54 protein-coding genes (1 of these 54 only partly in view) are annotated in these 56,558 nt (G+C 61.5%); 20 read left to right on the plus strand and 34 right to left on the minus strand.

Annotation, left to right across the window (positions count from 1 at the left end; all coding sequences use genetic code 11):
* Positions 1-86: 86 nt before the first annotated feature.
* The 5 genes from KZX66_RS20215 to KZX66_RS20235 all read right to left on the minus strand — a co-directional run bounded on the left by KZX66_RS20215 (position 87) and on the right by KZX66_RS20235 (position 5,473).
* Positions 87-416, minus strand: a complete 330-nt coding sequence (locus tag KZX66_RS20215) for a hypothetical protein (protein ID WP_248082632.1) — start codon at positions 414-416, stop codon at positions 87-89.
* Positions 417-509: 93 nt separating this feature from the next.
* Positions 510-3,011 (minus strand): TonB-dependent siderophore receptor, encoded by a 2,502-nt coding sequence (locus tag KZX66_RS20220; RefSeq protein WP_248082634.1) that lies wholly within the window; start codon positions 3,009-3,011, stop codon positions 510-512.
* Between the two features lie 266 nt (positions 3,012-3,277).
* On the minus strand, positions 3,278-3,715 hold the full coding sequence (locus KZX66_RS20225; RefSeq protein ID WP_248082636.1) for a DUF3995 domain-containing protein: 438 nt from the start codon (positions 3,713-3,715) through the stop codon (positions 3,278-3,280).
* A gap of 161 nt (positions 3,716-3,876) precedes the next feature.
* On the minus strand, positions 3,877-4,896 hold the full coding sequence (locus KZX66_RS20230; protein WP_248082637.1) for an ABC transporter substrate-binding protein: 1,020 nt from the start codon (positions 4,894-4,896) through the stop codon (positions 3,877-3,879).
* Positions 4,897-5,023: 127 nt separating this feature from the next.
* Complete coding sequence (locus KZX66_RS20235) at positions 5,024-5,473, minus strand: hypothetical protein (protein ID WP_053256453.1); 450 nt, start codon at positions 5,471-5,473, stop codon at positions 5,024-5,026.
* A gap of 420 nt (positions 5,474-5,893) precedes the next feature.
* On the opposite strand from KZX66_RS20235, the gene KZX66_RS20240 reads away from it, so the two are divergent.
* From KZX66_RS20240 to KZX66_RS20250, 3 genes are all read left to right on the plus strand, one after another.
* Complete coding sequence (locus KZX66_RS20240; protein WP_248082639.1) at positions 5,894-6,160, plus strand: hypothetical protein; 267 nt, start codon at positions 5,894-5,896, stop codon at positions 6,158-6,160.
* Between the two features lie 114 nt (positions 6,161-6,274).
* Complete coding sequence (locus tag KZX66_RS20245; RefSeq protein ID WP_248082640.1) at positions 6,275-6,505, plus strand: hypothetical protein; 231 nt, start codon at positions 6,275-6,277, stop codon at positions 6,503-6,505.
* Positions 6,506-6,576: 71 nt separating this feature from the next.
* Positions 6,577-6,813: a DUF2789 domain-containing protein gene (locus KZX66_RS20250; RefSeq protein ID WP_248082642.1), complete on the plus strand. Its 237-nt coding sequence runs from the start codon at positions 6,577-6,579 to the stop codon at positions 6,811-6,813.
* Between the two features lie 5 nt (positions 6,814-6,818).
* Here KZX66_RS20250 and KZX66_RS20255 read toward each other — a convergent pair whose 3' ends face one another.
* From KZX66_RS20255 to iolC, 15 genes are all read right to left on the minus strand, one after another.
* The gene (locus tag KZX66_RS20255; RefSeq protein WP_248082644.1) at positions 6,819-7,022 is read right to left on the minus strand and encodes a hypothetical protein; all 204 of its coding nucleotides are present in this window, start codon (positions 7,020-7,022) and stop codon (positions 6,819-6,821) included.
* A 116-nt stretch (positions 7,023-7,138) separates the two neighbouring features.
* Complete coding sequence (locus KZX66_RS20260; RefSeq protein ID WP_248082646.1) at positions 7,139-8,731, minus strand: methyl-accepting chemotaxis protein; 1,593 nt, start codon at positions 8,729-8,731, stop codon at positions 7,139-7,141.
* Between the two features lie 185 nt (positions 8,732-8,916).
* Entirely contained in the window at positions 8,917-9,321 is a 405-nt protein-coding gene (locus tag KZX66_RS20265) for a TraR/DksA C4-type zinc finger protein (protein WP_003191666.1), read from the minus strand.
* A 343-nt stretch (positions 9,322-9,664) separates the two neighbouring features.
* Positions 9,665-10,687 carry an ABC transporter permease gene (locus tag KZX66_RS20270; RefSeq protein ID WP_248082647.1) on the minus strand — a complete coding sequence of 341 codons (1,023 nt, stop codon included), beginning with the start codon at positions 10,685-10,687 and terminating at the stop codon, positions 9,665-9,667.
* A 58-nt stretch (positions 10,688-10,745) separates the two neighbouring features.
* Complete coding sequence (locus KZX66_RS20275) at positions 10,746-12,299, minus strand: sugar ABC transporter ATP-binding protein (RefSeq protein WP_248082649.1); 1,554 nt, start codon at positions 12,297-12,299, stop codon at positions 10,746-10,748.
* Between the two features lie 65 nt (positions 12,300-12,364).
* The gene (locus tag KZX66_RS20280) at positions 12,365-13,300 is read right to left on the minus strand and encodes a sugar ABC transporter substrate-binding protein (protein WP_248082651.1); all 936 of its coding nucleotides are present in this window, start codon (positions 13,298-13,300) and stop codon (positions 12,365-12,367) included.
* 48 nt (positions 13,301-13,348) lie between these two features.
* Entirely contained in the window at positions 13,349-13,525 is a 177-nt protein-coding gene (locus KZX66_RS20285; protein ID WP_248082653.1) for a hypothetical protein, read from the minus strand.
* 127 nt (positions 13,526-13,652) lie between these two features.
* The gene (locus tag KZX66_RS20290; protein ID WP_248082655.1) at positions 13,653-14,681 is read right to left on the minus strand and encodes a Gfo/Idh/MocA family oxidoreductase; all 1,029 of its coding nucleotides are present in this window, start codon (positions 14,679-14,681) and stop codon (positions 13,653-13,655) included.
* A 13-nt stretch (positions 14,682-14,694) separates the two neighbouring features.
* Complete coding sequence (locus tag KZX66_RS20295; protein WP_248082657.1) at positions 14,695-15,555, minus strand: sugar phosphate isomerase/epimerase; 861 nt, start codon at positions 15,553-15,555, stop codon at positions 14,695-14,697.
* A gap of 98 nt (positions 15,556-15,653) precedes the next feature.
* Positions 15,654-16,679 (minus strand): Gfo/Idh/MocA family oxidoreductase, encoded by a 1,026-nt coding sequence (locus tag KZX66_RS20300; RefSeq protein ID WP_248082659.1) that lies wholly within the window; start codon positions 16,677-16,679, stop codon positions 15,654-15,656.
* Between the two features lie 18 nt (positions 16,680-16,697).
* Positions 16,698-18,629, minus strand: a complete 1,932-nt coding sequence (iolD, locus tag KZX66_RS20305) for a 3D-(3,5/4)-trihydroxycyclohexane-1,2-dione acylhydrolase (decyclizing) (RefSeq protein WP_248082660.1) — start codon at positions 18,627-18,629, stop codon at positions 16,698-16,700.
* An 88-nt stretch (positions 18,630-18,717) separates the two neighbouring features.
* Positions 18,718-19,539, minus strand: a complete 822-nt coding sequence (locus tag KZX66_RS20310) for a TIM barrel protein (RefSeq protein ID WP_248082662.1) — start codon at positions 19,537-19,539, stop codon at positions 18,718-18,720.
* Between the two features lie 22 nt (positions 19,540-19,561).
* Positions 19,562-20,350 carry a 5-deoxy-glucuronate isomerase gene (gene iolB / locus KZX66_RS20315; protein ID WP_248082664.1) on the minus strand — a complete coding sequence of 263 codons (789 nt, stop codon included), beginning with the start codon at positions 20,348-20,350 and terminating at the stop codon, positions 19,562-19,564.
* Positions 20,347-21,240, minus strand: a complete 894-nt coding sequence (gene iolE / locus KZX66_RS20320; protein ID WP_248082666.1) for a myo-inosose-2 dehydratase — start codon at positions 21,238-21,240, stop codon at positions 20,347-20,349. The genes iolB and iolE overlap by 4 nt, the downstream gene beginning before the upstream one ends.
* Positions 21,241-21,329: 89 nt before the next feature.
* Positions 21,330-23,267, minus strand: a complete 1,938-nt coding sequence (gene iolC, locus KZX66_RS20325) for a 5-dehydro-2-deoxygluconokinase (protein ID WP_248082668.1) — start codon at positions 23,265-23,267, stop codon at positions 21,330-21,332.
* Here iolC and KZX66_RS20330 point away from each other — a divergent pair.
* A complete protein-coding gene (locus KZX66_RS20330; protein WP_248082670.1) occupies positions 23,266-23,469 on the plus strand; it encodes a hypothetical protein in 204 nt (67 codons plus the stop codon). The genes iolC and KZX66_RS20330 overlap by 2 nt on opposite strands.
* Before the next feature lie 82 nt (positions 23,470-23,551).
* Entirely contained in the window at positions 23,552-24,460 is a 909-nt protein-coding gene (locus KZX66_RS20335; RefSeq protein WP_248082671.1) for a MurR/RpiR family transcriptional regulator, read from the plus strand.
* A gap of 163 nt (positions 24,461-24,623) precedes the next feature.
* On the opposite strand, the gene KZX66_RS20340 is transcribed toward KZX66_RS20335, so the two are convergent.
* Complete coding sequence (locus KZX66_RS20340; RefSeq protein ID WP_248082672.1) at positions 24,624-25,529, minus strand: hypothetical protein; 906 nt, start codon at positions 25,527-25,529, stop codon at positions 24,624-24,626.
* Positions 25,530-25,817: 288 nt separating this feature from the next.
* Here KZX66_RS20340 and KZX66_RS20345 point away from each other — a divergent pair, with 288 nt between their 5' ends.
* Together KZX66_RS20345 and KZX66_RS20350 are read left to right on the plus strand one after the other, a co-directional pair.
* Positions 25,818-26,501 (plus strand): response regulator transcription factor, encoded by a 684-nt coding sequence (locus tag KZX66_RS20345; protein ID WP_005787712.1) that lies wholly within the window; start codon positions 25,818-25,820, stop codon positions 26,499-26,501.
* Positions 26,479-27,873 (plus strand): HAMP domain-containing sensor histidine kinase, encoded by a 1,395-nt coding sequence (locus tag KZX66_RS20350; protein WP_248082673.1) that lies wholly within the window; start codon positions 26,479-26,481, stop codon positions 27,871-27,873. The genes KZX66_RS20345 and KZX66_RS20350 overlap by 23 nt, the downstream gene beginning before the upstream one ends.
* 82 nt (positions 27,874-27,955) lie before the next feature.
* Here KZX66_RS20350 and KZX66_RS20355 read toward each other — a convergent pair whose 3' ends face one another.
* The 4 genes from KZX66_RS20355 to KZX66_RS20370 are packed head-to-tail and all read right to left on the minus strand — an operon-like array spanning position 27,956 to position 32,190.
* Positions 27,956-28,372, minus strand: a complete 417-nt coding sequence (locus tag KZX66_RS20355; protein ID WP_248082674.1) for an SRPBCC family protein — start codon at positions 28,370-28,372, stop codon at positions 27,956-27,958.
* Between the two features lie 55 nt (positions 28,373-28,427).
* Positions 28,428-29,723 (minus strand): FAD-binding oxidoreductase, encoded by a 1,296-nt coding sequence (locus KZX66_RS20360; protein WP_248082675.1) that lies wholly within the window; start codon positions 29,721-29,723, stop codon positions 28,428-28,430.
* Positions 29,720-30,808: a polyamine ABC transporter substrate-binding protein gene (locus tag KZX66_RS20365; protein ID WP_248082676.1), complete on the minus strand. Its 1,089-nt coding sequence runs from the start codon at positions 30,806-30,808 to the stop codon at positions 29,720-29,722. Before KZX66_RS20365 ends, KZX66_RS20360 begins: the two co-directional genes overlap by 4 nt.
* 23 nt (positions 30,809-30,831) lie before the next feature.
* Complete coding sequence (locus KZX66_RS20370; protein ID WP_248082677.1) at positions 30,832-32,190, minus strand: glutamine synthetase family protein; 1,359 nt, start codon at positions 32,188-32,190, stop codon at positions 30,832-30,834.
* 138 nt (positions 32,191-32,328) lie between these two features.
* On the opposite strand from KZX66_RS20370, the gene KZX66_RS20375 reads away from it, so the two are divergent.
* The gene (locus KZX66_RS20375; protein ID WP_248082679.1) at positions 32,329-33,225 is read left to right on the plus strand and encodes a helix-turn-helix domain-containing protein; all 897 of its coding nucleotides are present in this window, start codon (positions 32,329-32,331) and stop codon (positions 33,223-33,225) included.
* Positions 33,226-33,274: 49 nt separating this feature from the next.
* On the opposite strand, the gene KZX66_RS20380 is transcribed toward KZX66_RS20375, so the two are convergent.
* From KZX66_RS20380 to KZX66_RS20390, 3 genes are read right to left on the minus strand one after another with little or no spacing between them, the layout of a single operon-like run.
* On the minus strand, positions 33,275-34,378 hold the full coding sequence (locus KZX66_RS20380; protein ID WP_248082681.1) for an acetoin dehydrogenase dihydrolipoyllysine-residue acetyltransferase subunit: 1,104 nt from the start codon (positions 34,376-34,378) through the stop codon (positions 33,275-33,277).
* On the minus strand, positions 34,375-35,394 hold the full coding sequence (locus KZX66_RS20385) for an alpha-ketoacid dehydrogenase subunit beta (RefSeq protein WP_248082683.1): 1,020 nt from the start codon (positions 35,392-35,394) through the stop codon (positions 34,375-34,377). The genes KZX66_RS20380 and KZX66_RS20385 overlap by 4 nt, the downstream gene beginning before the upstream one ends.
* A 23-nt stretch (positions 35,395-35,417) precedes the next feature.
* On the minus strand, positions 35,418-36,398 hold the full coding sequence (locus tag KZX66_RS20390; protein WP_248082690.1) for a thiamine pyrophosphate-dependent dehydrogenase E1 component subunit alpha: 981 nt from the start codon (positions 36,396-36,398) through the stop codon (positions 35,418-35,420).
* 309 nt (positions 36,399-36,707) lie between these two features.
* Between KZX66_RS20390 and KZX66_RS20395 the strand changes: the two genes are divergently transcribed.
* Positions 36,708-38,570, plus strand: coding sequence for a sigma-54-dependent Fis family transcriptional regulator (locus KZX66_RS20395; RefSeq protein ID WP_248082692.1), 1,863 nt, complete (start codon positions 36,708-36,710; stop codon positions 38,568-38,570).
* Positions 38,571-38,614: 44 nt separating this feature from the next.
* Here KZX66_RS20395 and KZX66_RS20400 read toward each other — a convergent pair whose 3' ends face one another.
* Positions 38,615-39,394: an acetoin reductase gene (locus KZX66_RS20400; protein ID WP_248082700.1), complete on the minus strand. Its 780-nt coding sequence runs from the start codon at positions 39,392-39,394 to the stop codon at positions 38,615-38,617.
* 190 nt (positions 39,395-39,584) lie between these two features.
* Between KZX66_RS20400 and KZX66_RS20405 the strand changes: the two genes are divergently transcribed.
* Complete coding sequence (locus tag KZX66_RS20405) at positions 39,585-41,732, plus strand: TonB-dependent siderophore receptor (protein ID WP_248082703.1); 2,148 nt, start codon at positions 39,585-39,587, stop codon at positions 41,730-41,732.
* Here KZX66_RS20405 and KZX66_RS20410 read toward each other — a convergent pair.
* Positions 41,722-42,852: an MFS transporter gene (locus tag KZX66_RS20410; protein WP_248082705.1), complete on the minus strand. Its 1,131-nt coding sequence runs from the start codon at positions 42,850-42,852 to the stop codon at positions 41,722-41,724. The two genes, KZX66_RS20405 and KZX66_RS20410, sit on opposite strands and share 11 nt — an antisense overlap.
* 98 nt (positions 42,853-42,950) lie before the next feature.
* On the opposite strand from KZX66_RS20410, the gene KZX66_RS20415 reads away from it, so the two are divergent.
* Positions 42,951-43,721 carry a helix-turn-helix transcriptional regulator gene (locus KZX66_RS20415; RefSeq protein ID WP_248082707.1) on the plus strand — a complete coding sequence of 257 codons (771 nt, stop codon included), beginning with the start codon at positions 42,951-42,953 and terminating at the stop codon, positions 43,719-43,721.
* A 4-nt stretch (positions 43,722-43,725) separates the two neighbouring features.
* Here the strand turns inward: KZX66_RS20415 and KZX66_RS20420 are convergent, their stop codons facing one another.
* Together KZX66_RS20420 and KZX66_RS20425 are read right to left on the minus strand one after the other, a co-directional pair.
* Positions 43,726-44,163 (minus strand): carboxymuconolactone decarboxylase family protein, encoded by a 438-nt coding sequence (locus KZX66_RS20420; RefSeq protein WP_248082709.1) that lies wholly within the window; start codon positions 44,161-44,163, stop codon positions 43,726-43,728.
* A 126-nt stretch (positions 44,164-44,289) separates the two neighbouring features.
* Positions 44,290-45,198, minus strand: coding sequence for a LysR family transcriptional regulator (locus KZX66_RS20425; RefSeq protein ID WP_248082711.1), 909 nt, complete (start codon positions 45,196-45,198; stop codon positions 44,290-44,292).
* Between the two features lie 214 nt (positions 45,199-45,412).
* Between KZX66_RS20425 and KZX66_RS20430 the strand changes: the two genes are divergently transcribed.
* Positions 45,413-45,811 (plus strand): AraC family transcriptional regulator, encoded by a 399-nt coding sequence (locus KZX66_RS20430; RefSeq protein WP_248082713.1) that lies wholly within the window; start codon positions 45,413-45,415, stop codon positions 45,809-45,811.
* Positions 45,812-45,869: 58 nt separating this feature from the next.
* Positions 45,870-48,632, plus strand: a complete 2,763-nt coding sequence (locus KZX66_RS20435) for a winged helix-turn-helix domain-containing protein (RefSeq protein WP_248082715.1) — start codon at positions 45,870-45,872, stop codon at positions 48,630-48,632.
* Here KZX66_RS20435 and KZX66_RS20440 read toward each other — a convergent pair.
* Together KZX66_RS20440 and KZX66_RS20445 are read right to left on the minus strand one after the other, a co-directional pair.
* Positions 48,579-50,102: a winged helix-turn-helix domain-containing protein gene (locus tag KZX66_RS20440; RefSeq protein WP_248082717.1), complete on the minus strand. Its 1,524-nt coding sequence runs from the start codon at positions 50,100-50,102 to the stop codon at positions 48,579-48,581. The genes KZX66_RS20435 and KZX66_RS20440 overlap by 54 nt on opposite strands.
* Positions 50,103-50,197: 95 nt before the next feature.
* The gene (locus tag KZX66_RS20445) at positions 50,198-51,148 is read right to left on the minus strand and encodes a GlxA family transcriptional regulator (RefSeq protein ID WP_248082719.1); all 951 of its coding nucleotides are present in this window, start codon (positions 51,146-51,148) and stop codon (positions 50,198-50,200) included.
* A gap of 180 nt (positions 51,149-51,328) precedes the next feature.
* On the opposite strand from KZX66_RS20445, the gene KZX66_RS20450 reads away from it, so the two are divergent.
* From KZX66_RS20450 to KZX66_RS20480, 7 genes are all read left to right on the plus strand, one after another.
* Positions 51,329-52,051: a pirin family protein gene (locus KZX66_RS20450; protein WP_248082727.1), complete on the plus strand. Its 723-nt coding sequence runs from the start codon at positions 51,329-51,331 to the stop codon at positions 52,049-52,051.
* A 145-nt stretch (positions 52,052-52,196) separates the two neighbouring features.
* The gene (locus tag KZX66_RS20455) at positions 52,197-52,505 is read left to right on the plus strand and encodes a hypothetical protein (protein WP_248082729.1); all 309 of its coding nucleotides are present in this window, start codon (positions 52,197-52,199) and stop codon (positions 52,503-52,505) included.
* A gap of 174 nt (positions 52,506-52,679) precedes the next feature.
* Positions 52,680-53,222, plus strand: a complete 543-nt coding sequence (locus KZX66_RS20460; RefSeq protein WP_248082731.1) for a thioesterase family protein — start codon at positions 52,680-52,682, stop codon at positions 53,220-53,222.
* A 306-nt stretch (positions 53,223-53,528) separates the two neighbouring features.
* A complete protein-coding gene (locus tag KZX66_RS20465; protein WP_248082733.1) occupies positions 53,529-54,257 on the plus strand; it encodes a winged helix-turn-helix domain-containing protein in 729 nt (242 codons plus the stop codon).
* Entirely contained in the window at positions 54,250-54,942 is a 693-nt protein-coding gene (locus KZX66_RS20470) for a hypothetical protein (RefSeq protein ID WP_248082736.1), read from the plus strand. The genes KZX66_RS20465 and KZX66_RS20470 overlap by 8 nt, the downstream gene beginning before the upstream one ends.
* Positions 54,943-54,974: 32 nt before the next feature.
* Positions 54,975-55,529, plus strand: coding sequence for a winged helix-turn-helix domain-containing protein (locus KZX66_RS20475; RefSeq protein WP_248082744.1), 555 nt, complete (start codon positions 54,975-54,977; stop codon positions 55,527-55,529).
* Between the two features lie 245 nt (positions 55,530-55,774).
* Positions 55,775-56,558 carry the 5' portion of an undecaprenyl-phosphate glucose phosphotransferase gene (locus KZX66_RS20480; RefSeq protein WP_248082746.1) on the plus strand. 608 nt of this gene lie beyond the right edge of the window, so only the first 784 of its 1,392 coding nucleotides appear in the window; the start codon lies at positions 55,775-55,777; its stop codon lies off the right edge, out of view.

The following is a 56,558-nucleotide window of genomic DNA, read 5'->3' on the forward strand; positions in this document are numbered from 1 at the left end:
TCGAGACGGTTATAAGTGCCACTTTTTGGTGCGACTCGCTGTTATATGCCCACTTATAAATAAGGGATATTGAATACCACCACGCGCTATTTACGCGCCACTTTATAGCGCACGCAGTCCTGATAGAAACTCTGGCGGATCGCCTCGGGTTTGAGTCGTGAACGGCTGTCGTAGGTCTGCTCGGTGATGCCCATGGCCATCATGCGCATCCACGATTTGTTGAACTTGATGGTCTGGATCTTCTGCCGCGCGGCGTACAACGACACGCCCGACAGCTTGAGTTCCTGGGCCCTGGCGGCAGTACCGGCACCCCAACTGCACATGTACTTGTCACCGTCGCGCAACTCCCGTGCCTGCACGGCAGCCGCGCCGCCGGCCAGGGAGCAGGCGATCAGCATGATTCCAACAGTGCGCATTTGCATCCTCACCTAACCACCTGAAAATAAACGCGATTCTGGCGAGGATTTTGTTACAAAGGGGCCATTAAATTGCCTTATCACTCCCTACGGTTACCACTGGTACGTCGCACTCGCCTGCACCGTGCGTTGCGAGCCATACCAGCACCAGGAGTACGAGTAGCACGAGGCCACGTATTCTTTGTTCGCCAGGTTAGTGGCGTTCAGCGCCAGGCGCAGGTTGTCCTGGGGGTTTAGCAGATGCTTGATGTCGTAGTGCACCGCCGCATCGAACAGGGTGTAACCCGGCACCTTCAGCGTGTTGGCCGTATCGCCCCAGGAAGAACCGACATAACGTGCACCGGCGCCGGCACCAAAGCCTTTGAGCGTGCCGTCGTGGAAGGTGTAGTCGGCCCACGCAGACGCCGTGTGGCGCGGTACCGCGTAGGTCGTGGTGCCCTCGGCGTTGATGGCCGGACCTACACCGATATCGCTGATGGGGGCATAGCGCACCGTGTTGTTGGACTTGCTGATGCGGTTGTCCAGGTAAGCGTAGGCCGCCGTGATATCCAGGTTGTCGTTGAGGCTGGCTTTGCCTTCCAGCTCAAAACCACGGGACTGTACTTCGCCGTCCTGGCTCTGGCAGCGGCCGGTACCGCACAGGTGGGTAGGATCGGGATCAGTGGTCAACACATTGGTCTGGCGCAGGTCGAAGATCGCCGCCGTGATAAAGCTATTGCTGCCAGGGGGCTGATACTTGATGCCGACTTCGTACTGCTTGCCTTCGGTCGGCTTGAACACCGCGCCGCCATAGCCGGTGCCCGATTGCGGGTTGAAGGACTCCGAATAGCTGGCATACGGCGCCAAGCCGTTATCAAACAGGTAGACCAGGCCAATACGGCCGGTGAAGGCTTTGCTGTCCAGGGAGGATTGGCTCTTGCTCCCGGTGCTCAGGGTCTTGGTGGTGCTGTCAGTGCTGGCCCAGTCATAACGACCGCCCAACAGCAGCACCCACTTATCCCACTTCATCTGCTCTTGCAGGTAGACGCCGGTCTGCTCGCTGCGCGAGGTGCCATCGGTGGTGTACGCCGGTACCGGCACGGCGGCACCGTAGACGGGATTGAAAATGTCCAGGGTCGGCCCCGCCGTATAGGTGCCTGACCCCGACAGCGTATCGGTGCTGGTGTTCTGATAATCGAGGCCCATTAACACGGTGTGCTGCAACGGGCCGGTGTCGAATTTGGCCTGCGCCTGGTTGTCGAGGGTGTAGGCGTCCATGTCCACATCGGTGGCGATGGTCGAACGGCGAATGGTCCGGTAATCGGCCATCAAATAGTTGCTGTAGAGGCTGCGGTACTGCCCCTCACTGCGCAGATAGCGCGCGTTCTGGCGCACGGTCCACACCTCATCGAAATGGTGCTCGAAGGCATAGCCGAGGGAGTAGTGCTCGCGATCACTCTTCTCGAAATTCTTTTCGCCGTCGTAGAAATCCACGTCGATGCTGCGCCCGGTGGGGCTGTGCAACACCGAGCCCCAGGCCGGCATCGAACCGTAGGACGCGCCCTTGGGATCTTTCTGAAAGTGCCCGAGCAACGTCAGCGACGTGGCGTCGTTCGGACGCCAGGTGAACGCGGAGGACAGCGACTGACGACGGGTCTCGGTGTGTTCTACCTGGCCGTCGGCGTCATCGAACAGGCCCGCGACCCGATAGGCATACACGCCCTGATCGTCAAGCGGCCCGCTCAAGTCGAAGGTAGTGCGCTTTTTGTTGAAGGTGCCGTATTCGACGCCCACTTCATGAAACGGCGTGTCCAATGGACGCTTGGTGACCATGTTGATCACTCCGCTCGGCGTGCCCTGCCCATACAGCACCGACGCCGGGCCGCGCAGCACCTCCACGCGCTCCAGGTCGAAGGCGTCTTTTTGCGGCAAGGCGTCACGGCTTGACGGCATACGCAGGCCGTCCAGATAGGTGGCCGGCGAGAAGCCACGGATGGTCAACTGGTCCAGACGCGAAGCTGTGGCGCCACGGGTTTCCGGGACCACGGCGGCGCTGTAGCGCAGGATCTGATTGAGGCTTTGGGCGTTCTGCGCGCGCATCTGGTCTTTGGTCACAATGGAGATCGACTGCGGCGTTTCGATCAACGCGGTGTCGGTCTTGGTGCCCGACAAACTGCGCGTCGCCACATAACCGGACACCGGCCCGACAGGGCTCTCGGCCTGGTACGCGCCGCTGATGGTGGTGACCTGCAACTCCATGGCGCCACCGTTATCCGGGAGGGCCTCGAGGCGGTAGCGGTCGGCGGAGATCTTCAAGGCTTGCAGGCCGCTGCCGGCCAGCAGTTGGTTCAGGGCCGCGTCAATGTTGTATTGCCCGCTCAAGCCACTGCTGCGCTTGCCCCGAGTCAAGCTTGCATCAAATGCCAACACCAGCCCCGCCTGTTCGGCCAGGCTATTGAGCGCCTGGCTCAAGTCACCGGCCGGGATCTGGAAGCTGCGCAAGGCGCTGCTGCTTTGTGCGGCAAAGGAAGTCTGGACATTCAGCAACGGCAAGGCGGCAAACGCCATCGCCACCGACAGGGCCAGTGGATGCAAGGGACGAGCAAGGCGCGACATGGGAAATCCTGCGTAAGGGAGGTTCTATTAACCATGACGGCCAAGTCGGAAAATCGGGCAAGAATGAGATCGATTTTTATTTGAGCGCGTTGCTTGGCACGTGCTGCAATCAGTCGTATCGTGTTTTCGTGTAGCCCATTGAGCTGGGCTAGCGCGGTTCTGTCCCTTTGTTGGTCAGCCCTCTGTGATGTTGCCAACCGTTCATCCTGACGCTTTTGGCTGCGGCAGCGCGTCGACGCCTTGCCCTTTACCGAGCGATCAGCCCCTCAACTCCATGCCACCACCAACAACCCCGCCCCCAAGACCAAACACAACGGCGAATAAAACCAGGTATCCAGCCGCGCAAACCGCGATCCGCCTACCTTCTTGAAAAACCCCACCAATTCCGAATCCCCAATCGCCCTGGCGAACATCACCAACGCAATCGCACTGATGCCCCATTGCAAAGCCCCATGGGACACCGGCGAGAAATACAGGCCAGCCCGCAGACACACGAGCACGGCAATCGCCACCAACCCCATGGCCACTAAAAAGGTGCCCAGCGCCGAGGGTTTGAACGCCGGGCGAGGCCCGCTGGCGAATTCGCCGGGAAGTTGGGGGATGGCGGCGAGGCTGCCGAGTTTGCCGCCAGCCGCCCAGTACAGGTGCACCATGCTGATGCAGGTGAAAACGCCGACGATCCATCGTGCGATGACAAAGCTCATGGCGGGTCTCCTTCAAAAGGTGCGACTCAGCATAGTCGCCAGGAGATTTATTGCAGGCATTTCGTCGGCGGCTGACAGCAAAGTGTTCCTCATGCAAATCGCCCGTTTCAATGCTCAAATGCACCGCGTACGTGGGCCAGCCCACACACGCGGTGCACGCTTTACTGACTTAACCCAGCTTCAACCTTCTGCGCCACATCCTCGGTCAACCACGCCTTCCACACCTCTGGATGCGCTTTCATAAACATCCGGGCCGCCTCCCGTGGCGCTGTGTGGTTCTCACTCATGCTTGCCAGGGCCTTATTCAGCGGATCAATCGGAAACTCGACCTTCTCAAAAAACGCCACGATCTGCGGATGCGCCTGTTGGAACGGCGTCGACACGCCGATGCTCAACTTGGATGCCAGCGACCGCGTCGGCTTCGGATCGGGGTTATCCGCGTCCGTCAGCGTCTTCCAGGCCTCGGCATCGAACGGCGGCTCTTCCAACTGGATCAGTTTGTAGCGCCCCATCAAAGGCGTGGGGGACCAGTAGTAGAACAACACCGGTTTGCCACGGCGTATCGACGAGGCGATTTCGGCATCCAGCGCCGCGCCCGAACCGCTGCGAAAGTTCACGTAGCTGTCGTCCAGGCCGTAGGCTTTGAGCTTCTGCTTGTTCACCACCTCCGAGGTCCAGCCGATGGGGCTGTTGAGAAAGCGGCCCTTGCCAGGGGATTCCGGGTCCTTGAACACGTCCTTGTAGCGGGCCAGGTCCTTCACGCTTTTAAGCTCCGGCGCCAAGGGCTTGATGCCTTTGACGGGATCGCCCTTGACCACGTACTCCGGCACCCACCAGCCTTCGGTCGCGCCTTTGACGGTATCGCCCAGACCCACCACTTTGCCTTCGGCCTCGGCCTTGACCCACACGGGGCTGCGACCTGCCCATTCTTCGCCGATCACCTGGATATCATTTTTGGCCAGGGCGGTTTCCAGGGTGATGGTAGTACCGGGCAAGGTGTCGGTCGGCAGTTCATAGCCCTTCTCGACAATCACCCGCAGTATTTCGGTGATCAGGCTGCCGCTTTCCCAGTTCAGGTCGGCAAAGTGCACCGGCGCCGGTGCGGCCGCAGCCGGCAGCGAAGCGACTGACAGACTCAGCGTCGTCAGAGAAGCAGCCAACAGCGTTCTCAATCCTTTCATGCCCTTGCACCTCGCGATGTTGCAGCCGATAGCGGACGGCTTTGCTGCATGCGCGCGAAGCCTCTGAATAGTTAAGTCAACTCAACTGTAGAAGAGGTTCCGGGAGATAGAAGATGTTCGCTGTCGGTTATTCGCTGGCCTTGAATGTCACCAGTTCACCCTTGCGCCACTTGGCGGCCTTGCCGGTCACGGCCTTGAGGGTTTTGGTCAGGCCTTCCTGCAGTTGTTCATTGGCGGCGAATACCAGCATGACGCTGTGGCCTTCCTTGAAGACGATGCCCTGGCCTTCGGTTGAAGAAACAAAGGCGTAGTCGCCCAGGCCATATACCGTCAACTTGATGTCGCGAAATTTGAGTTCGAACTTGCCGCCTTCGCGACTGGGCAATACAGCTGCGCGAAAGTGGTCACCGACTTTGAGTTCCAAACGAGGTTTGTCATCCACGACCAACGCTGTTTCGGTATCGATTTCGGCGATGTAGATGCCTTCCGGCGTCTGCTCAGTGATGTAAACGAAACGAGATTGAAACTGCTTGACCAACTTTGCGCGCAAATCACCCAGCACGAACAACGCGTGCATATCCAGATTACTGACTGCCAAGGAAACGCCCCCACATCGAAAAGAGCGCTGTCCGCCAAGCGCGGGCAGCACAAAAAAACGGCCTTACAGGCACGACCACACAGCACATGCTCTTTGAAAAAAACTGAAGAAGACCCCGCTGCTGCGCCCCGCGACGGGTACAGCCGTACACGACAGACCTTGTGCAAGGTCATCCGGCATCACAGGAAATCACAGGTTCACTAACCAGAGAATACCGGTCGAACCGCTTCAGAGAATAACCCAATTAAAAACGCTGTTTCCGACAACGTGTACAAACGAAAACACCTCGGTTTGGAACCAGGTGCCACGCGCAGACGACAATACTAAAACAGCAACAGGGGTCAAAACCACCTGAAACACTGCTGGTGTGACAACAAGATCAATCGACAGGAGCTGACCATGCAACGACGTCAACACGACGCTACGTCTTCCCGCGCTCGTTCATCCTGTCAGGACGAACGCCAATACTACTGCTTGCACAGCCCCAGCGGGTACTCCAATTCCGTTCTTTACCAAGTTGTACCTGCCGGGCGCAATTTCTTTCATATCCTTGAAGTGAACAGCGGCAGGATCAAAGGTTTTCGCAGCGACCACATCCAAGCCTGCGAGCTGGCCAGACAGTTGGAAGCCAACCTGTCTGGAGGGATCGTTTCGTCAGCCGGGTGAGTTTACTGCGCCGCCACCCCTCAACAACTGCCATACTGGCCCGTCCATTGAAGTTTGCCCCGTGCGGGTCAGGTTTCATCAGTGCAGTTAGTTACCTCGAAGGGAAGGCGATACGTGACGGAATTTGATATTGGCGAATTTTTCATTCATGGCGACGCAAGGGAAGTAGACGGTGAATTTCAAGCCGTGATCGTGATGCGCGCCAAGCCGCCGCTGACCACCGTCACAACGCACCAAGTGGAAAAGGACCGTTGGTTCAAGACCCTGGAGACCGCTGCCAGCGCCGGGAAAGAATCCGCCCTGGCCCTCAAGACTGCCGTGGATTCAGGGGCCCTGACTTCCTGAAACACCGATCGAACTCTGTCACGCTCCAGGCCTCCCATGCATACCACCTTCAAAACCGCAGGGAGAACTACATGGACGCGCCGATACCTACGCTCGAAACCTTATTTGATCAACTGGGCCTGGAGTCGACGCCCGAAGCTATCGACGCCTTTATTGCCGCGCACCCACTGAGTGACGACGTCAAGCTCATCGACGCACCGTTCTGGACCTCGCAGCAGGCGCAGTTTCTCAAGGAGGAGTTACGCGAAGACGCCGACTGGGCCATCGCGGTGGATGAGCTGAACCAGCGCCTGCATCAAGGCCAGTAACGCACTCAGTGCAGGCTGCCTGACCGTTCCAGGCGCAACTGCGCCTCCCAGGCAGCCCTGCAAGCATGCGCTTGATCGCGGCTGGCGAACGCGGCGCCGCGCTGCTCACCGTCGAGCAGCACCACCCAACAGGCGTTCTGGCCCAGCGCGCGCAGGGTTTCGGGGACGCCACTGCCGATAATCACCGCGACATCGACTTTGTTTTGCATAACACTTCTCCGCAATTCGTTAGCTGGCTAACAATGCGCGACATGCTACGACGTTCCATTAATGCGAAAAAGCGATCCCGCGGCATAGCTTCGTTGCATAAACAGCAACAATCCCCTCAAACGCCCTTGGCGACCTCAGGTTTATACCCCAGGCGCAACCCGCCCCAATGATGTCCCCTGACCATGATCGGTACCGACAGATCGTGCATCAGCTCGCCGGTATCGCGGGTGTAGGTCTGCAACAACACCGCTTGCTGATGGCTGCCGCAGCGGATCCCGGTACGGTCGTCGAACTTGCGCTTGGTGCGGTTTTGCACCGCATCGACCTGGGCATCACCGGTCAAGGGCTGGGAAAAGGCCTTGTTATGGGTAGGCACATAACCCTGTTGCGTGCAGGCGATGGCGAACACCAGCCCCTCATGGCGCGGCAACAGCGCTTCCTGAATCGCCGGCAGCACCTGATCGGTATAGCCGTCGAAGCGAGTGTGGTATTTGCTCGGATGGGTATTGGCAATCGGCGTGTAACTGCGGTCGAACAGGTCGTCCAGGCTGATGCGATTTTGCAGCACGTCGGCCTCGAATTGCGCCGCAATGCGACTGGCCCCTTCGCGCGCCAGGTCGTACACCCGCTGGTGATAGTCATCCAGCCCGACCGCCGCCAGGCGTTCACTGATGGTTTCGGCCTGCCCTTCCATTTGCACGGCGGCGTCGGCCAGTTGGCGGGTCTGCTGGTCACTCACATCGAGGTCGCTGCGCATCTGCTCCACGGCGTGGAACAGGCTGTCGAGCTGGAGGCGATTGGTGTCGGCGCCCTGGGCGATTTCATTGACCTGCACTTCCACATTTGCCGCCAGGCTGGCGATGCTGTGCAACTGTTCGCCGGCGTGTTCCACCTGCTCGACACCGGTGTTCAAGTCCGCCGACAACTGGCGAATCTGCTCCACCACCTGAGCCGTGCGCTGCTGGATATCCGCCACCATCACGCCGACCTCATCGGTGGCCGTGGCCGTGCGGCCGGCCAAGCCACGCACTTCATCGGCCACCACGGCGAAGCCGCGCCCATGTTCGCCGGCGCGCGCAGCCTCAATCGCCGCGTTAAGCGCCAGCAGGTTGGTCTGGCTGGCGATGGATTGGATCACCAGGGTGACGCGCTGGATTTCTTCGCTGCGCTGGCTCAACGCCTCGATCAACTGGCGACTGGCGTTGGCACGCTGGCTGAGCTGGTGCATGCGGGTGATCGACTGGGCCAGCACGTCACGGCCTTCGGTACTGCGCTGATGGGCCTGGCTGGCAGCTTCCAGGGCGTCGCGGCTCAATTTCGAGGTGACTTGTTCGGTACCGATCATCACTTCGGCGCTGCTGACAATCTGTTTGGCCGCGCTCAGTTGCGATTGCACGCGGGCCGCCAGTTGCTTGACCGAATAGGCCACGCCAGCGGCGGACAGCGCGTTATGGCTGGTGGTATAGGACAGGTCGCGGGTCAGGTCGCCGATGGCATCGGTGGCCGCTGTGTGCATTGTTGCCGGTTTGGGCGTTCTCAGGCGGGGCAGCCAGATCACCAGCAAGGCCAATGGCAGGCAGAGGTAGATCGGCAGGCTGGCGAGGGCCAGGCCCAACAGTATCAGCACCAGGGCGGTGCTCTGCATAAGCGGCGTGAGCCAGCCGGGCAACCCGCGCACCACCGGTTGCGGTGGCACAGCTGCGCCCATCAGAGTTCCGTCTCCAGCCATCGTCGTTACCCCCACTGCTTGTCATTGTTGTTCCTGCATTTAACGCCACTATCGGGCCATTATCCATGGGCCTTTAGTGGGGTACGTGCAATAGATCAATAGACGGGGCGTAACGTGTCTTTCTTTGGGGGACCGCTTCAACAATCCCCCCAAACTTCACCGCATCAGGCTTGGCGCTGGTGCTTGTCGATCTGCTCGTGGCGCTCTTGGGCTTCGATGCAGTACTTGGTGGTAGGGCTGATCAGCAGGCGCTTGAGGCCAATAGGCTCGCCGCTGTCATCGCACCAGCCGAAGGAATCTTCCTTGATGCGTTCCAGTGCACGCTCAAGCTGCGGCAGCATGCGCTGGTCGCGGTCGATCGCATTGACCAGCCAGGTGCGCTCTTCTTCCACGGAAGCGGCGTCGGCCGGGTCAGCCGGGGTGTCCAGGCTTTCAATGGCGATACGGTTCTGTTCAATGCGCTCGTGGTGTTCCACTTTCATGTCTTGCAGCAACTTCTCAAAAAAAGCGTGCTGTTCGGCATTCATGTAGTCATCCGCCGGCATGGCCAGCAACTTTTCCTTTGTCATTGATTTCTCTATAAAAAATACGTGCATTAAGGCGAATAAGGGAGCGTTCCGGCCGACCTGTGCAGGCCTCGGAACGGCGCCATCCATTCCAAGCGCCACCCGGCACTCAATTTACGAGGGGCGGCAGTCTAAGGCCGACTTGAGGGCGCAGCAACTGAAAAGACAGGCATTTTTTCCGATACAACCCCAAAAGGCACCAGGACGGGCTTGGCGAACGGTCATCGGAGTGCGTTTATAGCAGGAAAGTTCGTAGAGCAGCTATATGGGATGAGCTGCAAGCTACAAGTGGCAAGTGGAGAGCTTTAAAGCGTGCCACTTGCCGCTTGTCACTTGCCGCTGCCACTCATCGCTTGAGCTTGCGCTTGTTGCGGTATTGGTCGATCACCACTGCCACTACGATGATCAAGCCCTTGATGATGTCCTGAATATAAGCATCCACGCCGACGAAGGTGAAGCCGCTGGCCATCACCCCGAGGATCAGCGCGCCGATCACCGTGCCGGTGATGCGCCCTACCCCGCCCGCCAGGCTGGTGCCGCCGATGACCGCCGCCGCGATCGCATCCAGCTCGTAGGACATGCCCATACCCGCCTGGCCGGTGGCGGCGCGTGCCGAGGCCACGACGCCGGCGAGGCCCGCCAGGAGGCCGGCGATGCTATAGACGATGATCAGGTGGCGCTTGACGTTGATCCCCGAGGTCCGCGCCGCCTGCATGTTGCCGCCGATGGCGTAGGTGTATTTGCCGTACTTGGTGTAGCGCAGGGCGATATGGAAGATCACCGCGACGACCAGAAAGATGATCACCGGCATCGCGCCATGGCCGATCGCCGTGTAGGAATCGGAGAGCATGCTCACCGGCTGGCCTTCGGTGTAATAACGCGCCAGACCACGGGCCGAGACCATCATGCCCAGGGTCGCAATAAACGGCGGGATCCCCGTGACTGCAATGATGCTGCCGTTGATCGCCCCCGCCAGCAACCCCACACCCAGCCCCATCGCCACCGGGATCCATACCGGCAGGTCGGTGAGGCTCGGGAACACGGCGCGGGAAAAGTCGGAGGTCTGCGCCAAACTGGCGGCAATCATCGCCGACAGTGCCAGCACCGAGCCGGATGACAAGTCGATCCCGGTGGTGATGATCACTTGGGTCACACCGATGGCCAGCAGGCCGATGATCGAGACTTGCAGGATCATCAGCACCAGGCGCTGAGCGTTCATCAAAAAGCTCTGGTCGCGCACGATCCAGCCGAACAGCTCAAACACCAGGCCAATACCGATCAACACCAGGAAGATGCTCAGCTCGGTGGGCAGGCGCCGCCGCTGCTTGACCGGGGCCGTGGCAGGCTTGTTGTCTGTTATTGCGTTCATAGCCAATCACCTTTTTATTCTATGGCGCGGACCAACCGCAGGCCCGCACGGCTGTTCGTCAGTGGACCGCGGTCATCCCGGAGGCCAAGTGCATGATTTTTTCCTGGGTCGCGTCGGCGCGGTCCAGGGTGCCCATCAGTTCGCCTTCATGCATCACCATTACCCGGTCGCTCATGCCCAACACTTCGGGCAGCTCTGAGGAAATCATGATCACCGCCATGCCCTCGCTGGCGAGGAAGGAGATCAAGCGGTAGATCTCGGCCTTGGCCCCGACGTCAATGCCACGGGTCGGCTCGTCCAGGATCAGCAGGCGCGGGTTGGTCATCAGCCAGCGCGCGAGCAAGGCTTTCTGCTGGTTGCCGCCCGACAGCGTGTCGATGCACTGCTCCAGGGACGGGGTTTTGACCCGCAGCTTTTTGCACATGTCTTCGCACAGCGCGCGCAGGGCTTTCTGCTGGATAAAGCCGTTGTCCGAATAGTGCGGCAGCACGGCCATTTCCATGTTTTCCAGCACCGACAGGCAGGGGAACAGGCCACTGAGCTTGCGGTCCTCGGTCAACAGCGCAAAGCCTTTTTCGATGGCCATGTGCGGGTCGCTGATGCGGACCGGCTGACCGTCCAGCACGATCTGCCCGCCGTCGCTTGGGGTGATGCCAAAAATGGTTTCCGCCACATTGGTACGGCCCGAGCCCATCAGCCCGGCGATACCGAGAATCTCGCCGGCATGCAGGTCGAACGACACGTCCTTGAACACGCCGTCCAGGCGCAGGTCGCGCACCGACAGCAGCAGCTCGCCGATGGGCGTCTCGCGCACCGGGAACAACTGGCTCAGCTCACGCCCCACCATCATCGAGATCAGGCTGTCGCTGTTCATGCTGTCGGCACGTTGCAGGCCGATATAGTGACCGTCGCGGAACACGGCCACTTCATCGGCGATGGCAAACACTTCGTTCATTTTATGCGTGATGTAGACGATGCCTTTGCCCTGGGATTTGAGGTCGGCAATGATCGAAAACAGGTGCGCCACTTCCTTTTCGGTAATGGCCGAGGTGGGCTCGTCCATGATCAGGATGTCGGAGTCGTAGGACACCGCCTTGGCAATCTCGACCATCTGCCGCTCGGCGATGCTCAGGTTGCCGACCTGCTCTTCCGGGTCCAGATTAATCCGCAGGCGCGCCAGCAACTCGGCGGTGCAGCGGTGCATTTCGCGGTGGTTGACCATGTGCAGGCTGTTGAGCTGCTCGCGGCCGATCCAAATGTTCTCGGCGATGCTCATGTGCGGCATCAGGTTGAGTTCCTGATGAATCATGGCGATCCCGGCCTTTTGTGCCGCCAGCGGCGTCTCAAAGACGATGGGCTCTCCGCGCAGGCGAATTTCGCCGGCGTCGGGCTGGTAGATGCCGGCGATGATTTTCATCAAGGTCGATTTGCCCGCACCGTTCTCCCCCATCAGCGCCAGCACCGTGCCGGGGCGCACGCGCAGTTGCACGTCGGCCAGGGCCACGACGCCGGGAAAGCCTTTGCTGATATTGACGATTTCCAGCAGGTAGGGTTCGTCCAGCGGCAGGGGCTGGATACCGGGGGGCTGCGAGACAGCGGCTTGAGCGAGCATAGGGCGGTACTCCATCGGCAGGGCGGGCACGACCGCCCTGCCGGCTTATTGTTGTTATGTCAGGGCTACTTGAAGTCTTTGACGTTGTCGAGGGTGATCAGTCGGTACGGGATCACCACGTTCTGCTCGACGGGCTCTTTTTTCGCCATCTTGCGCGCCGCGTCAACTGAGCCTGACGCCTGGCCGTTGGCATCCTGGAATACCGACACCGCCAGTTCGCCTTTGGTGATCGCGTTCAAACCATCCGGGGTGCCGTCGACGCCGCCAATCAGCACGGTGCCAGGCTTGGTACCCGCCGATTTGAGCGCCATCGCCGCGCCAATGGCCATTTCGTCGTTGTTGGATACCACTGCATTGAACTCACGACCTTGAGTCAGCCAGTCGTTGACCAGGGTCATGCCTTTGTCGCGTGACCAGATACCCGACTGCTCCTGCTCGATCTTGATATTAGGGTACTTGGCCAGGGTATCTTTGACGCCTTTGGTACGATTGATCGTGGCGTTGTTGGCCAAATCACCCAGCAAAATCACGATTTTGCCCTTGCCGTCCATCTTGTCGGCGAGGTACTGCATCTGCATCCTGCCCGCTTCCAGATCATTGGACGTGACCGTTACCACACCTTTGGGCAGGTCGGTCTGATCAGGCCGGCGATTGACGTAGACCAGCGGAATGCCCGCAGCGGTGGCAGCCTTGGTGATATTGGCGGTCGACGCCGTATCCACTGGATTGACGATAATCGCGTCGACTTTCTGGCTGATGAAATTCTCGACCTGGCTCAGTTGTTTCACCACGTCGGCACGGGCGTCTTCGAACTGCAGCTGCACGCCGTCACCCTTGGGATAGGACTTGGCTTGTTTGTCCATGTCCTCACGCAGGTAGGTGAGAAAGGTGTCATCGAAGGCGGACATACTCACGCCTATCTTCAGATCGGCAGCCGAGGCCACACCACTGGCGAGCAGCATGGACAAGGCCAGCGCGGTAAAACGAATCGGGGTCTTCATGAACGGTCTGTCTCCACTTTCTTGTTGGTTTTCTGGACGTTGCGTTTATCAGAGCTCGGCGGGCAGTCGGACGACCGGTGCGCCTGGAATGCACCAGACCAGCGCGCCGTGGTTTTCGACGCACAGCACGTTAAGGAAGGAAAAGTAGAACGGCCGGGCGCGGGGCAGATCGCGTGGCGTGTGGGCAGGGCGTAAAACTCGCAGTACAGCGTTGAAGATTTTCATCTGACGGTACCTGGTTGTTTTGATCTTGTTTTTGTTGAGTCGCCGGGATCGAGTCCGCGACGTACTTTATGCAACCTGGAAAAGACTTTATTGGAAAATAATTTCCATATCAACCTGTTTTAGAATTTTATTCTATTTTTGTTGAAACCACCTGCTGGCGCTCGGCACTCAGCCGTGCGGCGTCCAATATACGGGTGGTTTCCAGCGCTTCATACGCGTCGACCGGCAAGGCCCCCTGCCCTTGCACAGCGGATTGCAACTGCCGATAAAACTGCGTCCAGCAGCCTTTCTCCGAAGGCACCCGCTCGCGGTCCGCGCCATGCTCAAACCAGCCCCAGCGCCGGTGCTCTTCGGCGCCCCAGTGCTCGCCCTCGGTTTTCGGCGACTTGCCGGCCATCAGCGCCTCTTCCTGGCCATCGAGCCCCTCGACGGTGTAACACCCCAGGCTGCCGCTTACCCGAAACCGCGGGGCCTGGCTGTTTTGCAGGGCATTGCCCCACAGGTGGGAAATCACCCCGTTGGCATGGGTCAGCGAGACGAAAAACCCATGGTCGACGCTGGGATGTTCGGCGGTGTAATGCAGTTGCGCGAACACCCGGTCCACCGGGCCGAACAATTGCAGCGCCTGGTCCACCAGGTGGCTGCCCAGATCGCGCAACCAACCGCCGCCGCTGGCATTGCCGACCGCTTGCGGGCTGAAGCGCTCCACGCGGGATTCAAAACGAGTGATGGTGCCCAGGGCCCCGGCGTCAATCAGTTTGCGCAGGGTCAGGTAATCCGAGTCCCAGCGCCGGTTCTGGTACACCGTCAGCAGTACGGCATGACGCTCAGCCGCCGTGATCAGCGCCTGAGCCTGTTCGGCGTTGGCCGCGAAGGGTTTGTCGCTGACCACGTCAACGCAGTGTTCAATGGCTTCCAGCACAAGGGCCGGGCGACCCTTGAGCGTGGTGGAAACCACCAGGACATCCACGCCGGCTTTGACGATTTGGCCAATGCTGTCATAAGCCCTCAGGTCTGGGTGATCGGTGGCCAACTGTTGCCGCCGCTCGGACGAGCGGGTAACAACACCGACAAAGGTTGCGCCGGGCAGCGTTGCAATCAGCGGTGCGTGAAAAAAGCGGCCGCCGTGACCATAGCCGACGAGTCCAATGCGCATGGGGCCAGCTCCTTTATCGGCACAGTTCACGGGTGACACGCTCCAGCATCATCCGGTTGGATTCATCCGGGCGGTCTTCCCAGGCGAACACCGAGACGGTGGCGATGCCATCGAACTTGATCTCGCGCAGCGTGCCAAAAAACGCGTCCCAGTTCACTTCGCCCTGGCCGATATCCAGGTGTTGATGCACGGTCGCGGTCACACCTGGCGGATTGACGATGTAACGCAAGTTTGAAGAGGCGCGGTGGTTGTAGGTATCGGCAATGATCAAGTGGCTCAGCTTGGAGCCGGCATAGTTAAGCATCGAGGCGATATCGCCTTTTCCGTCGTCGTAAAAGAAGGTGTGCGGTGCGGCGTATAGATAGTTGATCCAATCGCGATCAAGACCACGAATGATGTCCACCGACTCATTGTTGCGTTCGCAAAAATCGTACGGGTGCGCCTGGATATCCAACTTGATGCCTTCGCGCTCGAACTCCGGTATCAGCTCGTCCATAGAACGCATGAACTGGTTTTCGCAGACCAGGGGGTTGTCCGACTGCCCGGTGAATTCGGTGTTGACCAGCTCACAATCCATTTCCACGGCGATCTGGATCGCACGTTTCCAGTTGCGCACGGCAGCCACGCGCAAGCCTTCGTCGGCGGCGGCCCAATGGTACATGGGCAACAGCGAGGACAGTTGCACGCCTGCATCACTCAAGGCTTTGCGAAACTCCTTGATGCGCGCACGATCGACGCGAGCGGCTTTGTAGAACGGCAGAAAGTCTTCACGCGGCGACAGCTCGATATACTGGTAGCCAAGCTCGGCAGTTTTGTCGACCATCTGGCCAAGGGGCAGATGGCGGTACATGTAAGGGTCTAGTGCGATGCGCATGTTCAGGTACTCCCGTCTCTGAAACCGGAACCCGATCCGAAGTGGGAGCTGGTTTGCCTGCTCCCACATTGACCGAATGCCGTAAGTGGAATATGTACTCAGCCGTAGAAGTTCGGGCGTGGAGGCAGGTCGACTTTGACGATCTGCTCGCGGTTCTGCGCTTCGATGCACGCATCCGCAGCCACCGCTGCCGCGAAGCCATCCCACGCCGACGGCCCACCGACCTGTCCGGAGCGCACGCTGTCGATAAACGCTTGCAACTCCACGTCATAGGCTCCGATAAAGCGATCTTTCCAGTCCATGAGAATCGCATTGGACAGCTTCGCCTCGCTGCGCAATTGCACTTGCGAAGGCTCCGGCAATTTGGCGATACCGGTCTCCCCCACCACTTCACACTGGATGTCGTAGCCGTACTGGCAGTTCACAAAAACTTCCACATCAATGCGCGTGCCCTTGGCGGTCTCCAGCAGCACGATCTGCGGGTCACGCAAATGAGCCGACGCCTTGCTGGTCTTGCGCGGGAACACCACCTGCACCGACACGTAGTCATCGTTAAGCAGCCAGCGCAACACGTCCAGCTCGTGGATCAGGGTGTCGGTGATTGCCATGTCGGTCTTGTAATTCTCGCCCACCGTCGGATTGCGGTGCGCGCAATGCAGCATCAGGGGCTCGCCAATCTGGCCACTGTCGATCACCGCCTTGAGGGCGCGATAGCCTTCGTCATACGGGCGCATGAAACCAACCTGCACCAGGCGCTTGCCATAGGCCACTTCGGCGTCGACGATCTTACGGCAACCTGCGGCGGTGACGGCCAACGGTTTTTCGCAGAATACGGGTTTACCGGCTGCGATGGCGGCAAGCACAAATTCTTCATGGCTCGGCCCCCAGGAGGTCACAAGGATCGCCTCCACCTGTGGCGAATTGATCAGCGCGTGGCCGTCCGGATAAACCTCGGCGGTGAGTTTCAAGTCGGCGACCACTTTGGCGGCCTGTTCAAGGTTGATGTCAGTCACGGCCACTACCTGGCTATTGAGCAAGGTCTGGCTGCAACGACGAATATGGTCGCGGCCGATGGCGCCAGTGCCGATTACACCTAACCGCAGTGAATTAGAAAGCAAAGACATGAATCACTCCTTTTGTTATCAGTACTGCCGGGCTTTGGCCAGGCGCTCATTGAGTTGTTTTGCCACCGCGTCGATGCGTGCACTGTTGGAGACTTGCGCCACACCCACCCGCCACCACGACAGGTATTTGTGAATCATGGTTTTGGGTAGAACTTTGATATCAATCAGCGTCGACACCGTTTGCCTGCGAGCATCGGCCAATGCCATCCGCAGTTGCTCGACGCTGCTGACCTTGTAGGTCTTGCAACCATAGGCCGCCGCGCTCATGGCGAAATCCACCGGCACAAACCCGCCGTCGAGCTTGCCGGTCTCGGGGCTGCGGAAGCGGAACTCGGTGCCGAAGCTATCCATGCCGTGTTCCATCTGCAGATTGTTGATGCAGCCAAAGGTCATGTTGTCGAACAACACCACGTTGATCTTGCGCCGCTCCTGGATCGAGGTGGCCAGCTCCGAGTGCAGCATCATGTAGGAACCATCACCCACCAAGGCGTAGACCTCGCGCTCAGATTCGGCCAGCTTCACGCCGAGGGCGGCGTTGACCTCATAACCCATGCACGAATAACCATATTCGACGTGATAGGTGTTGACGCCCTTGCTGCGCCAACTGCGCTGTAAATCACCGGGCAGACTGCCGGCGGCCGCGACGATGATGGCATCGTCGGCCAGGGTTTCGTTGAGTACGCCGAGCACGCGGCTTTGCGTCAGGCAGGAACCGGTCAGCTCGATGAATTCGCGCAGTACCGCTGGGTCCATGTGATCGTTGATTTCCGGGACGAAGTTTTCGCTCTGGTAATCGGCCTGGTAGATGCGATCAACTTCAGTATCCAGTTGCACCTTGGTCTCGCGCACCTGCTCGCCCCAGTTGGAACGGTAATCGCCGAGGGCATCGGCCAGCGCTTCAAGTACGACTTTGGCATCACCCAGTACTTGTACGCCATCGAGTTTCAACGCATCGCAGGGGCTGATATTCAGGTTCAGGAACTTCACCTCGGCATGCTTGAACAGCGACTTGGACGAGGTAGTGAAGTCGGTGTAGCGCGTGCCGATGCCAATGATCAGGTCCGCCTCCGGCGCCAGCAGGTTCGCCGCCAGACAGCCCGTCTCGCCAATGCCACCGACGTTCAACGGATGGCTGGACACCACCGCGCTCTTGCCCGCCTGAGTCTCAGCGAAGGGAATATCGAAGCGCTCGGCGAAGGCCTGCAGCGCAGCATTGGCGCCGGCGTACTTGACCCCGCCACCGCAAATGATCAGCGGCTTGCGCTTGCCCTTGAAGGCAGCCACGGCGTCGCCCAGCATCGCGCTGGTCGCCGGGCGACGGTCGATACGGTGCACACGCTTTTGCAGGAAATAGTCGGGGTAATCCCAGGCTTCGCCTTGCACATCCTGCGGCAGGGCCAGGGTCACCGCGCCGGTTTCAGCAGGGTCTGTGAGCACGCGCATCGCATGGATCGCCGCCGTCATCAATTGTTCGGGACGGTTGATACGGTCCCAGTATTTGCTGACAGAACGGAACGCATCGTTGGTGCTGATGCTCAAGTCATGGAACTGCTCGATCTGTTGCAGCACCGGGTCGGGCTGGCGGCTGGCGTAGATATCGCCGGGCAACAGCAGCAATGGGATGCGGTTGGCCGTAGCAGTGGCGGCAGCGGTCAGCATATTCGCAGCGCCAGGGCCGACGGACGACGTACACGCATAAATCTTACGGCGCAGGTGCTGCTTGGCGAAACCGATGGCGGCGTGCGCCATGCCTTGCTCGTTACGCCCCTGATGCACCACCAGGTCGCCGCTGTCCTGTTCCAAGGCCTGGCCCAACCCCAGCACATTGCCGTGGCCGAAAATCGTGAACACCCCGGCAACGAATTTGCTCTGCACACCGTCGATTTCGATGTACTGGTTATCCAGGAACTTCAGCAGGGCCTGGGCCATGGTCAATCGTGTTGTGGTCATGTCTTACACCCTGTGTAAATGCAGGTCCATTGATCAACAGAGATCCAATGCGGGAGCTGGCTTGTCAGCTCCCGCAGGTTGATCGGTGTCAGGCTCGGGAATTTCGCAGGTGGGCGATGCTAGCCCCCAAGGCCTGCTGAATATCCGTCAGCCCATGCACGCTTTCGGCGAACGGTTCAAATGACAGATAGCCGCCGTAACCGGTGCTAAGCAGGGTGTCGATTTGCGCGGCATTGCCGAGAATATCGCCCTCGCCCACCAACACGCGGTGGCCGTCGCGAATCGAATTCAAGGGTGCATCGGCATCTTCCACGCCGGAGATATGCACCAGGCCTGTCAGTTCCGGGAAGAACTCATGCTCGCTGGCCAAGTGATGGTGGAAGGTATCGTGTACCAGGCGGAACACATCCAGGCCGCCAATCGCCTTGATTGCGTCCACCGCAACGCGTTTGCGGCGCAGCGCGCATTCTTCGAAACCCAGTGGCTCGATGAACCCGAGAATCCCGTATTCGCGCAGGATCGGCGCCAGTTCGCTCAGCGCGGTGCGCAGACCGGCGGCACGCTGGGCTTCGTCGCGGGTGTCGCCGCGATCATTCAGCGGGCACATCACCAGCCCCTGAGCGCCGCATTCACGTGCATAAGTGGCGAGTTTGATCGCCTGGGACCGACGTTCGTCGTTCCATACGTCAAAGGGGTACAGCGCGTTGATCGACAGCACCGTAATGCCCTGTACCGCGCACAACTCGCTCACGCGGCTGGCCGGCGTGCCGTATTCGATTTCACTGCCCCTGAGGTCGTTGCGGATCTCGATGGCGTCACACTGCAGCTTTGCTGCCAACTGGATAAAATCCGGCAGGGAAAGGTTAGGCGCGACCATGCGGTTCAGGGCAAAACGTAGAGGCGATTTCATTATTGTTCTCCGTCAAAACTGCTTAAAGGTCCAGCAGCCAGCTGTGCTGCGGGTCATTGTGGAAATGCCAGGCGCGCTTGGGCCCGGCCATCACGTTCAGGTAGTAAGACTCGTAGCCGTACGGCACGCTGACCGGGTGGTAGCCCTTGGGCACCACCACCAGGTCACTGTTTTCCACGGCCATGGCCTCGTCGAGGCTGCGGTCGTCGGTGTACACCCGCTGGAACACGAAGCCCTGGGGTGGGTTGATCTGGTGATAGTAGGTCTCTTCCAGAAAGCTCTGGTGCGGCAGGTCATCGGTGTCGTGCTTGTGCGGCGGGTAGCTCGACGAGTGCCCGGACGGTGTGCGCACTTCCACCACCAGCAGCGAATGGGCCGGTGAGGTATCGGGCAGGATGTCGCACACATAGCGGGTGTTGGCGCCTTTGCCGCGTACGCTGCGCTTGCAGTCTTCGGGGCGAATCAAGCGTGGCGCGTAACCACCCGCGCCGGGCGCGGCGCACACGGCGATCTGCACGTCGCTCAACGCCGTGACTTGGGCCGTGGTGCCAGGCGGCAGGTACGCGGCGAACGGCGACTTGTCTTCGAACACCGACTGGCGATCACCGAGGTTCTGCCAGGTGAAGCCCTCGCCTTCGATCGTCACGCGGCCGCTGAGCAGCACCAGGCACAGCTCCTGATCACCGGCGGTGACCGGCAGGGTTTCGCCAAGGCTCAGGCGGTAGGCGGCAAAGCCTACGTATTCCAAGCGCCCCTCTTCCAGGGCGACCATGGTTTGCCCGCGTTTACTGCTCTTTACCAGCAAGCTCATGGTTTGGTCCTCTCGTTGAGAAGCGCACGCAACGTGTCATAACCCTTTTTTGCATAGATATAGCTGGGCGCCACCGCCGGGTCCTGCTCGGCCTCCACTACCAGCCAGCCTTGGTAGTTGGCGGCGAGCAGCACGTCCAGCAGTTCGGCAAAGTCGATATCGCCATCGCCGGGCACCGTAAAGGTGCCGTTGACGATGCAGTCGGGGAAGCTCCACATCTGGTTGCGCGCCAGTTGCACCACCGGTTTGCGCACATCCTTGAAGTGCACATGGCAGACGCGCTCGATGTGTTTACGCAGCACCTGGAGAGGGTCGCCGCCGCCCATGTAACAGTGGCCCGAGTCAAACAACAGGCCGACTTCCGGACCCGTTCGCTGCATCAGTTGGTCGATGTCTTCGGGGGACTCGACGTAGGCGCCCATATGGTGGTGGTACGCCAGACGCACGCCCTGCGACAGGGTGAAGCGCGCCAGTTCCGTGAGCTTGTCGGCATAGTCCTGCCAGGCCTGCTCGCTGTGAAAGCGCGGGCGCTCGATCAGGCGAATGCGCGAACCCTGGATCGAATCGGCCACCTCGCCGTACACCAGCACCGTGGCGCCGTTCTGTTTCAACACGTCGACATGGCCGGTAATCGCCTCGATCTCTTCGGCCACCGAGCGTCGCGCCAGGCGGCTGGAATACCAGCCGGAGACCAGCGCCAGGGCATAGGGGCGCAGCACATCGCCCACGCCTTTGGCGTCCTTGGGGAATTTGCCGTTAAGTTCAAAACCTTCGTAGCCGATCGCCTGGCCCTCGCTCAAAGCGGTGCTCAGCGGCGTTTCACCACCCAGGGCCGGCAGGTCGTCGTTGCTCCAGGAGATCGGGTTGATGCCAATTCGAATTGCGGGCATGGCTGCACCTTTTGTTTTTATCTGACGTAAGCCTGGTTAGATCGGCCTTGTGTGGGAGCGGGCTTGCTCGCTCCCGCCTTTGAGCCTGTTTACTTTCGCGCGCTGCGCCAGGCGGCAATGAGTTGCTCGAAGGTGGCCTGCACCTGCTGGATCAGGGTTTCGTCATCGATCTCCCCCGCCATCCACGCCTTGCTCGGCGCCTGGAAAATCGTGCGCCCCACGGCAAACCCACGGCAAGTGGTGCTCAGGCGTGCTTGGCGAAAGCCTTCGGCAAGGCACTCTGCCGAGGCATTCAAGCCCAGCAGCACCACGCCACGGCAGTACGGATCACGCTCGTGAATCAGCGCGTCAAGCTTTTCCCACTCCTCGGCCGACTGCGCTTCGATCTTCCACCACGCCGGGTAAATGCCCAGGTTGTAAAGGCGCTTGAGGCTGCGGTAGAGCACATCGGGGTAAGTGGACGGGTGCTCCTTGGGCGGGATGACTTCCAGCAGCAGTTCATGGCCGCTTATCAGCGAAGCCTCGTACACCGCCTTGAGTTGGGCTTCCTGCTCCAGGCGCAGCAGCGGCTCGTCGTCTGGATGAAATTGCACCAGGCACTTGATGATCTGCTCCTGGGGCCAGGCGATCAGGTTGCTACCAATCGAACGGCCGTGCTCGAAGGCCAGGGGCCGTGAGTTCTGCACCTCCACCGGACGTGCGATCCACCAGCCACGGCCGCTGGCGGCGTTGAGCGCGTCCTGGCCAAAGCGTTGGTCAGCCAACAGGCCCACATCGGCGTCGACACCCTGATCGGCGAGCTTTGTTTCCACCCGTTCGATGGCCCGGATAAACAGCTGCTTGATAGCGCTGATACGGGCCGGATCCTGGCCACCGCGTTGCGCCAGGTCGACCAATTGCCAACGATGATCGAAGGCGAAGATGAACAACTGCTTCCACGCCTTGCGCGGCACCGTGACACGGTGCAGACGTTGCAGGGTCACGTCCTGGTCCGGACGGGTGATCGGCACCGGGCTGTTGAACAGGTACTCCAATTCGGCGGGGGTCGGCATGGCGGGTGCGCAGGCGTGGCGCGACACCACCAGGCCACCGCAGGCGTTGGCCAATTGGCTGCAACGCTCATCGCCGGCGTCGTTGAGCCAACCGCTGAGGAAGCCCGACATGAACGCATCGCCGGCGCCCAGCACGTTGAGCACCTCGACGCGCACCCCAGGGTAGATCGCGCCGTCTTCCAGGCGCGCGGGAATCGCACCGTGAATCACCGTGCAGCCCTGCGGGCCCAGCTTGACCACCAGGGTGGCGGGCGTGAGTTCGCGCACAGTCCGCAGCGCGCCAAGCAGGTCTTCACTGCCACCGGCGATCAGGAACTCCTCTTCGGTGCCCACGATCAGGTCAAACCGCGGCAGGATCCTCTGCACATGCGCGCTCACATTCTGGTCGGCGACAAACCGCGTTTCGCCGTCAGCCTTGCCCGCCAGGCCCCACAGCACCGGGCGATAATCGATGTCCAGGACGCGCTTGACGTTGTGTTTGGCGGCGTACTCCAGGGCCTGGATGCTGGCCTTGTACACGCTGTCGGTGGAGAAATGCGTGCCGGTGATCAGCAGCGCTTTGCTCGAAGCGATAAAGGCTTCGCTGATGTCTTCGGCGCGCAGCGCCATGTCGGCGCAGTTTTCGCGGTAGAACACCAGCGGGAAGGTTTCGCGGTCTTTGAGGCCGAGCAACACCAGGGCGGTGAGGCGTTCCGGGTCGACCTTGATCCCGCTGACATCGCAGCCTTCACGGGCCAGGGATTCCACCAGAAAGCGACCCATATGGTCGTCGCCTACCCGGCTCAACATCGCCGACTTGAGCCCCAGCCGCGCCGTGCCGAAAGCGATGTTGGCGGAAGAGCCGCCGAGGTACTTGGCAAAGCTGGACACGTCCTCAAGCCGCGCACCCACTTGCTGTGCGTAGAGGTCGACGCCCAGGCGCCCGAGGCAAATCAGATCCAATTGACGCCCACTGGCAAAACGAGTCTGGCCCATGCTGGCTCCTGTTATTTTTATCAGCCTGCGTTGTGCCGCCGTGGCGACGGCAAACGCTCTTGGTGGATGCAGACTAGAACGTCCGGCTGCGGCAATCAATATTTATTCCAGAATTATTTTTAGTGGAATATTTTTTCCAATACGTTGGCATAATGGCCCGCCAGCCACCGTGCATCGTTTCAGCAAGCCACGGCGGCCGTGATGCCGGGGTATTTTTTTGCGCCTACCCTGTAGACTTGCGCCACCCATCAGCGCATCAGACGAACACGCCAGAAGGATTGCCCATGTCCCGCACCGATCCCGAGACCACCCTGGAAGCCCCGCTCGCCAGCCCTCCGATCAATGCCGAACGCCTGTTGCAGCTGATCACCGACGAATACGAAAGCCTGCCGCGCCAACTCAAACGCATCGCCAGCTATATGAGCCAGCAAAGCGACCGGATCATGGTCGACCGCATCAGCGACATCGCCCGCGAATGCGAAGTGCACCCCTCGGCCATCGTGCGGTTCTCCCAACGCTTTGGCTTCAGTGGTTTCAGTGAGATGCAGGCGTTGTTTCGCGAGGCCTACACCCACAAGACCACGCCGGTGCAGAACTATCAGCAACGCATCCGCAGCATGATCGCCAACAAATCGCAGAAGGCCAGCGGCGGGGACCTGGCGCGCGAGTGTGTCAACGCGACGCTGTCGGGCATTGAGCGCCTGGGGCTGGAACTGGATGACGTGGCATTCGACAAAGCCGTGGACCTGGTGGTCAACGCCGACAATATCTACGTGGTCGGCGTACGCCGTTCCTTTGCGGTGGCCGACTACCTGGTCTACAACCTGCAGCACACCAACAAACGCATCCATCTGGTCTCGGGCCTGGGCGGCAGCTACCGCGAGCAGATGCGCAGCGTGCGCGCCAATGACCTGGTGATCGCCATCAGCTTCACGCCCTACGGCAAAGAAACCCAGCACTGCCTGCGCATCGCCCAGCACCACCAGGCCAAGACCCTGATCATCACCGACAGCAACCTCTCGCCCCTGGCCAAGCGGGCCAACGCGGTGCTGTTGGTTAACGAAGGGTCATCGTTCGCCTTCCGCTCGTTGAGCGCCACCCTGTGCCTGTGCCAGGCGTTATTCATCGCCGTGGCCTATCGGTTGGAATTGAAGGTGGATGAGATTCACGAGCAGGTGGGGTTTGACGACTGACGCTCGGTTACCGCAAATAAAACGCGGGAGGGGGATTGCCCCCCTCCCGCATCGGACCGAGATGGTCGCGGTATCAATGCATGAAAATGGCGATCAGGATAATTACCGGGATCGGCACGCCGAGGAACCACAGAAGTAATGAGCGCATGGTGTTCTCCTTGAATTAACGAACGTAGGTTTCGGTCTCGACGTACACCACGGCATCGCGACGACGACCGCCGAAGGTTGCGGCGAAACTGGCGAAGAAGGCGCCGATCAGCAGTGCAACAAATGTCCACAGCGAGGTATAGGCGGCGACTTTGGCGGCGGTATCCGCAGCTTGCTTGGCTTTGAGCTTGGCGTCTTCGACGGCTTTACGGGCATCGCCGTAGACCTTGTCGATACGCGCCTCGGCCTCGGCCTGGCTGAGGTTGGTGCGCTGGCTGATCAACTGCGCCAGGTAGGCACGGTCTTCGGCGGCAAGTTGGCCGTCGTTGCTCAGGGTGCGGGTGAAGATGCGCGCGACCACACCATGGGCCGCGTCATCGCTGACCGCCACGGGGCGGTCATCGCGAAACAGGCTGTCGACGTAGTAGTCGAAGTCGCCGCCGTTGACGCCTTTGGCCGCACTGCCCGCCGCTTGCGTCATACCGCTGGCCGCGCCCGCCGCGACGCTGGCACCGGCTTTCACACCCCCACTGACGACACTGCTGACCGAACCGACGACCAATACCGCGGTGATCAGCGTAGCCACTGCCCAGGCCAGGAAGCCATGGGCCGTGTCGCGAAAATACACCTCATCGCCGTGCATGCCCGCCCACTTCACCCGCAAACGGCCGGCGATGTAACCGCCCAGACCGGAGGCGACGATCTGCGTAAACGCCAGCCAGATAATCGTGGATATGCCCAGCCCTTTGGCGCTGATACCGCTGTCCGCCCACGGCGACACCGCCGAAAAACCCAGGCCGAAGCCCAGCAGCACCAAAATCAGCGACAGTGCAGCCGCCGCAGCGGCCCCGGCAAAGATCGCCCCCCAGGAAACCCCGGAGTGCGTGCTCGACGCTTGCAGCGTGGATGAGGATGTGATCATTGTTGTCGTACTCCCGGCAGGAAAGATGGTGTTACAAGTCTCAAAGGGACAGTGCAGGCACCGTGCCAGTCGCCATAGAAATAAATACCGTTATTTTTCAAAACGTTAGATATTTTGAACTTACCCGTTCCATGCAAGTTGCAACACCCGCCCATCGCAGGCGTGCGATATGCATTCCCCTGAAAAACATCGGGTCGCCTGAAACATGAAGTTTTATTTAGGAAGCGTTCAGCCATTTCTTGGCAAAATGCCCTCACTTCTAGTGTGAATCGCTCACCAGGTACTCCTATGACCCGCATTTTGACCATCGAGGATGACGCCGTAACGGCCCGCGAGATCGTCGCTGAGCTGAGTAGCCATGGACTGGACGTAGATTGGGTGGACAACGGCCGCGAAGGCCTGGTCCGTGCTGTGAGTGGTGATTACGACCTGATCACCCTGGACCGCATGCTGCCCGAACTGGATGGCCTGGCCATCGTCACCACCCTGCGCACCATCGGCGTGTCGACGCCGATCCTGATGATCAGCGCCCTCTCCGATGTGGACGAACGTGTGCGCGGCCTGCGCGCCGGCGGCGACGACTACCTGACCAAGCCATTCGCCTCCGATGAAATGGCCGCCCGCGTCGAAGTGCTGTTGCGCCGCAAAAGCACGGTCAAGGAGTTCGAAACCGCCCTGCGCGTGGCCGACCTGGAGCTGAACCTGATCAGCCGCGAGGCCAGTCGCGCCGAGCAGCCGCTGACCCTGCTGCCCACTGAATACAAACTGCTGGAATTCCTGATGCGCAACACCGGGCAGATCCTGTCGCGGATGATGATCTTCGAGGAAGTCTGGGGTTATCACTTCGACCCGGGCACCAACCTGATCGACGTGCACATCGGTCGTCTGCGCAAGAAAATCGATCCACCGGGCCTCACGCCGTTGATCCGCACGGTACGAGGTTCGGGTTATGTCATTGCTGAACCCCTCTAAGGGCTGGCGCTCTTCCAGCAGCCGCTTGCTGGCGCTGTACAGTTCGCTGTTCGTGGCCTGGAGCTGCATCCTCATGGGGGTGCTGTATTACGAGGTGTCGGGCTACCTGAGCGACCTCTCGCGCCATTCGCTGATGCAGCGTCAGCACCTGTTCCAGCGCTTCGACGGTGAAGAATTGGTCGACGCGCTGACCACCAGCATGACCTTCGACATGAAAGGCGTGGACGCCTACGGCCTGTTCGACGAGCAATTTCGCCCCTTGAGCGGGCCGATCCGCGCGGTCCCCCCCGACCTGCCGCTGGATGGCAAGATCCACGCCCTGGCCAACTGCGTCGACTCCGACGACCCCAAACTGCCCAAAGACAGCTGCGACGCCGTGGCCACCCACACCGAAGACGGCCGCTGGCTGGTGCTGGTGCGGGCCAACGGTTCGCTGTTCGGCGTGACGCGGATCATCTGGCATGCGCTGCTGTGGGCATTGTCCCTGACGATCATCCCCGGCGCCGCCGGCTGGCACCTGCTGCGCCGCCGTCCGTTACGGCGGATTCGTGGGATCCAGGCCAGCGCCGAAGCCATCGTCGCCGGTGACCTCACCCACCGTTTGCCGCTGTCGGACCGACGCGACGAACTGGATATGCTCGCGGCCATCGTCAACGCCATGCTCGACCGCATAGAGAAGCTGATGAACGAGGTCAAAGGCGTGTGCGACAACATCGCCCACGACCTGCGCACCCCGCTGACCCGCTTGCGCGCGCAGCTTTACCGCATCAAGCAGCAGGCCGAACACGACTCGGCCCATGCCGTGCAGCTGGACGACGCCATCGCCGAAACCGACACGCTGATGGCGCGCTTTCGCGGGCTGTTGCGCATCTCGGAACTGGAAGACCACCAGCGCCGCTCGGGCTTTTTGCTGATGGACCCGCTGCCGCTGCTGCGCGAGCTGCATGACTTTTACCTGCCCCTGGCCGAAGAAGGCGAACTGCATCTGGTGCTGGACGCGCCCGACTCCCTGCCCTGGATCACCGGCGATCGCGCGTTGCTGTTCGAAGCCCTGGCCAACCTGCTGAGCAACTCGATCAAGTTCACCCCACCGGGTGGCGAAGTGATTCTGCGCGGTGTCAATGACGCCGGCAGCACGCGCATCGAAGTGCACGACTCCGGGCCTGGCATACCGGCAGCAGAACGCGCTGCCGTGTTCCGGCGTTTTTACCGCGTGGACGAAGGCGACCAGCGAGGTGGCTTCGGCCTGGGCCTGTCGATTGTCGCGGCGATCATTAACTTGCACGGCTTCAAGCTGGAGGTGGGTACCAGCGCGCGAGGGGGCGCGCGCCTGATCCTGGAGTGCCGCCAACAACTGATGCCCGAAGCCTGAGCCATCCAACGCGAAAGCCAGTGAGGGCAACGTGTGGGAGGGCCTGCTCCCACCGGTGTGCGGCATTGCCTGTCAGATCGGCTCAGGCCGGGAAATTTGCGCGCAGCGCCTCGAGCCCACCGCTGTAAACGCCGGCGAACAAGACCTCCGCCTGCGCATCCGTAGTACCCGCCGACGGGGTGAATACGCCGGACCACGTGACCTTCGCCGACGATTCCGTCAGCGCCTCCACCTGCAACGTCGCCAGGTACGCGCTCACCGGAAACGGCGATTGCTCGATCGTGTAGCTATAGGTGCGGGCCACGTTGTCGAAGGTCTGCAAACGCTCCACCACCACGCCGCCGTCGGCGGTCTTGAGGTGACGTACGCGACCGCCTTCGCCCGCTTCGCTGGTGGCGATCAGCGGCAGCCAATCCGGCAGGCTGTTGAAGCCGCCGACGAGTTGCCAGACGGTGTCGGCCGAGACCGGGATTTCAATCACTGCAGATGCTGTTGGCACGGTAAATCTCCAAAAGTCGTAGGAAAACCTCGCTCAGCCTGCCACGCAAAACCCGTCAATGCATCATTTCCCGCAACCGGTACCACAACATGCCCAGCGCCAGCAGCGGCGAGCGCAAGGCTTTGCCCCCCGGAAACGTCATGTGCGGCACCTGGCTGAAGATATCCAGGCCCTGGCTGTGCCCGGCATGAATCGCCTCGGCCAGCAGCCGTGCGCACCAGTGGGTCACGTTCAGGCCGTGGCCCGAATAGCCCTGGGCGTAGAACACATTCGGGTACTGCTTCAAGCGCCCCACCTGCGCAAAACGGTTGGCGGTGATGCCGATCATGCCGCCCCACTGGAACGCGATGGCGGTGTCTGCCAGTTGCGGGAATACCTTGAGCAACTTGGGCTGCATATACGCGGCGATGTCCGCCGGATCACGCCCCGAGTAGTGGCAGGCGCCGCCGAACAGCAAGCGACGGTCGGCGGACAACCGGTAGTAATCCAGGCCGACTTTCTGGTCGCACAACGCCAGGTTCTGCGGGATCAGTTGGTTGGCCAGTCCTACTGACAAGGGCTCGGTGGCGATGATGTAGCTGCCCGCGGGAAGCACCTTGCCGCTCAGGCGCGGTTCCAGCTCTTCCAGATGCGCATTGCAGGCCAGCACCAGATGGGTGGCGCGGACTGTGCCGCCCGCACAACGAACCTGCACAGTCTCGCCATGAATCAGCTCCAGCACGTGGCTGTGCTCAAAGATCCGCACCCCCAGTGACTCGGCTACCCGTGCCTCGCCGAGCACCAGGTTCAGCGGGTGCAAGTGCCCGGAGCCCATGTCCACCAGGCCACCGGCATACTGCGTCGAATCCACCACGTCCAACATGTCCCGTGGCCCCACCAGACGGGTTTCATGCGCGTATCCCTGGCGCGCCAGGCTCTCCTGCTCGCCCTTGAATGCGGCGAACTGCGCCGGCGTATTGGCCAACTCGCAAAAGCCCCAGCGCAGGTCACAGTCAATTGCGTGTTCGCGAATACGCTCGCCCACCAGCGCCACCGACTCGATGCCGGCGCGCTGCAAATAGGCCACGCCCTCCTCGCCCACATACCTGGCGAACCCCGACACATCGTGGCCAATGCCGCGAATCAGTTGCCCGCCATTGCGCCCGCTGGCGCCCCAGCCGATGCGCCTGGCCTCCAGCAACACCACCGAGAGCCCGCGCTGGGCCAACTCGATGGCGGTGTTGACGCCGGTGAAACCACCACCGATCACACACACGTCAGCCGTCAGGTCGGCGCCCAGACAAGGGCGCTCCGGCATGGCATTGGCCGTGGCGCGGTAATAGGAGCGCACGTGGTCGTCGGACGGCATCATTTATTGGTCTTCACTTTGCTCCAGGCGCGGGTCATAAGGCGCATGGTCGCCGGGGTGGGCGTGGTGGAAATATAGAGTTTGTCGAGCACCTCCTGAGGCGGGTACACCTCAGGGTTGTTCACCAGTTCCGGGTCCATGAACGCCTTGGCCGCCGGGTTGGCGTTGGCGTAACCCACCGAGGCGCTGACCTTGGCGATCACTTCGGGGTCGAGCAGGTAGTTGATAAACGCGTGGGCCTGTTTCGGATTGCCGGCGTCAGCCGGAATCGCCAGCAGGTCGAACCACAGGTTGGAGCCTTCCTTGGGAATCGAGTACGCAATGTTCACCCCATTCTTGGCTTCCTTGGCCCGGTTGGCGGCTTGAAACACATCGCCTGAATAGCCGAACGCCACGCAGATATCACCGTTGGCCAAGTCCGAAATGTACTTGGAGGAATGGAAGTACGTGATGTACGGGCGCAGGGTCAGCAGTTTGGCTTCGGCTTCCTGATAGTCCTTGGGGTTCTCGCTGCGCGGATCCTTGCCCATGTAGTTGAGGATCGCCGGGAACAGCTCATCCGCCGAGTCGAGGAAGGCCACGCCGCATTGATTGAGCTTCTTGATGTTTTGCGGCTCGAACAACACCGCCCACGAGTCGATATGGTCGATGCCCAGCACCTGCTTGACCTTGTCGACGTTGTAGCCGATGCCATTGGTGCCCCACAGGTACGGTACCGAGTGCGCATTGCCCGGGTCGTTTTTCTCCAGCAGCTTGAGCAGCTTGGGATCGAGGTTCTTGAAGTTGGGCAACTGCGCACGGTCAAGCTTGAGGAACGCGCCGGCCTTCACCTGACGCGCCAGGAAGTGGTTGGACGGCACCACCACGTCGTACCCGGTGCGGCCCGCCAACAACTTGCCCTCCAGGGTTTCGTTGGAGTCGAACACGTCATAGATCACCTTGATCCCCGTTTTGGCCTGAAAATCAGCCAGGGTGGTCTCGCCGATATAGTCGGTCCAGTTGTAGACACTCACCGTTTGTGCCGCTTGGCCGGTGCTGCTGAACGCGGCCACCAGAGCCAGCGGGAGAAGCTTGTTCACAAGACGCATATCGACACCCCTTATTGGTTTTTTTAGACGCTCAACAGCAGGAACTCACGCTCCCAGGAACTGATCACCCGCTTGAAATTCTCATGCTCGGCACGCTTGACCGCCACATAGCCGCGCACGAATTTGTCGCCCAGGTAGCGCTTGACCGTTTCGCACGCCTCCATGCGCGCCAGCGCATCTTCGAGGGTCAGCGGCAAACGCAGGTTGCGGCGCTCATAGGCACGGCCTTGCACCGGCGCGCTGGGGTCGATCCGCTCAATCATGCCCAGGTAACCGCACAGCAGGCTTGCTGCAATCGCCAGATAAGGGTTGGCATCGGCGCCCGGCAGGCGGTTTTCCACGCGCATGGCGTCGGGGCTGCTGGTGGGCACGCGCAGGCCAACGGTGCGGTTCTCTTCGCCCCACTCCACATTGACCGGGGCCGAGGTGTCGGGCAAGAAGCGCCGGAACGAATTGACGTTGGGCGCGAACATTGGCAGCAGCAGGGGGATGTACTTCTGCAAACCGCCGATGTGGTGCAAAAACAGCGGGCTCATGGCGCCGTCGGCATCGACGAACACCGGTTTTCCGGTGGCGATGTCCACCACGCTCTGGTGCAGGTGCATGGCGCTGCCGGGTTCGTCGGCCACCGGTTTGGCCATGAAAGTGGCCGCCACGTTGTGCTTGAGCGCGGCCTCGCGCAGGGTGCGTTTGAACACGGTGATCTGGTCGGCCAGGTCCAGGGCGTCACCGTGGCGAAAATTGATTTCCATCTGCGCCGGGCCGTCTTCGTGGATCAGCGTGTCGAGGTCCAGCCCCTGGGCTTCGCACCAGTCGTAGACGTCTTCGAACAGCGGGTCGAATTCGTTGGCCGCGTCGATGGAAAACGACTGACGGCCGGTTTCGGCTCGGCCGGAGCGTCCCACCGGGGTCTTGAGCGGCAGGTCCGGGTCTTCGCAGCGCTGAGTCAGGTAGAACTCCATTTCCGGCGCCACGACGGGCTGCCAGCCCCGATCGGTGTAGAGCTGCAAGACTTTTTTCAGCACATTGCGCGGCGACAGCTCGATGGGGTTGCCGCTCTTGTCGAAGGTGTCGTGGATCACAATCGCGGTGGGCTCGATGGCCCACGGCACCACGTAGGTGGCGTTGGATACGGGGCGGCAGACCATGTCGATGTCGGCCGGGTCGAGCAGGTCGTAGTAGATGTCGTCGTCGACAAAGTCCCCGGTTACCGTTTGCAGCAACACACTTTCCGGCAGGCGCATGCCTCGCTCATGCAGGAACTTATTGGTGGGCGCAATCTTGCCGCGTGCGATGCCAGTCAAGTCACTGATCACGCATTCGACTTCGGTAATCTTGTGTTCTTTCAGCCAGGCGGACAGCTGATCGAAGGGGGCGTTCATAAGGACCTCGTCATGGGATGGGAGCTGCGCCGCCTTGTACTCGCGGCGCATTGAGGTCTATCTTGAGCCAGCTTTCACACGCCATCTATCCACTTTGCGCCAACCACAACGCACCAATAGAGTGCGCCCAGGTTCCCCATGACACAGGCAACAGCTTTGCGCGTACAGGCCTTCTCCACCGGTGATGTCGCCGCCCAATGCAGCGCGACACCGGGCTGGGTGCAACAGTACCAGCAGATGTCACCGGGGCATTTTGCCGGGCGGATCCGCTACCTCGACCTGCAAGGCGTGCAGGTGTACGAAGAATGCATGAACACCCGCGTCGAGCAGCATTTCAACGCACCGCCGGGCGCGTTGGCGTTCTGTTTCGATGGCAGCGACAACGCGCTGTACCTACTCAATGGCGAGAGCCGCAACACCTGGATCACCCCGGAGAACTACCGCGAAGTGGCGGTGGTGTTCGGCGCACAATTCGTGCAGCGCCATGGGTTGGAGATGAACAGGCTCGAAGGCCTGTTCATGGCACCGCTGACCTGCCAACAGAACGTGCTGTTCACGCGCTGGCTCAGTGGCACGCTGACCCGCCTGGCGACACTCACCGACCCGATCAGCCGCGACGCCCTCACCCGGCAACTGCTCGACGACTGCCTGTTTATCCTCGACAACACCTGCGTAGGCCTGGATCGCAGCGCTTTGCACAAGCGCAGCGCGGAACGCCAGTTGATGGCGCGCATCGGTGAATGGGCCGCCGATGCGCCGGATGAAACCGTCAACCTGCTGCAACTGGCGCAGATCGCTGGTGTGCCGCTGCGTCAGTTACAGCAAGGCTTCAAAACCTACACCGGCATGAGCCCGGCGCAGTGGTTGCGCTTGCGCCGGTTGAACGGCGCGCGACGTGAATTGTTGAATGCGGCCGGGGCGACGGTGGCCGAGGTGGCGATGAATTGGTCGTTCTGGCATTTGGGGCGGTTTTCACACAGCTACCGCGCGTTGTTCAAGGAACTGCCCAGCGAAACGTTGAAGCGCTCACTGTGAAAGGCAAGTCAATGCGGGAGGAGCTTGCCCCTCCCCATTGAGCGCATTTTCAGGGCTGAGTGTTGAGGAAGGTTGCGATCAGTTGGTTGACTTGGTCCGCCGCTTCCAACTGCACCATATGCCCCTGCCCCGGCAATATTTCCAGTTGAGCTTCCAACCCCTGGGCATGCCCGGCCGGGATGATTGCGTCGTCACTGCCCCAGATCACCAGGCTTGGCTGTCGACCGACCACATGGCGCAGGTCCGTCATCTGCCGACCGCCGTCAAACAACCTGGCATTGAGCTGCCGCAACGCCTGATCCACCCCTTCCAGCCGCTTGAACTTGAGCATGTCCTCCAGCATCTGGCGCGTCACCAGCGCCGGGTCGCTGAACAACTGCACCAACTGCGGTTTGAGCGCGTTGCGGTTATTGGCCTCGGCAAAACCGTGCAGGTAATCGCCATTGATGTCCGGCCCCAGGCCGGCGCTGGCGATCAGCGTGAGCGACGCAACGCGACCGGGGGCCTGGTCGGCAACCGTCAGCGCAACCAGCCCACCCATGGAATGCCCGGCCAGGTGCACGCGGTCGAGCTTGAGGTGATCGAGCAGCGCCAGCAGCGCCTGGCTCAGTTCATCGGCGTCACCCGTTTGCAACTGCTTGCCCGACTCACCATGCCCCGGTAAATCCAGGGCGATTACCCGGCGTTCGGCGGCCAGGGCCGGTTGGTTGAACAGCCAGTTATTCAAGTCGCCGCCAAAACCATGCACCAGCACCAGCGGCGTGCCGCCTTCGCCGAGGTCCAGATAGCGCAGCAAGCGCCCGCCTGCCTCGACTTTCTGCGCGCTCGGCCCCGAGGTTTCGGCCTCGGCCGCACTGGAGACAAACCCGGCCTGGAAGCGGTCAATCACTGCATCAATCTCTTGCTCGGTGGCTTCGCCCTCCACCACGATCCCGAGCAACGCGCCCACCGGCAAGGTCTCGTCGCTCAACGCCAGCACCCGGCGCAAGACGCCGCTGAACGGTGCCTCGACACTGCTGGAGATCTTGTCAGTTTCGACGTCGAGCACCTCCTCGCCCTTCTCCACTCGGTCACCCGGCTGCTTGAGCCAGACGTCGATGCGGCCCTCGGTCATCGACAGCCCCCACTTGGGCATGGTCAAGGTATGGATCATGCGGCAGTCCTCTTGTCGGCGATCTTCAGCACGGCGGCTTCGATCTTCGCGGCGTTGGGGATGTACAGGTCTTCCAGCGCATCGGAGAACGGCACCGGCGTGTGCGGCGCGGTGACCATTTCAATCGGCGCGCGCAGAAACGCAAACCCCTGCTGCGCCACCAGCGCGCTGATATCGGTGGCGATGGAACAGCGTGGGTTGGACTCGTCGATCACCACCAGACGCCCGGTTTTCTCCACGCTTTCCAGGATGCTGTCCTCGTCCAGCGGGCTGGTGGTACGCAGGTCCAGCACTTCACAGTCGATGCCCTGGCGGGCCAGATTGGCGGCGGCTTCCAGGGCGATGTGCACCATGCGCCCGTAGGTCACCAGGGTCACGTCGCGGCCTTCGCGGACAAAATTGGCTTCGCCGAAAGGGACGGTGTAGAGCTCCTCCGGCACTTCGCCCTGCAGGCTGTAGAGCATCTTGTGTTCGAGAAAGATCACCGGGTCGTTGTCGCGGATCGCCTGGATCAGCATGCCCTTGGCATCGTACGGCGTGGCCGGGCATACCACCTTGAGGCCAGGGATGTGCGTCCACATCGAGGTGAGCATCTGCGAATGCTGGGCGGCGGCGCGCAGGCCGGCGCCGTACATGGCGCGCACAACCAGGGGCGTGGTGGTCTTGCCGCCGAACATGTAGCGAAACTTGGCGGCCTGGTTGAGCAACTGGTCGAGGCAGCAGCCGATAAAGTCGACGAACATCAACTCGCACACCGGGCGCATGCCCCGCGTAGCGGCGCCGACCGCCATGCCCACGTAGCCGACTTCGGACAGCGGCGCATCGAGCACGCGCTCGGGAAATTCCGGGTACAAGCCCTTGGTCACGCCGAGCACGCCGCCCCAGGCGTCTTGTTCACCGGGGGAACCGGTGCCGCCGGACACGTCCTGGCCGATGATGAACACGCTCTGGTCCCGACGCATTTCCTGGGCCAGGGCTTCGTTGATTGCCTGCTGATAAGTGATTTTGCGAGCCATGGAATTCTCTCCGAAGATGAATGTTATGCGCGGTAGGCGACATAGACGTCGCTGAGCAGGTCGGCGGCTTGGGGCTTGGGATCGGACTTGGCCAGGCGCACGGCGTCGTCAATCAACTGCACCACCTCAGCGTCGATGCGCTCGAACTGCGCGGTGTCCAACCAGCCCTCGGTGCTGCAGCGCTGGCGAAACAACACCAGGCAATCGTGGGATTCGCGCAGGTTCTTCACTTCGTCCGGGCCGCGATAGGTTTGCGCATCGCCTTCAAAATGGCCGTAGAAGCGGCTCAACTTGACCTCGACCAAGGTCGGCCCGGCGCCCTCGCGCGCCCGCGCCACCGCCACGCCCAGCGCCTGGTACACGGCGAAAAAGTCGTTGCCATCGACAATCACCCCCGGCATGCCAAACCCCACGGCACGCTCGGCGATGTCCTTGCAGGCTACCGACCAGCCGGAGCCGGTGGCTTCGGCATAGCCGTTGTTTTCGGCGACGAACAGGCACGGCAGGTTCATGATCGCGGCCAGGTTCATCGCTTCGAACACCGCGCCCTCGTTGGAGCCGCCGTCGCCAAAAAACGCCACGGCCACGCCCTGGCTGCCCTTGAGCTTGGCCGCCAGTGCGGCACCGGCAGCCAACGGTGCACCGGCGCCGACAATGCCGTTGGCGCCGAGCATGCCTTTCTCCTGGTCGGCGATGTGCATGGAGCCGCCCTTGCCGCCGCACACGCCGGTTTTTTTGCCGTAGATCTCGGCCATCATGCCGAACACATCCACGCCCTTGGCGATGCAGTGGCCGTGGCCACGGTGGTTGGAGGCGATGCAATCATCATCGTTGAGATGGGCCATGACCCCGGCGGCGCTGGCTTCCTGGCCGGCGTACAGGTGCACGAAACCGGGGATCTCGCCGGTGGCGAACTCCACGTGCAGGCGTTCTTCAAACTCACGAATGGTGCGCATCACGGTGTAGGCATGCAGCAGTTGATCGGTGGACAGGTGAGTGGACATCTTGTTGTTCTCCAGGTTGTCTCGACACACAAAAGGCTGGCTGCGGCCAGCTACAGGCCCTTCAGCACAGCCTGTGCCAATGCCTGCAAAAACCTGGCAAAGCCTTGATCCAGAGCAGTGCCACGCGGTTGTGCCGGTGCGCCACGACACCGCAGAATGAGACCGTGCAGCGCAGCATGCAGGTCGCGTCTCGGCTCGCATGAGACGCTGCGTCTCAGCAGCGGCCCTCTGTCAGGGCGCGCTTGTCCCTGTGCGCCGGTGGGCGCTTAATGGCGGGCATAACAACAAAGATCGAGAACCGGAGGCCTTATGCTCGCCGCGAACTCCAGAGAGCACGTCGACTGCGTCAGTCGCGTGGTGCGCAATGCCGAGCGCCTGCCCCAGGCGCCGGTGCCGGCGTTGATTTTCGATTCCTGGCGCCGCTCCATGGAACAACACCACCTGGACCCTGGCTCGCTGCAAGGGCCGCGCATCCTCACCGAACCTTTGCTCAAGGAATGCCGCGAACGCGCCGAGCTGTTCATGCGTATCGCCGGTGAAGCCGTCGGGCAACTGCACCACCGCGTACGCCACGCCGATTACTGCGTGATGCTCACCGACGCCCAGGGCCAGACCATCGACCACCGCGTGGACACGGCCATTCGTACCGACTGCCGCAAGGCCGGCCTGTATCTGGGCACCTGCTGGTCGGAAGCCGAAGAAGGCACCTGCGGCGTGGCCACCGTGCTCACCAGCAAGGCCGCAGTGACGGTGCACAAGCGCGACCACTTTCGCGCGGCCTTTATCGGTCTGACCTGCTCCGCCGCACCGATCTTCGACCCCCAGGGCAACCTGCTCGGCGTGATGGACGCCTCGGCGCTCAAGTCCCCGGATGACCGGCGCAGCCAGCACCTGGTACGGCAAATGGTGGCGCAGAGCGCCGAGGCCATCGAGAACGCGTTCTTCATGCACAGCGCCCGCCAGCACTGGGTGCTCCAGGCCCATAGCACGCCAGGCTATGTGGACAGCCAGCCCGACCTGCTGCTGGCGTGGGATCAGGATGGACGCCTGCAGGCCTTGAACAGCAAGGCACGCCAGGCCCTGCGTCTGCGCTTTGGCCAGGTGCCGGCGCATATCGGCGAGGTGTTTGACCTGGATGCGTTGCGCGCGGTTACCGACCAATCGGCGCGCCACCTGCAATGGCGCGGCGCGGCGGACGCCCTGCATGTGCGGGTCAACACCCCACAGCGCACGCCGCGCCGGGCGGTGCCGGACACCCAGGTCGACCCGCGCGTGGAGGAGCACCTGCGCCTGGCCGTGCGGGTCAAGGACCGCCACCTGCCGGTGCTGGTGCAAGGCGAAACCGGCGCGGGCAAGGAAGTGTTCGCCCGCCAACTGCATGAGCGCAGTGCCCGTCGCACAGGCCCGTTTGTCGCGGTGAACTGCGCGGCCATCCCCGAGAACCTGATCGAAAGCGAGCTGTTCGGCTATGTCGCAGGGGCCTTTACCGGAGCGTCCAGCAAAGGCATGCCGGGGCTGCTGGTGCAGGCCGATGGCGGCACGCTGTTCCTCGATGAAATCGGCGACATGCCGCTGGCCCTGCAAACCCGCCTGCTGCGGGTGATGGCCGAAGGCGAAGTGGCGCCCCTGGGCGGGGCCAAGACCCGCACGGTGGATATTCAGGTGATCTGCGCCAGCCACCGCGACCTGGCAGTGCTGGTCAGCGACGGGCGTTTTCGTGAAGACCTGTACTTTCGCCTCGGCTGCGCGCGCTTCTGCCTGCCGCCGTTGCGCGAGCGCACCGACAAGCTGGCGCTGATCAACCGCCTGTTGGCGCAGGAGGCGCGCACCAGCGGGGTGTCGTTGGGTATCGGCCACGCGGCCCTGGAATTGCTGCTCGGTTATGCCTGGCCGGGCAACGTGCGGCAACTGCGCCACGTGCTGGCGTACGCCTGCGCGGTGTGCGAAGGCGGCACGCTGCAGGTGGCGGATCTGCCGGTTGAGATTCGCGGTGAGCAGGTGCCGGTGCTGGCCGAACAGAGCGTCAGCCCCGAGCGCCAGCTGGTGCTGGATGCGTTGATTCGGCATCGCTGGAAGCCGTTGCCGACGGCGCAGGCGCTGGGGATTTCCAGGGCGACCCTGTACCGGCGGGTTAACCAGTTGGGCATCGATATGCCCGGCAAAACCAGCTGATACCGTCAGGTCAATCGTGTGGGAGGGGCCCCCTCCCACACGTTTCAGCGGTAGACCAGGCCACCATCGATCAACGGCGACTGCCCGGTCATATAGTCCGCATCGGGCCCCGCCAGGAACGCCACCAACCCCGCCACGTCCTCCGGCGTTTCGGCGCGGCCCAACGCGATGCCATCCACGTACTTCTTGTACGTTGCCCCCACTTCAGCACCGGTGATTTCGGCCATGCGCTTGTCGATTTCAACCCACATATCGGTGCCCACCACGCCAGGGCAATAGGCATTTACCGTGATCCCGGCGCTTGCCAGCTCCTTGGCCGCCGCCTGGGTCAAGGCGCGCACGGCAAACTTGGTGGCCGAATACACCCCCAGCAGCGCAAACCCTTCATGGCCGGCGATGGAGCAGGCGTTGATGATCTTGCCCTTTTGTCCCAGCGCCTTGAATTTCTTGCCGGCGGCCTGGATGCCCCACAACACGCCCTGCACGTTGATCCCCAGGGTGCGTTCGACCTGCTCCGGGCTCACCTCCAGCAGCGCGTCGATCTGCGCCACCCCGGCGTTATTGACGATGATGTCAAAGCCGCCCAAGGTTTGGTGCGCATGCTCCACGGCCGCCACCACCTGTTCACGCCTGGACACGTCGGCGATAAACACCGACGCCTTGCGACCCAGCGCGACCACTTCGGCGGCCACGGCCTGGAGCTTGGCGCCATTGATGTCCACCAGGGCGATATCGGCACCGTCCTGTGCCAGGCGCAGGGCGATCGCCCGGCCGATGCCCTGCCCAGCGCCGGTTACCAGCGCAACTTTTCCCGCGATACTCATGGCTATCTCCTGCAACGTTGAGCAAAGCGTGTCTATCGCAGAGGTACGCAGGGCGCGTCCAGGCGCAACGGGAATCACGTCAAGGCTGAGACGGTACGTCTCAACGCGAACCCTTCTCGAAAACTTGTAAAACCGCGCCAATCTGCCTAGCTTATGCGCCCCCCGCCCTGCGCTTTAAGGCCCTGCCCCCATGGTTTTGCGTTTTCGTCCCGTCGTTACGTCACGTTTCGCCCTCGGCCTGCTGCTCAGCGGCGGTATCGGCAACAGCCTCGCGGCAGACATCGAACTGCCGGCGGTGACGGTCCAGGGCCAGGACGCGTCCGGTTATCGCGCAGACACGGCCTCGGTCGGCGGTTTCGACGAGGCGCCGCTGCTGGACACCCCGGCCTCGATCACCGTGATCAACGCCGCACTGATCAAAGACCAGCAAGCGCGCCTGCTCAGTGAAGTGCTGCGCAACGACGCCTCGGTGGGCGACAGCTATGCGCCAATCGGCTACTACGAAAACTTTGTGGTGCGCGGTTTTTCCCTGAATGCCGCCAGCAGCTACAAGATCAACGGGCGCACCATCACCGGCGAGCAGAATGTCGCCTTGGAAAACAAGCAGCAGGTCGAGGTGCTCAAGGGCCTGGCGGGCCTGCAGAGCGGAATCTCCGAGCCCGGCGGTGTGATCAATTACGTGACCAAGCGCCCGGAGGATGTGCGCGCGGTGACGGTCTCCACCGATGATCGCGGCAGCGGTTACCTCGCCACCGACGTCGGCGGCTGGTTCGGCAGCGAGCAGCAATTTGGCCTGCGTGCCAACGTTGCCCACGAAGACCTCAACGCCTATGTGGAACGCGCCAACGGCAGGCGCGACTTTGTGTCCCTGGCCTTTGACTGGAACATCAGCCCCGACGCCGTGCTGCAACTTGACGCCGAGTACCAGAACAAGCAGCAACGCTCGGTGCCGGGTTACCAATTGCTTGGCGGTACCGAGGTCCCCCACCATGCCTCGCCGAAAAAACTGCTGGGCCATCAGAGCGGCTCCAAACAGGTGGGCATTGATGCGCTGAACCTCAACGGCCGGTTCGAATACCGCTTCAGCGACCAGTGGCAAGGCAGCGTCAGCGCCGCGCGCAGCAAGGTGGTGATTGATGACTACAGTTCGTTTGCGTGGGGCGGTGACACCGGTGGCGTCGGCAATACCTTCACCCCCCAGGGCAATTACGATATTTACGATTTCCGCAGCCCCGACGACACCCGCCGCGACGACGAAGTGCAGGCGGCCATGACCGGCCTGTTCGACACCGCAGGCCTGGGCCATGAACTGACCTTCGGCACCAGCGCGTTTCGCCGGGTGATCGACAAGCGCACTGCAGTCAACGAGTGGCTCGGCAGCGGCAACATAGACGCCGATGCACCAACATACGCCCCCACCGATGTGCCGCTCAACGACAGCCATCGCACCCTGGACAGCCGTCAGTACGGCGTGTTCGTCACCGACCGCATGCGCTTCAACGAGCAATGGCAGACCATCCTTGGCGGCCGCGAAGTGCGCCTGGATGAACACGCCTTTGATGGCAGCACTGGCGATCAGACGCGCCATACCCAGCAATACGTGTTCCTGCCCGAGGCCGCGTTGATCTACAAGCCGATCGAGAACATCTCGCTCTACACCCGTTACAACAAGGGCCTGTCCCTGGGCGGCACCGCGCCGTGGTTTGCGACCAACAAGGATCAAACCCTGGCCCCGACCACCTCCCGGCAGATCGAAGCCGGGGTCAAATACGACTGGCGTCGCATCAGCTTCGCCGCCGCCGTGTTCCAGACGCGCCAGGCCTACCAGTACACCAAGCCGGACGGCGCCGGCAACTTCACCTATGTGCAACAGGGCGAACAGAAGAACACCGGCCTGGAACTGTCGGCCAATGGCTGGGCCACCGAGCGCTTGCAGATCGCCACCAGTGTCGCGGCGATCCGCGCGCGGGTCAGCGGCAGCGGCACACCGGCCTACGAAGACCACCAGGCGATCAACGTACCCAAGCTGCGCGCCAGTGTGTACGCCGACTACGCGTTACCCTGGGTCAACGGGCTGGCCGTGCTGGGTGGCGTGCAATACAGCGCCAGGAAGTACGCCAACCGCAGCGGCAACGTCGCAGTGGGGGACTATGCGGTGGTCAACGTCGGCAGTCGTTACACCACCCGCGTCGACGGCTATGAGACGGTGTTTCGCCTGAGCGTCGACAACCTCTTCGACAAACGCTACTGGCGCGACGTGGGCGAATACATGGGCGATGACTACCTGTTCCAGGGCGCCCCGTTGACGGCGCGCCTGAGTGCCTCGGTCAACTTCTGAACACCCGCGGCGTCGCCAGGCACAGCGCCGCCAGCCCACACACCAACAGGCTCCAGCCCAGGTCCTGGACCCAGGCCACCAGGGTCAGGCCGGCACCAATGGCCAGGTAATAAAGCAAACCGAACACCGCCGCCGCCGTGCCTAAACGGTCACGGTAGGCCATCAGCGCGGCGCCGAGCACGTTGGGGATCGCCATGCCGAACGCCAGCACCACCAGCAGCATCGGTATGACGAATAACCACGTGTGTTGCAGCGCCAGCACCAACAGGCTGCCCGCGACGGCGATACCGGCCGCGATCAAGACCAACTGATCGCCGTTCATCCCGCGCTTGAGCAGCACGTTGTTCAACCACGCCCCCAGCCCCGATCCCATGGCCAACAGGACGCCGCTGTAACCGAACTCGACGGAGGACAGCCCCTGCTGCTCAAAGATGAACGGCGCCACGCTGTAGTAGGCGAACAAGGCGATATTGAAGGCCGCTACCAGCCCGATCGAACGCCCAATGCCCGCATCCCTGAGCATCAGGCCCACCGTTTTGTACAGCGAGGTGGTGGGCAACGACGCCGGACGTGTTTCCGGCAAGGCCCAAACGCACCAGCCCATCAGCACCAAGACGAGCGCCAACAAACCGCAGAGCATGCCGCGATAACCGAAGGACTGCACCAGGGCCGCACCGCTGAACAAGCCGATCGCCGGGCTGGCGGCCATGGCGATGCCCACCACGGAAAACACCTGAGCCAGTTCCGGGCCGTGGAAGCGGTCACGCAACACCGTCTGCGTGACCACCGAGGCCACCGCAGCGCCAAACGCCGCCACGCCCTGGGCCACCAATAGCGCGCTGAACGTGCTGACGCTCAAGGCCAGCAGCGACGCGAGGGCATAAATCGTCAGGCCGGCCAGCATGACCGGTCGGCGCCCCAGGTGATCGCAGGCACGTCCCCACACCACGACGCCCACGGCAAAGGCCAGGAAATACACCGACAGCGTCTGCCCCACGCGCTCGGGGCCCACCGCAAAGGCCTGGCCGATGTCTCCGAGTGCAGGGCTGTACAGGGTTTGGGCCAGTTGCGGGAACATCAGCAGGGCCACCGCCAATACCAGCAGAGGGTTAAGCTTCATCGACATGTCCTTGCGGAAAGAGAGTGGAGGGATTTTAAGGCGCGTCGATTGGGCTATTATCCATCTTTCGACAACTTATCGATGAAATCGGACAATCTATGGCCTGGCTGAACGCCGATGCAGTTTTCGATCCCGACCGCCTCGCGGCGCCCGTTATCGGCATCGCCGCGCGTCTGGGTGACCATGATTCCGGCCTGCACCAGCACCAGCGCGGGCAACTGCTGTTCACCCAGCTGGGCTGCACGCGCATCACCCTCGACAATCACCTTTGCCTGCTGCCCCCCACCCGTGCCGCCTGGATCCCCTGCGGCCTGCCGCACCGCGCGCAGATGCAGCAGACCGTGGATTACCGTTCGGTGTATGTCAGCCCGGCGCTGGCGCAGCAGTTGCCGTCCCAAGTGCGAGTGATCGAGGTCAGCCCATTGCTGCGGGCGGTGTTGGAACCCATGGCGATGGCGCCCTTCGACACCGACTGGTCCTGCGGCCGCTATGCCCATCTGCTGGCCCTGTGCCTGAGCGAGATCTGCGACGCCGCCGAACAACCCATGCTGCTGCCCCTGCCCCGGGACAAACGCCTGGCCCGGTTGATGGGCAACCTCGATACCTTGCCGCCCCCGTTGCAGGCCTTGGAACAGCAGGTGGGCGCCAGCACCAAGACCATCGGCCGGATTTTCCAACGGGAAACCGGTCTGGGTTATCAGCAATGGCGCCAGCAGTGGCGACTGATGCGGGTTATCGAATTGCTCGCCACAGGGCGCAGTACCAGCTACTGCGCCTTTGAACTGGGCTTTGCCAGTGACAGCGCGTTGATCGCCTTTTTCAAGCAGATGACCGGCACCACGCCGCGCGGCTATTTCAAAGCCCGTTAACGGTTTACGTGGGCATCTTGCGAAACCCCACCGCCAGACGGTTCCAGCTGTTGATGGTGGCGATGGCCACGCTCAGGTCGATCTGCTCCTGGGCGCTGAACTCGGCGGCCAGCGCATTGAAGTCTTCGTCCGGGGCGTGGGTGCGGCTGATCAGGGTCAGGCTCTCGGCCCAGGCCAGTGCGGCGCGCTCACGCGGGGTGAAGAACGGCGTTTCACGCCAGGCTGACAGGGTGTACAGGCGACGCTCGGTCTCGCCGCCTTTGCGCGCGTCGGCGGTGTGCATGTCGAGGCAGAACGCACAGCCGTTGATCTGCGACACGCGCAGACGGATCAGTTCCAGCAGAGGCAGTTCGATGGACAGCTTGCCGACGGCGGCTTCCAGCGCAAGCATGGCTTTCATGGCGTCTGGGGAGGCGGTGTAGAAGTCGGTACGCGGTTGCATGGTGATACTCCGGAACGGTGGGAATGGGGGGCCAGACTAGCCACCCGCCCGTGTCGCAGGAATATCCAATTTCGGCGAAGAACAGGTGACCAATGCGTGCCGCTTGATGTGGACGGTGTCGCCCCCCTAAACCTCCCGCGCCATATGCTCCGCGATGCGTGCGCGCAGCCAGCGCTCCGCCGGATCATTGTCGTGCACCCCGCTCCACACCATCGACAACTCCGCCGCATCAATCGCAAACGGTGGGTCCTGCGCGCGCAGCGAGGTGCCCTCGGTCAACGCACACGCCGCGTAATCGGGCACCGTTGCAATGATCTGCGTGCCCGCCAACAGCGCGCGCAACCCGCTGAATTGCGGCACCGCCAGCACCACCCGGCGGGCGCGGCCGATGCGTGCCAGGTCGAGGTCGATATTGCCACTCAAGTCACCGGAGAACGACACCATCGCATGGGGCCGCGCGCAATAGTCGTCCAGGGTCAGCGGCTCGGCGCCCTCATCACCGCGCAGCACCTTGCACGGGATATCCCGCAGCTTCTTGCGCTTGGCGTTCGCCGGCAATTCGGTGGTGTAACTCACCCCCACCGAAATCTCGCCGCTGGCCAGCAAAGCGGACATCAACAGGTAATTGGCGCGGCGTACCACCAAGACGATTCCCGGCGCCTCCTCACGCAGCCGGCTGAGCAACGGCGGGAACAGGCCGAACTCGGCATCGTCCGACAGGCCGATACGGAACACCGCGCAGCTGGTGGAAGGATCGAAATCCTTGGCGCGACTGACCGCTCCGGAGATGGTATCCATGGCCGGTTGCAGTTCCTTGAGTATCGCCAGCGCACGCGGCGTGGGCTCCATGCCCCGGCCGTTGCGCAGCAGTAACGGGTCGTCGAACAAGTCTCGCAAGCGGCCTAACGCCGCACTCACCGCCGGTTGCCCCATAAAGAGCTTTTCGGCGACCCGGGTCAGGTTTTTCTCGAACATCAACGCCTCGAAAATCACCAGCAGGTTCATGTCGACGCGGCGCAGGTCGTTGCGGTTCATGGCGAAATCCATACGGTTGAGCAGCGTTCAGGGAAGCACGCAAACAGCGCTTTGGATTGCACGCCTGTGCTGTCTTTTTTGACAGATTTGAGCCGTACAGCTGACAAAATTAACAACGATTAACTCGTCAGCCAGACGGTCCGGCAACAAGATAACCGCCATCTACACTGCATCCATTCACCGGGAACGCTCCCATCGACTGCGGATATCTGTCATGGCCCGACTTGAGTACTGCGCCCCCCGTTTACCCGCCACCGGCGGCCTGTGCCCCAGGCGCGAACGCATTGCCAAGCAACTGATCCTCGCCAACCTGGGCGAAAGCCTGGCGATTGCCGACCTGGCCCAGGCCTGTGCGCTGTCGCGAAGCCATTTTTCCCGCGCGTTCAAGTGCAGCACCGGGCTGTCACCCCAGGAATGGATTCGCCAACAGCGTATCCAGCGCGCCAAGGAACTGATCACCCAATCCTCCTTGAGCCTGACGCAAATCAGCCTGGAATGCGGGTTCTGCGACCAGGCGCACTTTTGCCATATGTTCACCCGCAGCGAGGGCGTCAACCCGATGACCTGGCGAAATCACCAACTGCGTCACAAGCTCCAGGAGATCGCTGCCTAGTGGTCCGCATGCGCCTGGCCTATGCTGGCGGCTCTCCTTTCCCAGAGCATGACCCCCGATGAGCGAGCTGAGCGATAAGGCGGTGCATTTTGGCCCTTACCGCATCCATCCGCGCCAGCGCATGGTGCTGGAAGCGGGCCGCCCGTTGCGTCTGGGCAAGCGTGCAGTGGACATCCTGCTGATCCTGCTCGAGCAAGCCGGCAACGTGGTGAGCAAGCAGGAGCTGATCGCGCGGGTGTGGCCCAAAAGCGTCGTCGAAGACGGCAATCTGCGCGTGCACATGGCGGCGTTGCGCAAGGCGTTGGGCGACGGCCAGGCCGGGCAGCGCTATATCGTCACGGTGGCGCAGCGTGGCTACAGTTTTGTTGCGCCACTGAGCATTGAACCGATGAGCCTGCCCAGCGAAGGAACACCGCAACGTCCCTGCCATAACCTGCCGCTGCGCCACACCCGCATGATCGGCCGCCAGGCCCTGATCGACAGCTTGGTGCAGCAGTTGCCGGAGCAGCGTTTCATCACCCTGACCGGCGCTGGTGGCATCGGCAAAACCACCGTTGCACTGCGCGTGGCGGAGCTGTTGATCGGACACTACCGCGACGGTATCCGCTTGCTCGACCTGGCGCCTCTCAGCGCGCCGTCGATGATCCTGCCCAACCTGGCCGCCCTGCTCGACCTGACCTGCGCCGAGGACGAAGCGCCGGCCGCATTTGCGCGCCGCTTGCAGGAGCACCACCTGCTGCTGGTGATCGACAATTGCGAGCACCTGCTGGACGCTATCGCGCTGATCAGCGAAAGCCTGCTGCACCACGCCCCCAGATTGCACATTCTGACCACCAGCCGCGAGGCCCTGCGCGCCGAGGGCGAATACGTGCAGCGCCTGGACCCCCTGGCCTGCCCGCCCGCCACCGGCAACCGTGCCCAGGCCCTGGGCTACCCGGCCCTGCAACTGCTGGTGGAGCGGGCCATGTCCCATCAGGACAGGTTTGAACTGAGCGACGCCGAACTGCCCCTGGCGATTGATATCTGCCAGCGCCTGGACGGCATTCCCCTGGCAATCGAGCTGGTGGCCGCGCAGATCGAGCGTTTCGGTCTGCCGGGGCTGCTGGTGCAAATGGAAGACAATTTCCGCCTGCTCACCCGTGGCCGCCGCAATGCCCTGCCGCGTCACCAGACCCTGCGCGCCACGCTGGATTGGAGCTTTGAGCTGCTCACCGAGTGTGAGCAGATTTGCCTGCGCCGCCTCGCGGTCTATCGCGGCGGTTTCAGCCTGGCCAGCGCGGCGGCGGTGATTGCCGGGGAGCAGATCGCAGCGGCCCAGGTACCGGGTTCGATCAGCCAATTGGTGGCCAAATCCCTGCTCAACGTAGAGGCCGGGGATGACGAGATGGTCTATCGCCTGCTGGACGTCACCCGCACCTACGCTCTGGAAAAACTCAGCGTCGCCGAGGAGCTTGACGCCACCCGCGAACGCCATGCGAGGCGCTGCCTGACGTTGATGAAGCAAGCGCAGCAGGATTGGCAAAACACCGCGACCCAGACCTGGATCGACCGCTATGCACCGCTGCGTGATGACATTCGCGCCGCCCTCGATTGGGGGCTGGGCGACCAGGGCGTGCACCTGCTGGGCATCCAACTCACGGTCAGCGCCATGCCGCTGTGGCAGGAACTGTCGCTGCTGCGCGAACACGGTTTATACGTGGGCAAGGCCCTGGCGCGGCTGGGGCAATCGAGTGCGCCGAGCCAGCCACTGAACATGGCCCTGCAACTGGCGCTGGGCAGTTTTTCCTATCACACCCAGGGGGGCACGCCCGAGACCCTGGAGGCGTTTGCCCGGGCGCGACGCCTGGCCGAAGCGGGCAAAGACCTGGCCGGGCAATTGCGCGCCGTGTCGGGGCAGATGGCGGTCAACCTGTGTGGCGGCAACTACCGCGAGGCGTTGGCGCAAAGCCTGCATTTCGACAGGCTGGGCCCCCAGGCCGAGCCGCAACTGGACCTCAGCGCCCAACGCCTGCGGGTGCTGGCGCAGCACTTCGCCGGCAACCAGGCGCTGGCGCTGCACAATGCCGAACAGGTGATCCAGCGCATGGCCCACAGCGGCCACCTCAACCGCTTCACCCATGGGTTTGGCGTGCAATACGACCAGGGCGTGGCGGCACTGACCATTCTGGCGCGCATTCTCTGGCTGCGCGGCTTCCCCGAGCGCGCGTGGCGCACCGCCAGCCAGGCGTTGACGCTGGCGTTGCAGATCAACCACGGCACGTCCATCTGCTACACCCTGGCCCTGGCCGGCGTGGTGATCGCCCACTACAACGGTGACACCGCCACGGCTCGCGATCGGTTGGACCTGTTGTTGCAGCAGGCACAAAAACACTCGGTGCCGCTGTTTCATACATGGGCGCGATGCTACGAGGGCACGGCGCCGATAGCCGATGTGCAGGGCCTGGGCCTGGTGAAAGACACCCTGGTGACATTCAATGCCGGCACGGTGGACGACGCCGCCTTCGAGCGCGCCATGAACGGTGGCGCCGGCTGGTGCACGCCGGAGATCCTGCGGGTCCGCGCCGACGCCATGGGCGACAGCCACGCGGCCGAGACGCTGTTGCTCGAAGCCTTGGGCCAGGCGCGGCAGCAAGGCGCGCTGGCCTGGGAATTGCGTTGCGCACTGTCATTGGCGCAGCGCTGGCGGCAGCAAGGCCGCGTGGACGCGGCACGCGACCTGTTGAGTTCGATCCATGGGCGCTTTACCGAAGGGTTTGCCACCCGCGACCTACTCCGCGTGCGCAGCCTGCTCGACGAGTTGCAGCACAAACGGCCGGCCTGAGAGCGGCCCCAGGTAGTGCCCGTAATCCTGCTGCAAACGCGCCACCTGGCCGGGGTCGCGCAGTTGCGCCAAGGCATAGCTGCGCAGGCAGTGCAGCAAACGGTACCGTTCGGGACCGGGACCAGGTTCCAGGGTCAGCAGTGACAGGTTCACCAGTCGGGCCAGCAAATAAGACAGGTCGGCGTGTTCCAGCTCCGTGCCGGCCACCAGCTCACTCAAGGTGGGCAACGTCACCGCCATCCGGAACAACCCCAATTGTAAGAACAGCCAACGCTCGGGCAGGCTGAGGCGCTCGTACGTCCAATCCAGCGCGGCGCTCAGGGATTGGTGACGCGCCACCGCCGTACGGCGACCACGGGTCAACACCTGCAGGCCGCTGCGCAATTGCGCCTGCAAACCGTGCACGCCCAGGGCATCGACTTGCGCGGCCGCCAGCTCCAACGCCAGGGGCAGGCCGTCGAGGCGCCGACAAATATCCCGCAACGGCGCCAGGTCCTGGGGCCGCAACACAAAGCCCTGCTGTGCGGCGCACGCCCGCGCCACAAACAGTTGCACCGCCGGGTAAGCCATCGCGTGTTCAACGCCGGTCAGTGATGAGGGCCCAGGCACCGCCAGGCGGGGCACGCGCACACACCATTCGCCGGGGACCAGCAGCGCTTCACGGCTGCTCACCAGCACGCTGACGTGGGGTGCCTGCTCACGCACAACCCGCAGCAGATGCCGACAGGCGCCCAACAGCAGGTCGGCGCCGTCGAGTACCAGCAACAATCGGCGGTTGACCAATTGGCGGCACAGCTCGACAGCCGTGGCGCAAGGTTGCAACTGCAGCACCGTGGCCAGGTGGCGCAGCATCTGCGTCGGCGCGTCCACGGTGGCCAGGTCGACCCACCACACACCGTCGCGGTAGCGCGGCAGCACCTTCGCCGCCAGGGCCAGGGCCAAGGTGCTCTTGCCCACCCCGGCACAACCTGTGAGGGTCATCAGCGGCTGCCTTGACAAGCGCCGCGCCAGCACGCGCAACAGCTCGTCACGGCCGATCACCGGGCTGAGCCGTGCTGCGAGGTTGTGGCGAGGCGTCGTCACATGAACACTGCCGAGCACGGGGGCGGCGAAGCAGTAGCCACGCTGGGGGTCGTTGAGGATCAGGTGCTGGCCGTCGAGGGCACGGCGCAGTGCGGCGATGTGCACCCGCAGGTTGGTTTCCTCCACCACGCTGTTGGGCCAGACCCGATCGATCAGGCTGGCCTTGCTGACAAACTGCCCCGGCACCTCCAGCAGCGCGGCAAGAATATCCAGTGCACGCCCGCCCAAGGGCACCGGCCAGCCCGCCTTGCTCACCAGCCGCTGCTGGCGGTGAAAGGCATAGGCACCGAAGCGCAGCGTGCCATCGGCGTCAGTCGCCAGAGGGTTGTTCATAGTTGCAATCGCGCTGGAACACCCGGCCTTGGGCGTCTGCGCATCCTTTTCCATGGGCTCGACGTCATCTTGCCAGCTACCAATGACACGGCAATGCTGGCACGGGGAGCGATACGGACAATCAGGTGCGCGAGACGGACATCCTGTCGTTAACTGAACTGTTGTCGGTATTGGGTCGGGTTGAGGCCGAGTTTTTCACTGAACAGAAAGCGCATATGCCGAACGCTGCCAAAGCCTGCGTGAAAGGCCACGGTCTTGAGCGGCAGGTCGGTGGTTTCCAGCAACTGACGGGCGCGGTCGATGCGCGCGCCTTGCAGGAAGGCCATGGGCGTCATCTGCACTTCTTTAGCGAAGAGCCGCGAAAAGTGGCGCGCACTCATGCCCGCCAACTGCGCCATGGACTCGATGGTGAACGGCTGCGCCAAGTGTTCCAGCACGCGGTTCTGTACACGGGTGATGGCGGTTTCCTGGGGCGAAACGGCGGCCGTCATCGGGCTGAACTGGGCCTGGCCGCCCTGGCGCTTCATCACCACCAACAGCACTTTGGCCACGTCCACCGCCACCTGTTTGCCATGGTCCTGGGCGACGATGGACAACGCCAGATCGATACCGGCCGTGACGCCGCCAGAGGTGATGAGCCGTCCGTCCTGCAGGTAGATGCGGTCGGTCTCGACGATCGCTTTGGGAAACGCCTTGATCAACCGGTCGGTGTAGTGCCAGTGAGTCGTGACGCGCCGATCATCAAGCAGCCCGGCATGCCCCAATACAAAAGCGCCGGTACAGATCGAACCGAAGCGCCGCGCACGTGGCGCCGCCTCCCTGAGCCAGGGCAGCAGTGCGGGATGGCATTCGTTATAGGCACCCGGACCACCGGGTACCAGCAGCACGTCATAGACGCCATCGGCGTGCTCCAGCAACAGGTCGGTGTGCACCAGCACGCCGTTGGAGGCACGCAGCGGGCCGGGCTCGGTGCCGATGGTGAGGATCTGGTAATGCGCCGCCGCCGGCAGATAGCGGTTGGCGATGGAAAACACTTCGAGCGGTCCGGCCATGTCGAGCAGGAGGAAGTCCGGAAACAGCGCCATGGCCACGGTTTTCATATGAAACGTCCATCAGGAGGAAGAAAGGCGGCAGGCATTATGGCATGCCTTTTATTGTCAATCTGATAGAGACAGTTATTCAAATTTCAGCTTCTTAATGAATATCCCAGTAACCAGTAACCTTCTTCTCAACGCCAGCGCCCTGCATCTCGCAGCCTGCGCTCACTTGAGGACACCGCCATGCTGACCCTTCGTAAAGCTTCTGACCGCGGCGCCGCCAACCACGGTTGGCTGCAGTCGTCTCACACCTTCTCGTTCGCCAACTACTGGAACCCCGCCGAACAGGGTTTTTCCGACCTGCTGGTGATCAACGATGACCGCGTCGCCGCCGGCAAAGGCTTCGGCCAGCACCCGCACCGTGACATGGAGATCTTCTCTTATGTGCTCGAAGGCGCCCTGGAACACAAAGACACTCTGGGCACCGGCTCGGTGATCCGCCCCGGCGACGTGCAACTGATGAGCGCCGGCAGCGGCGTGGCGCACAGCGAGTTCAACCACAGCCAACGCCTGGGCGTGCACTTCCTGCAAATCTGGATCGTGCCCAACGTGGCCGGTGCCGAGCCGCGCTATCAGCAGGAGCACTTCAGCGAGGCGCAGAAACGCGGGCGCCTGCAACTGATCATCTCGCCGGACGGCGCCGACGGTTCATTGAGCGTGCGCCAGGACGCACGGGTGTACGCCGGGCTGTTCAACGCTGATGAAGCCGCGACCCTCGACCTGGCGCCGGATCGCCACGTGTATATCCATGTGGCCCGAGGCAGCGTGCAGATCAACGGCCAACGCTTGCAGGAAGGCGACGGCGCCCGCGTGCGGGATGAACGGCAGATCCACGTCAGCCATGGCGAAGACGCCGAGGTGCTGGTGTTCGACCTGCGCCCTCGGGAACTGCCGCAAATGCCTTGACCGGCCCGGCGATGGCCCTTTGAAACGGGCTATCGCTGACGTTGATAGTCACCATCAGCGCAATGAAGTTCTCTTAAAAAATGCACCGCGTAACATCAAACCCATACCCGGCAACACCTACTTAAAACACTTGGAGCACACCCTCATGAAACGCCAAATCTTGCTTAGCCTCGCTTTCTCGGTACTCGCTGCAAACGCATTTGCCCACCCTGTTGTTGCCGAAGGCGGTGCTGATCGCCTGATCGAAAGCCGTGTGGCCGAAGGCGGTGCGGACCGTCTGATCGAAAGCCGTGTGGCCGAAGGCGGTGCGGACCGTCTGATCGAAAGCCGTGTGGCCGAAGATGGCGCCGACCGTCTGCAAGGCAACCGCGTCGCCGAAGACGGTGCTGATCGTCTGCAAGACAGCCGCGTGGCTGAAGGCGGTGCTGATCGTCTGCTGGATAACCATGCCTGAGACCGCAGCGTTTGCGGGAACCCCAAACCGGCCTGATCAGCCGGTTTTTTTTCGTCTGCCTTAAAGGGAAGTATCCGAATCGTACCGTCCTCGACAAATCAGTCACTTGCGGACCTACCTCACCTGGCCTCGGGCCCCTAAAGTGCTGCCATCGATCAACTGTCTGGCACTGCTATGAATCTCTGGTTTCGTTTGCTCTACATGCTCTGCCGTCGCCCATGGCGTAAACCCGCCGACGGACTGGCCACCACCGTGGTGCGTATGCGCGTCTGGCCACTGGACCTGGACATCAACCGGCATGTCACCAATGGCCGCTACTTTTCCCTGGCGGACGTCGCACGGATGGATTTCGTGTTGCGCACCGGTGCGTTTCGCGTGGCGCTGCGCCACAAGGCGCTGCCCATCGTCGGCGACACCTGGGGCAAGTTTCGGCGGGAGTTGAAACTGTTCGAGGCATTCGACGTGCACACCCGCCTGCTGGGCTGGGACCACAAGTGGACCCTGATGGAGCACCGGTTTGTCAGTCGCGGTCGCGTCGTCGGCGTGGTTGTGATGCGCGGGCTGTTCCGCTCGGCCAAGGGCACCCTGCCCCCTGCCGAGTTTGTACGGGAATTGGGACTGGCCGAGGCATCACCGTCGATGCCGCAATGGCTGACCGACTGGGCGCTGAGCTGCGATGACATGGGTGCGCAGTTGCGGGCAGAGGAGCTGACCTGACAAGCCGATCTCGAATGCCCCGCATGGCCTCACATCCCGCTCATAAACGGGCAAGGCTTTAACCTTGCCCGGCTCAAAAAAATCGTTGGGGCTAAAATACTTAACCAGCACTTAGAATTTGCACTAGCCTATGTGTAAGTTCAGGTAAAGCCCCGTACAACAACCGCTTACTTCCTCGCACGGCCCGCAAAAATAATGTGGTGAATGTTAAAATTTGTCACGTTTGACCGTATTCAATTCGATTAGTATCTAAATGCTAGCAGCGATTGAACCGACGGCTTTGCATGCCAGAAAAGGGAGTAGGTGATGCATTTTTCCAATGTCCTCGCTATTGCACGGACTCAATCGAAATCGGACGACTTCCGGGCGCTGATAGTTCGCACTGTGCCGAATCATTTAAAAGTCGATACACGCTGCTACGGACAACTAATTGACGCCAAAGAAAAGCACGGAAACTACCGTGCGATTATTATAGAAATCGACACACCTTCTGCCAGCCATCAAACCCTGGACATCATAAGAAAAGCCCGCCAGGAAAATCCGCACTGCACGATAATTGTGGTCGTGACATTTGCGTCCACACTGAGCAAAACAAAATACTACTTGGCCGGTGCGGACTATTGCATCAAGGTGGTAGAGACCTCCCCTGAAAACACACTCAGCCTGTTCGATACCTTCCTGTCTGAAAGTACGCAGCCCCCTCACTACGCACTGGTGTTAGACCAGGACCGCATGTGCATTTATGGCGACAGCAAAAAGCTGGAAATATCATTCGTCGAAATGAAAGTACTGGAAGCGCTTATCCAGAACAGACTGCTTAGTCACAATGAAATTGCCGCAGTCATGGGGCTTAATACTAAATACTACGACTCCAGAGCCCTGGAAAAGTCCATCAGTCGCTTGCGCGGTAAAATCAAGGCGCACTACGGCGAGAACATCATCCAGAACATCCGCGGCTATGGGTACAAGCTCAGCCGCGCCCTTATTTGCGCCAGTCATTTCCACCCCATCAAGGAGAGGTCGAGCCGTGAATAACGAGCAACTTTCACCTGGGCCCGTTGCGGGCCTGGCGCTGGCCCGCCAGGCGATCGTCGAGCGCAGCCATGCTTTATGGGGCCGCGAAATACGCGTGTTGGGCACCGGCACCCGTGAGCAACTGAACGCGGCCTACAGCGCTGCGCTGCAACGCATGCTGCCGTCGCTCCCGCATCTTGGAACGGCCAGCCACAGTGTTCTGAACATAGACCAGTGCGTGTTGATGAACGACATCCTCATCAAGGACATCCTTGACCTGGCCCACACCATGGACGCCCATGGGCGGTCTCTCATGTTGAGCCTCTACAACCCACTGGATGCCCTGCCGGGGCCCGCAGAGCGCAGGGCCATGGTACGTCAGCTGTACAAACTCAAAGACCATAACGGTATCAGGCTGGCCTACGACAACTACACGCTCGATACAAAACCAGGCGATCTGCTGATCGACCTGAAACTCTACGACTACATAAAAATGCCATTCCCGGATTCCGCCCTTCGGCTGAGCCTCAACACACGTTCGGACCTCTTCAATCGGCTCTACGACCGCATGCTGGAGCTGATCAGTGCAACACGGGTGGGTTTCATCGCCGACCATGTTGAATTTTCCGATAGCGCAATGATGGCAAAAAGCCTTCCATTCGAATATTTTCAGGGTGGCTACTACTCGCCTGCTGACCGTTTTTAAAGAACTGCATCTTCCTGAATTTGGTGGACACTATGAGCTCTCTCAACAAATACGCCTTCACGCCCACACATGCGGCGATCGCACTGCAGGACTTCACGCCCAATGCAGAGACGTTCCACTACGATTTAAACGTGACCGCCCACACCCTCACCCTGCCATCACAACCGTTTAACGCCGCACCACAAGCCTCCCGGATCGCCGAGCATGCGCCGCAAAACCATACCGCTTACGCGGATATGACCGGCGACAGACCGCAACCGCATCCCCAAGACTTTTGGCTGCTCACGCAACATGATCGAACGCTGGTCAAAGGCGGGCTGCGGATTTCGTTAACCGCCATTGAGTCTGCGTTGATTAAAAAAATGCTGCATCACGAAGAGCGCGTGGTCAGCAAAGAAGAATTGATCCGCAATATAGGACGCGAACCGGACCACTATCGCGGCCTCGAGATGTGCCTCAGCCGCTTGCAGGAAAAGTTCAAGCGCGCCAATGCAGGCGAGCGTTTGTTTCGCGCAGTCAGAAATCGCGGATACTGCCTTACACAAAAAATCAAAAAACCGCTTGAGTTAAGCCAGGCGCGTCGTTGAGATAATAAAAAGATCAGACTTTATCATTCACACTGCCTATTAAAACTCTCTTATAACTGCCCTTTTATAACACCCTCTTTATAACAATATGGCGCGCACCTTGTTATAAGTCGTCAGCCAATGCCCCCGACCGTTCATTACTATCCATGGGTACGCGCTCGCGCGTGCCTGTCGTTTGAGTTCGGTCATACCGAGACTTTATTAACCCTGCCACTACGTGCGTGGTCACCACCGGGAGCAGAACTATGCTGAACAATACTAGAATGCATCGCCACCTGACCCCCAAGGGCTTAACGTTTTGGGGCCAGTGGACGCTTGCGTCAGGCCTGGTCGTTGCAGCGCTGTTTATGTTGGTATTTTTAAAGACAGGACAACTTGAATACCACTATCGAGTGCTGGCCGCGTTTACGATACTGGCCTCGCTTCCCGCGTATAGCCTGTGTGATGTCTATAGTAAAAAAGATGATTATGCCGTGGGCCTGGGACGCCTGTTTTTGGGCTGGCTGCTGACCGTCGGCATCGTGTATATGGTGGGCGTCGCGTGCCAGGCAAGTTCATTATTCCCGTTGGAAACATTATTGCTCTGGGCCGCGATCAGTTATCCCTTATTGGCGCTGTTTTATATTCCTTTGCACAGCCTGTCCCGGTATTACCACCGCCAACTGCATGAACGGCATAAGTCATTAATTGTGGGAACCGGCAAACTGGCCGTCGACCTGGCCCGTACCCTCTCGCGGCAAAAGCGCTCGCCGTTGGTTGGTCTCGTCGGCAGCAACGTCGACGCCGCTGACGGCGCACAACCGCAGATCCTCGGCGAACTGCCGCAATTGCCACAGTTGATCCGGCAACACGGTATTCGTCGGCTCTACATCACCCATTCGCTGCAGGAGGCCACCCACATTGAGACGTTGTACCTCAACCTGCTGGACATCAGCGTCGACGTGATCTGGGTGCCCGATCTCAATAACATGCTGCTGCTCAACCACTGCGTGGCCGAAGTGGACGGTCTGCCGGCGATCTTCCTCAATG

Source organism: Pseudomonas sp. EYE_354 (assembly GCF_023148575.1).
GTDB lineage: Bacteria > Pseudomonadota > Gammaproteobacteria > Pseudomonadales > Pseudomonadaceae > Aquipseudomonas.

Bases quoted from the DNA above. Each gene is read 5' to 3' on its own strand.
- KZX66_RS20215 (WP_248082632.1), bottom strand. From the start codon at position 416: ATGCGCACTGTTGGAATCATGCTGATCGCCTGCTCCCTGGCCGGCGGC.
- KZX66_RS20220 (WP_248082634.1), bottom strand. From the start codon at position 3,011: ATGTCGCGCCTTGCTCGTCCCTTGCATCCACTGGCCCTGTCGGTGGCG.
- KZX66_RS20225 (WP_248082636.1), bottom strand. From the start codon at position 3,715: ATGAGCTTTGTCATCGCACGATGGATCGTCGGCGTTTTCACCTGCATC.
- KZX66_RS20230 (WP_248082637.1), bottom strand. From the start codon at position 4,896: ATGAAAGGATTGAGAACGCTGTTGGCTGCTTCTCTGACGACGCTGAGT.
- KZX66_RS20235 (WP_053256453.1), bottom strand. From the start codon at position 5,473: ATGCACGCGTTGTTCGTGCTGGGTGATTTGCGCGCAAAGTTGGTCAAG.
- KZX66_RS20240 (WP_248082639.1), top strand. From the start codon at position 5,894: ATGCAACGACGTCAACACGACGCTACGTCTTCCCGCGCTCGTTCATCC.
- KZX66_RS20250 (WP_248082642.1), top strand. From the start codon at position 6,577: ATGGACGCGCCGATACCTACGCTCGAAACCTTATTTGATCAACTGGGC.
- KZX66_RS20255 (WP_248082644.1), bottom strand. From the start codon at position 7,022: ATGCAAAACAAAGTCGATGTCGCGGTGATTATCGGCAGTGGCGTCCCC.
- KZX66_RS20260 (WP_248082646.1), bottom strand. From the start codon at position 8,731: ATGGGCGCAGCTGTGCCACCGCAACCGGTGGTGCGCGGGTTGCCCGGC.
- KZX66_RS20265 (WP_003191666.1), bottom strand. From the start codon at position 9,321: ATGACAAAGGAAAAGTTGCTGGCCATGCCGGCGGATGACTACATGAAT.
- KZX66_RS20270 (WP_248082647.1), bottom strand. From the start codon at position 10,687: ATGAACGCAATAACAGACAACAAGCCTGCCACGGCCCCGGTCAAGCAG.
- KZX66_RS20275 (WP_248082649.1), bottom strand. From the start codon at position 12,299: ATGCTCGCTCAAGCCGCTGTCTCGCAGCCCCCCGGTATCCAGCCCCTG.
- KZX66_RS20280 (WP_248082651.1), bottom strand. From the start codon at position 13,300: ATGAAGACCCCGATTCGTTTTACCGCGCTGGCCTTGTCCATGCTGCTC.
- KZX66_RS20285 (WP_248082653.1), bottom strand. From the start codon at position 13,525: ATGAAAATCTTCAACGCTGTACTGCGAGTTTTACGCCCTGCCCACACG.
- KZX66_RS20290 (WP_248082655.1), bottom strand. From the start codon at position 14,681: ATGCGCATTGGACTCGTCGGCTATGGTCACGGCGGCCGCTTTTTTCAC.
- KZX66_RS20295 (WP_248082657.1), bottom strand. From the start codon at position 15,555: ATGCGCATCGCACTAGACCCTTACATGTACCGCCATCTGCCCCTTGGC.
- KZX66_RS20300 (WP_248082659.1), bottom strand. From the start codon at position 16,679: ATGTCTTTGCTTTCTAATTCACTGCGGTTAGGTGTAATCGGCACTGGC.
- iolD (WP_248082660.1), bottom strand. From the start codon at position 18,629: ATGACCACAACACGATTGACCATGGCCCAGGCCCTGCTGAAGTTCCTG.
- KZX66_RS20310 (WP_248082662.1), bottom strand. From the start codon at position 19,539: ATGAAATCGCCTCTACGTTTTGCCCTGAACCGCATGGTCGCGCCTAAC.
- iolB (WP_248082664.1), bottom strand. From the start codon at position 20,350: ATGAGCTTGCTGGTAAAGAGCAGTAAACGCGGGCAAACCATGGTCGCC.
- iolE (WP_248082666.1), bottom strand. From the start codon at position 21,240: ATGCCCGCAATTCGAATTGGCATCAACCCGATCTCCTGGAGCAACGAC.
- KZX66_RS20330 (WP_248082670.1), top strand. From the start codon at position 23,266: ATGCTGGCTCCTGTTATTTTTATCAGCCTGCGTTGTGCCGCCGTGGCG.
- iolC (WP_248082668.1), bottom strand. From the start codon at position 23,267: ATGGGCCAGACTCGTTTTGCCAGTGGGCGTCAATTGGATCTGATTTGC.
- KZX66_RS20335 (WP_248082671.1), top strand. From the start codon at position 23,552: ATGTCCCGCACCGATCCCGAGACCACCCTGGAAGCCCCGCTCGCCAGC.
- KZX66_RS20340 (WP_248082672.1), bottom strand. From the start codon at position 25,529: ATGATCACATCCTCATCCACGCTGCAAGCGTCGAGCACGCACTCCGGG.
- KZX66_RS20345 (WP_005787712.1), top strand. From the start codon at position 25,818: ATGACCCGCATTTTGACCATCGAGGATGACGCCGTAACGGCCCGCGAG.
- KZX66_RS20350 (WP_248082673.1), top strand. From the start codon at position 26,479: ATGTCATTGCTGAACCCCTCTAAGGGCTGGCGCTCTTCCAGCAGCCGC.
- KZX66_RS20360 (WP_248082675.1), bottom strand. From the start codon at position 29,723: ATGATGCCGTCCGACGACCACGTGCGCTCCTATTACCGCGCCACGGCC.
- KZX66_RS20365 (WP_248082676.1), bottom strand. From the start codon at position 30,808: ATGCGTCTTGTGAACAAGCTTCTCCCGCTGGCTCTGGTGGCCGCGTTC.
- KZX66_RS20370 (WP_248082677.1), bottom strand. From the start codon at position 32,190: ATGAACGCCCCCTTCGATCAGCTGTCCGCCTGGCTGAAAGAACACAAG.
- KZX66_RS20375 (WP_248082679.1), top strand. From the start codon at position 32,329: ATGACACAGGCAACAGCTTTGCGCGTACAGGCCTTCTCCACCGGTGAT.
- KZX66_RS20380 (WP_248082681.1), bottom strand. From the start codon at position 34,378: ATGATCCATACCTTGACCATGCCCAAGTGGGGGCTGTCGATGACCGAG.
- KZX66_RS20385 (WP_248082683.1), bottom strand. From the start codon at position 35,394: ATGGCTCGCAAAATCACTTATCAGCAGGCAATCAACGAAGCCCTGGCC.
- KZX66_RS20390 (WP_248082690.1), bottom strand. From the start codon at position 36,398: ATGTCCACTCACCTGTCCACCGATCAACTGCTGCATGCCTACACCGTG.
- KZX66_RS20395 (WP_248082692.1), top strand. From the start codon at position 36,708: ATGCTCGCCGCGAACTCCAGAGAGCACGTCGACTGCGTCAGTCGCGTG.
- KZX66_RS20400 (WP_248082700.1), bottom strand. From the start codon at position 39,394: ATGAGTATCGCGGGAAAAGTTGCGCTGGTAACCGGCGCTGGGCAGGGC.
- KZX66_RS20405 (WP_248082703.1), top strand. From the start codon at position 39,585: ATGGTTTTGCGTTTTCGTCCCGTCGTTACGTCACGTTTCGCCCTCGGC.
- KZX66_RS20410 (WP_248082705.1), bottom strand. From the start codon at position 42,852: ATGAAGCTTAACCCTCTGCTGGTATTGGCGGTGGCCCTGCTGATGTTC.
- KZX66_RS20415 (WP_248082707.1), top strand. From the start codon at position 42,951: ATGGCCTGGCTGAACGCCGATGCAGTTTTCGATCCCGACCGCCTCGCG.
- KZX66_RS20420 (WP_248082709.1), bottom strand. From the start codon at position 44,163: ATGCAACCGCGTACCGACTTCTACACCGCCTCCCCAGACGCCATGAAA.
- KZX66_RS20425 (WP_248082711.1), bottom strand. From the start codon at position 45,198: ATGAACCGCAACGACCTGCGCCGCGTCGACATGAACCTGCTGGTGATT.
- KZX66_RS20430 (WP_248082713.1), top strand. From the start codon at position 45,413: ATGGCCCGACTTGAGTACTGCGCCCCCCGTTTACCCGCCACCGGCGGC.
- KZX66_RS20435 (WP_248082715.1), top strand. From the start codon at position 45,870: ATGAGCGAGCTGAGCGATAAGGCGGTGCATTTTGGCCCTTACCGCATC.
- KZX66_RS20440 (WP_248082717.1), bottom strand. From the start codon at position 50,102: ATGGAAAAGGATGCGCAGACGCCCAAGGCCGGGTGTTCCAGCGCGATT.
- KZX66_RS20445 (WP_248082719.1), bottom strand. From the start codon at position 51,148: ATGAAAACCGTGGCCATGGCGCTGTTTCCGGACTTCCTCCTGCTCGAC.
- KZX66_RS20450 (WP_248082727.1), top strand. From the start codon at position 51,329: ATGCTGACCCTTCGTAAAGCTTCTGACCGCGGCGCCGCCAACCACGGT.
- KZX66_RS20455 (WP_248082729.1), top strand. From the start codon at position 52,197: ATGAAACGCCAAATCTTGCTTAGCCTCGCTTTCTCGGTACTCGCTGCA.
- KZX66_RS20460 (WP_248082731.1), top strand. From the start codon at position 52,680: ATGAATCTCTGGTTTCGTTTGCTCTACATGCTCTGCCGTCGCCCATGG.
- KZX66_RS20465 (WP_248082733.1), top strand. From the start codon at position 53,529: ATGCATTTTTCCAATGTCCTCGCTATTGCACGGACTCAATCGAAATCG.
- KZX66_RS20475 (WP_248082744.1), top strand. From the start codon at position 54,975: ATGAGCTCTCTCAACAAATACGCCTTCACGCCCACACATGCGGCGATC.